This window comes from Flammeovirga sp. SJP92 (assembly GCF_001583495.1).
GTDB lineage: Bacteria > Bacteroidota > Bacteroidia > Cytophagales > Flammeovirgaceae > Flammeovirga.
This window is the reverse complement of the sequence record NZ_LQAQ01000093.1, coordinates 1-57,671: the sequence shown is the minus strand read 5'-3', so window position 1 is coordinate 57,671 and position 57,671 is coordinate 1. Positions and strand designations below refer to the sequence as shown.

37 protein-coding genes (1 of these 37 running past the window's edge) are annotated in these 57,671 nt (G+C 35.6%); 14 read left to right on the top strand and 23 right to left on the bottom strand.

All coding sequences use genetic code 11. The features are described 5' to 3' along the window. From AVL50_RS21040 to AVL50_RS21025, 4 genes are all read left to right on the top strand, one after another. Positions 1-147, top strand: the end of a protein-coding gene (locus tag AVL50_RS21040; RefSeq protein ID WP_062618456.1) for a SulP family inorganic anion transporter. 1,425 nt of this gene lie to the left of the window's left edge; the window shows 147 of its 1,572 coding nt (coding positions 1,426-1,572); the start codon falls outside the window, past its left edge; it ends in the stop codon at positions 145-147. Positions 148-749: 602 nt separating this feature from the next. After that, positions 750-2,387, top strand: a complete 1,638-nt coding sequence (locus tag AVL50_RS21035; RefSeq protein ID WP_157491473.1) for a DUF6377 domain-containing protein — start codon at positions 750-752, stop codon at positions 2,385-2,387. 198 nt (positions 2,388-2,585) lie between these two features. After that, entirely contained in the window at positions 2,586-4,727 is a 2,142-nt protein-coding gene (locus AVL50_RS21030) for a glycoside hydrolase family 97 protein (protein WP_062619143.1), read from the top strand. A 484-nt stretch (positions 4,728-5,211) separates the two neighbouring features. Further along, positions 5,212-5,610 carry a hypothetical protein gene (locus AVL50_RS21025; protein ID WP_062618454.1) on the top strand — a complete coding sequence of 133 codons (399 nt, stop codon included), beginning with the start codon at positions 5,212-5,214 and terminating at the stop codon, positions 5,608-5,610. A gap of 178 nt (positions 5,611-5,788) precedes the next feature. On the opposite strand, the gene AVL50_RS21020 is transcribed toward AVL50_RS21025, so the two are convergent. The 4 genes from AVL50_RS21020 to glgP all read right to left on the bottom strand — a co-directional run bounded on the left by AVL50_RS21020 (position 5,789) and on the right by glgP (position 13,462). Next, positions 5,789-8,554 (bottom strand): LuxR C-terminal-related transcriptional regulator, encoded by a 2,766-nt coding sequence (locus AVL50_RS21020; RefSeq protein ID WP_062618453.1) that lies wholly within the window; start codon positions 8,552-8,554, stop codon positions 5,789-5,791. Positions 8,555-8,792: 238 nt separating this feature from the next. Next, positions 8,793-9,842, bottom strand: coding sequence for a family 16 glycosylhydrolase (locus tag AVL50_RS21015; RefSeq protein WP_062618452.1), 1,050 nt, complete (start codon positions 9,840-9,842; stop codon positions 8,793-8,795). A gap of 168 nt (positions 9,843-10,010) precedes the next feature. Next, on the bottom strand, positions 10,011-10,988 hold the full coding sequence (locus AVL50_RS21010) for an Ig-like domain-containing protein (RefSeq protein WP_062618451.1): 978 nt from the start codon (positions 10,986-10,988) through the stop codon (positions 10,011-10,013). An 815-nt stretch (positions 10,989-11,803) separates the two neighbouring features. After that, entirely contained in the window at positions 11,804-13,462 is a 1,659-nt protein-coding gene (gene glgP / locus AVL50_RS21000; RefSeq protein ID WP_062618449.1) for an alpha-glucan family phosphorylase, read from the bottom strand. 997 nt (positions 13,463-14,459) lie between these two features. Between glgP and AVL50_RS20990 the strand changes: the two genes are divergently transcribed. Beyond that, entirely contained in the window at positions 14,460-17,492 is a 3,033-nt protein-coding gene (locus tag AVL50_RS20990) for a PD-(D/E)XK nuclease family protein (protein ID WP_062618447.1), read from the top strand. A 148-nt stretch (positions 17,493-17,640) separates the two neighbouring features. Further along, positions 17,641-18,897, top strand: coding sequence for a hypothetical protein (locus AVL50_RS20985; protein ID WP_063850826.1), 1,257 nt, complete (start codon positions 17,641-17,643; stop codon positions 18,895-18,897). A 70-nt stretch (positions 18,898-18,967) separates the two neighbouring features. Here AVL50_RS20985 and AVL50_RS20980 read toward each other — a convergent pair whose 3' ends face one another. From AVL50_RS20980 to AVL50_RS20935, 10 genes are all read right to left on the bottom strand, one after another. Next, a complete protein-coding gene (locus AVL50_RS20980) occupies positions 18,968-19,735 on the bottom strand; it encodes a LytTR family DNA-binding domain-containing protein (RefSeq protein WP_062618445.1) in 768 nt (255 codons plus the stop codon). Between the two features lie 12 nt (positions 19,736-19,747). Then, positions 19,748-20,782: a sensor histidine kinase gene (locus AVL50_RS20975; RefSeq protein WP_082795944.1), complete on the bottom strand. Its 1,035-nt coding sequence runs from the start codon at positions 20,780-20,782 to the stop codon at positions 19,748-19,750. 100 nt (positions 20,783-20,882) lie between these two features. Beyond that, a complete protein-coding gene (locus tag AVL50_RS20970) occupies positions 20,883-22,208 on the bottom strand; it encodes a TolC family protein (RefSeq protein ID WP_172826895.1) in 1,326 nt (441 codons plus the stop codon). A 13-nt stretch (positions 22,209-22,221) separates the two neighbouring features. Continuing rightward, on the bottom strand, positions 22,222-25,257 hold the full coding sequence (locus AVL50_RS20965) for an efflux RND transporter permease subunit (RefSeq protein ID WP_062618442.1): 3,036 nt from the start codon (positions 25,255-25,257) through the stop codon (positions 22,222-22,224). Further along, positions 25,257-26,312: an efflux RND transporter periplasmic adaptor subunit gene (locus AVL50_RS20960; protein ID WP_062618441.1), complete on the bottom strand. Its 1,056-nt coding sequence runs from the start codon at positions 26,310-26,312 to the stop codon at positions 25,257-25,259. Before AVL50_RS20960 ends, AVL50_RS20965 begins: the two co-directional genes overlap by 1 nt. A 198-nt stretch (positions 26,313-26,510) precedes the next feature. Next, a complete protein-coding gene (gene ppk2 / locus AVL50_RS20955; RefSeq protein ID WP_062618440.1) occupies positions 26,511-27,311 on the bottom strand; it encodes a polyphosphate kinase 2 in 801 nt (266 codons plus the stop codon). A 71-nt stretch (positions 27,312-27,382) separates the two neighbouring features. Further along, positions 27,383-28,030, bottom strand: a complete 648-nt coding sequence (locus AVL50_RS20950) for a viroplasmin family protein (RefSeq protein ID WP_062618439.1) — start codon at positions 28,028-28,030, stop codon at positions 27,383-27,385. Positions 28,031-28,473: 443 nt separating this feature from the next. Beyond that, positions 28,474-28,992 (bottom strand): GNAT family N-acetyltransferase, encoded by a 519-nt coding sequence (locus tag AVL50_RS20945; protein WP_062618438.1) that lies wholly within the window; start codon positions 28,990-28,992, stop codon positions 28,474-28,476. Between the two features lie 514 nt (positions 28,993-29,506). Next, positions 29,507-30,130 (bottom strand): response regulator transcription factor, encoded by a 624-nt coding sequence (locus AVL50_RS20940; RefSeq protein WP_062618437.1) that lies wholly within the window; start codon positions 30,128-30,130, stop codon positions 29,507-29,509. Positions 30,131-30,393: 263 nt separating this feature from the next. Beyond that, the gene (locus tag AVL50_RS20935) at positions 30,394-33,288 is read right to left on the bottom strand and encodes a two-component regulator propeller domain-containing protein (protein ID WP_172826894.1); all 2,895 of its coding nucleotides are present in this window, start codon (positions 33,286-33,288) and stop codon (positions 30,394-30,396) included. A gap of 313 nt (positions 33,289-33,601) precedes the next feature. On the opposite strand from AVL50_RS20935, the gene AVL50_RS20930 reads away from it, so the two are divergent. Further along, positions 33,602-34,918, top strand: a complete 1,317-nt coding sequence (locus AVL50_RS20930; protein WP_062618435.1) for an MFS transporter — start codon at positions 33,602-33,604, stop codon at positions 34,916-34,918. 74 nt (positions 34,919-34,992) lie between these two features. On the opposite strand, the gene AVL50_RS20925 is transcribed toward AVL50_RS20930, so the two are convergent. Beyond that, on the bottom strand, positions 34,993-36,627 hold the full coding sequence (locus AVL50_RS20925; RefSeq protein WP_062618434.1) for a zinc-dependent metalloprotease: 1,635 nt from the start codon (positions 36,625-36,627) through the stop codon (positions 34,993-34,995). Positions 36,628-36,759: 132 nt separating this feature from the next. Between AVL50_RS20925 and pyrH the strand changes: the two genes are divergently transcribed. Both pyrH and frr read left to right on the top strand, forming a co-directional pair. Beyond that, a complete protein-coding gene (gene pyrH, locus AVL50_RS20920) occupies positions 36,760-37,467 on the top strand; it encodes a UMP kinase (protein WP_062618433.1) in 708 nt (235 codons plus the stop codon). 84 nt (positions 37,468-37,551) lie between these two features. Then, positions 37,552-38,115, top strand: a complete 564-nt coding sequence (gene frr / locus AVL50_RS20915) for a ribosome recycling factor (protein WP_062618432.1) — start codon at positions 37,552-37,554, stop codon at positions 38,113-38,115. 292 nt (positions 38,116-38,407) lie between these two features. Here frr and AVL50_RS20910 read toward each other — a convergent pair whose 3' ends face one another. The 6 genes from AVL50_RS20910 to AVL50_RS20885 all read right to left on the bottom strand — a co-directional run bounded on the left by AVL50_RS20910 (position 38,408) and on the right by AVL50_RS20885 (position 47,692). Further along, positions 38,408-38,746, bottom strand: a complete 339-nt coding sequence (locus tag AVL50_RS20910; protein WP_062618431.1) for a DUF2149 domain-containing protein — start codon at positions 38,744-38,746, stop codon at positions 38,408-38,410. Next, positions 38,715-39,320, bottom strand: coding sequence for a MotA/TolQ/ExbB proton channel family protein (locus AVL50_RS20905; protein WP_062618430.1), 606 nt, complete (start codon positions 39,318-39,320; stop codon positions 38,715-38,717). The genes AVL50_RS20910 and AVL50_RS20905 overlap by 32 nt, the downstream gene beginning before the upstream one ends. Then, positions 39,304-39,936, bottom strand: a complete 633-nt coding sequence (locus AVL50_RS20900; protein WP_157491472.1) for a hypothetical protein — start codon at positions 39,934-39,936, stop codon at positions 39,304-39,306. The genes AVL50_RS20905 and AVL50_RS20900 overlap by 17 nt, the downstream gene beginning before the upstream one ends. A gap of 32 nt (positions 39,937-39,968) precedes the next feature. Further along, a complete protein-coding gene (locus AVL50_RS20895) occupies positions 39,969-44,180 on the bottom strand; it encodes a cobaltochelatase subunit CobN (RefSeq protein WP_062619141.1) in 4,212 nt (1,403 codons plus the stop codon). A 104-nt stretch (positions 44,181-44,284) separates the two neighbouring features. Further along, on the bottom strand, positions 44,285-45,373 hold the full coding sequence (locus AVL50_RS20890) for an HmuY family protein (protein ID WP_062618428.1): 1,089 nt from the start codon (positions 45,371-45,373) through the stop codon (positions 44,285-44,287). Between the two features lie 9 nt (positions 45,374-45,382). Continuing rightward, a complete protein-coding gene (locus AVL50_RS20885) occupies positions 45,383-47,692 on the bottom strand; it encodes a TonB-dependent receptor domain-containing protein (RefSeq protein ID WP_062618427.1) in 2,310 nt (769 codons plus the stop codon). Positions 47,693-47,956: 264 nt separating this feature from the next. Between AVL50_RS20885 and AVL50_RS20880 the strand changes: the two genes are divergently transcribed. Beyond that, positions 47,957-48,364 (top strand): MerC domain-containing protein, encoded by a 408-nt coding sequence (locus AVL50_RS20880; protein ID WP_062618426.1) that lies wholly within the window; start codon positions 47,957-47,959, stop codon positions 48,362-48,364. A 174-nt stretch (positions 48,365-48,538) separates the two neighbouring features. After that, on the top strand, positions 48,539-49,684 hold the full coding sequence (locus tag AVL50_RS20875) for an acyltransferase (RefSeq protein WP_062618425.1): 1,146 nt from the start codon (positions 48,539-48,541) through the stop codon (positions 49,682-49,684). Between the two features lie 70 nt (positions 49,685-49,754). Here the strand turns inward: AVL50_RS20875 and pdxY are convergent, their stop codons facing one another. After that, positions 49,755-50,609: a pyridoxal kinase PdxY gene (pdxY, locus tag AVL50_RS20870; protein ID WP_062618424.1), complete on the bottom strand. Its 855-nt coding sequence runs from the start codon at positions 50,607-50,609 to the stop codon at positions 49,755-49,757. A gap of 412 nt (positions 50,610-51,021) precedes the next feature. Beyond that, positions 51,022-52,278: a hypothetical protein gene (locus AVL50_RS20865; RefSeq protein ID WP_062618423.1), complete on the bottom strand. Its 1,257-nt coding sequence runs from the start codon at positions 52,276-52,278 to the stop codon at positions 51,022-51,024. A 150-nt stretch (positions 52,279-52,428) separates the two neighbouring features. Here AVL50_RS20865 and AVL50_RS20860 point away from each other — a divergent pair, with 150 nt between their 5' ends. The 3 genes from AVL50_RS20860 to AVL50_RS20850 all read left to right on the top strand — a co-directional run bounded on the left by AVL50_RS20860 (position 52,429) and on the right by AVL50_RS20850 (position 57,313). Continuing rightward, complete coding sequence (locus tag AVL50_RS20860; RefSeq protein WP_062618422.1) at positions 52,429-54,801, top strand: TonB-dependent receptor; 2,373 nt, start codon at positions 52,429-52,431, stop codon at positions 54,799-54,801. Between the two features lie 243 nt (positions 54,802-55,044). Continuing rightward, positions 55,045-56,052, top strand: a complete 1,008-nt coding sequence (locus tag AVL50_RS20855; RefSeq protein ID WP_062618421.1) for a hypothetical protein — start codon at positions 55,045-55,047, stop codon at positions 56,050-56,052. Beyond that, entirely contained in the window at positions 56,045-57,313 is a 1,269-nt protein-coding gene (locus AVL50_RS20850; protein WP_062618420.1) for a cytosine permease, read from the top strand. The genes AVL50_RS20855 and AVL50_RS20850 overlap by 8 nt, the downstream gene beginning before the upstream one ends. Positions 57,314-57,671: the final 358 nt, after the last annotated feature.

Genomic DNA, 57,671 nt, shown 5'->3' with positions numbered 1-57,671 from the left:
GCTACAAAAAACCATTCTATGCATCCTGATGTGATGGAAATAATAGAAGATTTCAAGAAAAATGTATTAACTAGAAATATAAAAGTAAAATTGGTGGGCTTTAATGGAGAAAATAATCATGAAAAACCACAAGAAGAGATAATTTAGGATTACATGTCTGAAGATGTTTTTAAAAACTGGACTGTTTTTAAATGATAGTTCATCTTTTTTTTAAATGATAAAACGTCGATTAGTAGCCGATACGCTTCATATAGCGTGTTTATTTATAAAGTGGTACCTCAATAAATGTAAGTAGCACGATTAAAAAATATTTAATGATTAAGATTGTAATGTCTTGTAAGTATGGAAATGAGAAAATCGAATTAAAGCTTTAAGTAGTTATAAAAACTATCTTAAACAAACATTCAATTCACCTTCTTTTTCGGTCAATGATATTTATTTCATTGACCGAACTTTTCCAAAATATGAAAATGAAAAAATGGTTATAGATAACTTCTCTTAACTATTAGAATAGAATAGTTATTAGAAAGTAGATTAGAACAGATACTTGGTAAAAAGAATGTAGAACAATGAAAAATTGTTAAAGGAAAAAAGAGATCCCGTGGATCTCTTTTTTTGTTAATAAGTATTATATCTCATAGAATCAATGGGCTTCTGTGCTAGGAATAAAGTGTAAATTGTCTGCTAGTTTTGTTATTTTACCCTACGAATTAGAATCACTTATAATCAAGTCATTGAATACAATAAATATGCGGTTAGCAAAACTCCTTTTTGGACTGTTGATGGTGTGCTCGTCATTTTCTTTAAGTGCAAATGATAAGAAGCTGTTGAATAGGCTGGATGACCTATTGGAACAGAGGGAATCATACTTTGAAAAAAGAAGAAATGATATCAGAAACATCAATCAATTGCTGAATATTGAAACTGACCCAGTCAGAGAGTATGAGTTGATAAAGAAAATCACGGAAAAATATCTTCCTTATAATGCTGATTCTGCATTACTTTACTCTAGAAGAGGAGTGAGGTTGGCGGCTTCTTTTCAAAAAGAAAATACGATGATAGAAGCCAACCTTCGTTTAGCGCAAGCTTATATTTTGGTGGGATTATACCATGAATCTGTAGCTATTTTGAATGAATATGAAGATGTAGAATTACCTCCAGAGTTTCAGGCTTACTTTTATTCCATTAACGCCGTGTTGTACAATACGTTATCTTCTTTAAGAATTACGTCTTCTATTAGGATGAAATACAGGCATAAGTGGGAAGGGTATGAAAGAAACTTGATGGATGCACTCCCAGAAAACGATTTAGGTCATCATTTAGCAAAGGCAGAACTATACAAAGAAATTGGACGTTTGGATGAAGCGATTATTATTTTAGAAGATATCTTAGAGGGAGTAAACATTGAGGATAGGGTGTATGCATCAACAGCGTATACTTTAGCAGATGCTTACGGTCGAAAAGGTTTAATTGATAAAAAAATAGATTTTCTCACCTTATCATCCCAGTCTGATATTCTAAATGGTGTAAAAGAACATACTTCTTTAAGAGAGTTAGCTTTGGAGCTCTATAAGAACAATGAATTGAGCAGGGCTTATCATTATATTAAAGTAGCCTTAGATGATGCAGTAGAAAGCAATGCACAATTAAGAAGAGCTGAGGTATTGGAAATCTTGCCTTTAATAGATCATTCTTATCAAGAAAACAGAGAAAAGACAAGAAAGTACATTATGATTTTCTCAACAATCGTTTGCCTGTTGTTGATCATTTTGATTTTCGGGATGATTTTTATTCAAAAACAAAAACGTGAACTGGAGGCCTCAAATGCTCAGGTAAAAGATACAAATCAATTGTTGAGTCAGCTGAATGATGAATTGAAAAATAGTAAACAAGAAGTTGAAAATGCGAACAAACAGTTGATGAGTGTCAATAATGTGCAAGAAGAATCTATTGCAAGGTATTTGAAGCTGTGCTCAACCTATATAGGCAAGCTGGATGATTATAGAATGCAACTTTTGAGAAAAGGAAATAAATCGAATAAAGAAGATCTTTTGAAAGTGTTGAAATCAAAAGAAATTGTAGATCAGGAATTGAAAATTTTCTATAAGGATTTTGATCAGTCTTTCTTGAAGCTTTATCCCAACTTTGTACAGAGTTATAATGATTTGATGGTGGATGAGGCCAAAATTACTTTGAAAAAGAATGAGCTCTTGAATACAGAATTGCGAGTTTTTGCGTTGGTAAGATTAGGGATAGAGGAAAGTACCCAAATTGCTGAGTTTTTAAGATACTCAATTACGACTATTTATAACTACAGGACAAAAGCACGTAACAATGCGAAGGACGGAAGAGAGAATTTTGAAAAACATTTAATGGAAATTCAATAAATAACCTATTTCAGGAAGGTTTGGAACAATAAAAATATAAAACATATACTACTTTTTAAGTGATTTTAAATACACTTAATTGGCTGTTTGTTAGTATTTTATGTAATTTAATCAGCTACTTTTTAACAACTTTCCCTTTTGAGGGTGTAAAACATACACTAAGTTTGTGCTATCGAAATGAAAAACAATCACGCAATTATGAGAACATATTTATTAGCAATCTTAATGGCGGTATTTACCTTACAAGTAAATGCTCAATCTTTACAATCACCAAGCGGTAATTTCACATTAAACTTTGATGTGAATGGAGAAGGTACTCCAACTTACGCTTTGGATTTAGATGGCGAAGCAATTATTAAAGAAAGTAAGCTTGGTCTTCAATTAAAAGATGCTGAAGATTTAATCAAAGGCTTTAAAGTAGTAGATACTAAAGAGTCTTCTGCTGACGAAACTTGGGAGCCTGTATGGGGTGAATCAAAAGAAATCAGAAACCATTACAATGAGTTATTAGTAACATTGAATCAAAAATCAACAGACAGAACAATGATGATTCGTTTCCGTCTTTTTGATGATGGTTTAGGTTTCAGATATGAATTCCCATCGCAAAAGAACTTAGTGTACTTCGTTATTGAAGAAGAAAGAACACAGTTTGCAATGACAGGTGACCACAAAGCATGGTGGATTCCTGGTGACTACGACACACAAGAATATGATTACATGACTTCTAAATTATCTGAAATTAGAGGTTTAATGGACAAAGCATATACAGGCAACGTATCACAACAAGGTTTCTCACAAACAGGTGTACAAACTGCTTTAATGATGAAATCTGACAACGGTACTTACATCAACCTTCACGAAGCGGCTTTAGTAGAATATTCTTGTATGCACTTGGATTTAGATGACAAAAACTTTGTATTTGAATCTCACTTAACTCCAGATGCTCAAGGCGTAAAAGGTTATATGCAAGCACCTCGTCCTACACCTTGGAGAACAGTTATCGCTTCAAAAAATGCAGGTGATATCTTATTATCAAAAATCACTTTGAACTTGAATGAGCCATGTGCTATCGAAGACGTATCATGGATCAAGCCAGTAAAATACATGGGCGTATGGTGGGAAATGATTACAGGAATGAGCTCATGGGCTTACACTGATGATGTACCTTCAGTACACTTAGGAGTAACAGATTACTCTAAAACTAAGCCTAACGGTAAGCACGCAGCAAATACTGAAAACGTAAAAAGATATATTGACTTCGCTTCAGAGCATGGTTTTGATGCTTTATTAGTAGAAGGATGGAACGAAGGATGGGAAGACTGGTTTGGTAAGTCTAAAGACTATGTTTTCGATTTTGTAACTCCTTACCCTGACTTTGATGTGGATGAAGTACGTGAGTATGCTAAATCTAAGAACATCAAAATGATGATGCACCACGAAACTTCTGGTTCAGTAAGAAACTACGAGCGTCATATGGACAAAGCCTACCAATTCATGGCTGACAACGGTTACAACTCTGTAAAGTCAGGTTATGTAGGTCCAATCTTGCCAAGAGGCGATCACCACTACTCACAGTGGATCAACAATCACTATTTATATGCAGTGAAGAAAGCAGCGGATTACAAAATCATGGTGAACGCTCACGAAGCAGTTCGTCCTACAGGTTTAAGCAGAACTTACCCTAACTTGATCGGTAACGAATCAGCAAGAGGTACTGAGTATGAAGCATTCGTTGGTAACAACGTTGATCACACTACAATCCTTCCTTTCACAAGATTGATTGGTGGTCCAATGGATTACACTCCAGGTATCTTCGTAACTGATATCAGCGAGTATGATCCAGGTAGAACTTCTTATGTAAGAACTACAATCGCTCGTCAGTTAGCATTATACGTGACAATGTACTCACCATTACAAATGGCGGCAGATTTACCTCAACACTATGAGAAATTCATGGATGCATTCCAATTCATCAAAGATGTTGCTATTGATTGGGATGAGACATTAGTATTAGAAGCTGAGCCAGGTGACTACGTGACTTACGCTCGTAAGGAAAAAGGTGCTGACAACTGGTATGTTGGTAAAACAAACGACGAAACACCTCGTACTTCTACAATCAAATTCGATTTCTTAACAGAAGGTAAAAAATACATCGCAACAGTATACGCTGATGCTAAGGATGCTCACTACAAAGACAATCCTCAAGCTTACGAAATCAAGAAATACGTTGTGACGAGCAAATCTAAATTAGCTCAATTTACTGCTCCAGGTGGTGGTTATGCAATCAGCATCACAGAAGCAAAAGATAAATCAGAGTTAAAAGGTTTGAAGAAATTATAGAAAAATCATCCTGCTCTTCCTTGAGGCTAACTTAAGGTCGTGGCAGGAGATTTATTTCGAAACGTAAAGTAGAAATTTAACCTAGCTGCATTTTGTAGCTAGGTTATTTTTTATCCATGTTTTTTTGAAACTAATGAAGTTGTTCATCTGGTAGTAACTCTATTGACCTTAAAGGGAAACTTGTAAAAAAAGATTGAGTTTTAGAAGGGAAAACGCCAAGTATCAAAAGCTTTTTGCCAAATAATCTATTGATGATGTAACCCTTTCTTTTTATACCCTTCCATTTTTCTGAAAATGAACAATAAAATGTGCTGTTTTAGGAAATTCCGTTCGTTAACGAACATTAGTATTTGGATACTAAAATAAATAACAGGTCTTAAGTGGTTGTAAATGAATTATTTATGATTTTGTGGCACAAAGATGGAATCTTATGAAAGTGTAAAACAAAACGTAAACATTTACAGAAACTTAAAATTATACTCTTATGAAAAAGTTATTTATCTCTTTAGTTATCACATTATCTTCAGTAGTTACTTTTGCTTCAAACCTTGAAAATTCTAATGAATCAAATACAGCAAAATTATCAGAAATGATTGCAAAAGCTGAAGCTAATGATTGGGAAACTTATACTAAAGCAGCACAATTGTCAATCAACTGGAATGCCGATTTAGCATTAGCAAAAGAATGGATTGATACTGCAATTGCAATTGAAGAAAATGCTGAAAACTTAGAAGTATTAGGTGACTACTATGTTCGTTTAGGTCAAACAGATAAGGCTTTAGCAACTTACATGAAAGCACTTTCAACTGATATTGCCAACATTGAGAAAGCAAACAGAGAAAGCCTTCAAAGAAAAGTCATGATTTACGGAAGAAAAAAATAGTAAGTCCATAACGGCACTTTTACCATTAAGTAGGGAAAGTGTTTCAAGATAAATGCTATTATAAATGAATAGTTTGTTGTAATAGTGCTATGAGGAAGTTCGTATATTAAAAATTACTTGATCATTATTTAGATGAAGTATGTCCCTTCAAGGAGCAATTCTTGGAGGGATTTTTTTGTTAGAACTCTCTGATAAATTTATGCAGGTCCACTCCTTGTTCAAGGTTCAGTTTTTTCCTTAATCTATAACGGCTTGTGTCTAAGCTCCTAGGTGTGATATTCATTAAATCAGCAATTTCTTTACTACTGAGATTGATGCGTATAAATGATAATATTCTAATATCATTGGCAGTGAGCGACGGATATTGTTCAGTAATAGATTTAATAAAATCTTGTTGTATTTCTGAGAATAATTGATGGAAGAGAAGGTCTTTTTTTTCTTTATTTATTTCATCATCAATCCACTGAGACCACTTTTTAGCTTCGCTGGTTTTCATTTTATCCAATCCGCTTTGAACTTTCAAAAGAAAAGCGTCTTTATGATTGATAATTTCCATGTATTTCATCAATTGTTCTTCTTTTAAAGCAATTATTTCTTTCGAATTCTGCTGTTCAATTTGCTCTTTTTCAGAAGTTAGTTTTTTGAAATAGATGGATTTAGCTACTTTTCTAATGAAAAAAGCAAGCACCAATACGATGAGAAGAATTGGAATGAGTAGTAGGGCTGTTTCGTGCCAATATTTTTCAATGCTGAAATCCAGTTTACTTTCTCTTATTTTTCCATCATTGACCTTACATTGAAGTACAATGGTATAATCTCCTCCTTTTAAACTTTGTTTGGTAAGGATCAATTGATCAGTACTCCAAGTGGACCATTCTTCATCCAATGGCAACAGTTTGTATCTGAATTGAGCGATGTCAGAAGAGAGTTTATCAATTTGAAAATAGAAAGTAATGTCCTTTTCCCCTTGATCAAGCTCTATTTTATTGAAATAAGGGTAAATGTATTTTTTATTTTGATTGGTTACATTTAATGAAGAGATAATAGGTTGTGCCTCTTTTTTGAAGTGAGATTGATATTTTACATCATAAGTGATAACACCTCTGTCTGTGGCTAATCTTAATTTATCATTTTTGAAATCTAGAAATTCAAAATCTTTGTTGATATCAGTATTAAGAGGCTTCATTAAAGTGGCGTAGGAATGCAGGTTTCCATCCGAAAGCAGTTCTAGCAGGTTCAATTTTCCTTCCTGAATGTAACTGACGTAATTTTCTTTTTCATTAAAAGCCAGGCATGAAATATCTCCATGAGGAATTGCATTGAGTAAAGGGTGATCAAATATTTCAAATTGGCCATTTTGGTTTTGAAGGAAATGTTCACCATTCCAAAAAAGTAGTTTATTATTCGATGTAAAAATTCTTTTAATGCCTTTTTCTGCAGAAGCTGAGATTGTAGCATCAGTATTCAATGTAATTTTAATGAGATCTTTATTTTTGATTTCGCCCCAAATACAATGATTGTTCTTATCGTAGTAAAGTTGTGCAAACCCATAAACTTCCGGTTGGCTTACATACCATAATTTATTCTTATCCTTCACATACAGCATTAATCCATCATAAGTAGAAACTACATAAAATGGCGTACCTTGAAATGCTTCAATATCAGTAACTCCAGTGAAGATATCAATAGTATCAAAACCTTCAGATGTGTACTTTGTAAGTCCGGAATTGTGACTGATAAATAATTCACTATCAATGATTTTAGTGCTCCATATTTGCCCTTTTACATCTTTTTGTAATTCAAACTGATGATTATATTTAGCGCTGTAAAGTCCTTTGTTAGTTCCTAAAAAAGTTTCACCCTGAAAATCAGTAATCGTGTAAGTAGCGGCACCCTTGAAGGTTGTATGAAATGCACTTTGTAATTCTAATTTTGCAATACCATAATCCAATCCTAACCAAATATTACCCATTTTATCTTTAGCCATAGATAGTATTGTATTGTCCAAAAGACCATCATCTTGTTTAGCCTGATGGATTAAAGCACCGTATTGGTCAATGCTGACAAAACCATCTGCAACGGTACCAATTCCTATGGAATTATCATTATAGGAAAGGCCCGTAAAGAACGCTTTGTTTTTTAGATCTGATGATAATTTGATACTCTCAATAGACTCGCCATTGTATCGATAAATTTCACCATTGAGCAAAGGCACATAAATGTAGTTTTTGTGAGCAAAAAGATGTCGGATTTGTTGATTGGCAAAAGCAGGAATAGTTTGTTTTACTTGAATTTGATTTTTGGAGATAAATCCAATTTTACCATCTCTAAAAAGAACCCAAACCTTTTTGTTCCATTTTACAGAAGCATTTACGCCCTCATAATAGGTCAGCACTTTTGTAGTTTTTTCCAGTTTATGATAGAGAATGATTTTATCTTCTGTCTGAAAGACAACGGTATTATCCACCACCTCAATATTCCAGATCTGTTCATAATCAAGAATTCCAATGGACGTAAATTCAAATGTCCCTTCCTTTGTTCTTGAAAAATAACCATATTCTTTGCCTCCGGCCCAAATTACTTCTTCATCAATACACAAGGACCGAATTCCTTCTTTTGAAGGTAACTGAATCAATCCCCATTCTCCATGGTTGTGATAAAGCAAGCCTTCTGAGTTGCCAAAAAAGACAATGCCGTATTTATCAATTTCCACCTCCCAGTTCTGACGTCCAGCCTGATAATCATTTTTGTTGTAATTAATGATATGTGGTGTTTTCACAGCCTCATTACCATATGAATTATAGAATGGCAGAAGGAAGAAAAATAATAAAGCACTTTTCTGTAGTGGAATCAAGAGTTTTGGGAAAAGTGATTTTTTCACAATACTCGGCTTACTGGGGTATAAATCGTTGAAAAAAATCAGTTCCAAAAGGCTTGAAGTCATTGGATAGGATATTAAGTATTAAATAAAAAAATCATTCATTTCGTGGTTGAAGAAGGAGTCCTTCTGATCAAATATATTAAAAATAAAAGTACCTTCATAGAAATCTATAAAGGCACTCTGGGCTTATTATCTAACCTGAAGTATGAAGTAGTTTAGGAGTTATCAAAACTTAGTCGAATTATCTAACTCTATTCGTTTGTAACATGATTTATATGAAAATGAAAACTATCTTTTCTTTTTATTGTAATTGATATGCTCTGATGTAATCGATCTCAAACATTACTTTTTCATCAAAAATACTGTTGTCAATACCTTTCACACCTCCCCAAGAACCACCGATTGCTAGGTTTACAATCAAGAAGAAAGGTTCATGGAAGGGCCAGTCGCCACTGTCTCTCAATTGAGCGGTTTCAGCGAAAGTCTTAATTAATTCTCCATCTACAGAAACATGGATGCGGTCAAAACCATTGACTTCGTCTTCTACCCATTCCATAGTGATCACATGAAAATCATCAGAAACATTGGTGTCATATGTTTTACCACCTTTTGCATTTTGACCATTCATACCGTTTTTGTTTTTAGTATGAAGAGCACAGTGGAAAGTGTTCGGATCGTATCCAACATATTCCATAATATCTATTTCTCCAGCACGAGGCCATGAACCATAACCCAGCATCCAAAGTGCAGGCCATGTACCTCTGCCGTCAGGAACTTTTAGTCTTGCTTCAATCTTACCGTATCTGAAATCTTTTTTGTCTTTTGATACAATACGAGCAGATGTATACTCTTTGCCTAAATAATCTTCTTTTCTAGCTTCAATGATCAAGTGACCGTTCTCTACACGAAGGTTTTCCTCTCTATCTGTGTAATATTGCAGTTCGCCATTTCCGCCTCCAGAACCATTCACTTCATAAGTCCAATTGTCCATATTCAATGATGTGCCATCAAACTCGTCTGACCAAACTAACTCATATTCCAGTGGATTTACTTTAACAGAAGCAGTAGTTTGTTGATCGCCTAAAGTAGCCATAATTATAGCATCTCCACTACCCACTGCCGTAACTACTCCGTGAAATACAGTAGCCACATCTTCATTGCTCGATGACCATTCTAATGTAGCATCCGATATTGGTGCTTCTGCTACTTTTAAGGTAGCCACTTCACCCACTTTTATTTCAAGTGTGGTTTGATCTAGCTGTAAACTGATGCCTTCTTCTTGGGTAATGTCATCTGAATTACAACTGCCAAGACTAAATAAACTCAAAAGGAGTATTCCCAAATGTTTCATTATTTTAATGCTTTTTGTTGACTGTCCATTTGGACAAAATGATAATCAACCGTTGATAATGTGTTTTATAAAATAGGTTGTCAATGACCTTGGTAGTTCTACCCAAAAGCATCAATAGTACTGATGCCTTTGAGTAATAAGTAGTATAATTAAATGAAAATGAATTGACTATTCGCCTTTTTTATAAAAGAAAGCAGCATCCATGTCAAATGTAGTACCTGTAGCACCACCTGCTAAAACAGCTAAAACATTTACATTAGAAATAGGACTGCTTAAATCTAATCCACTGTCTTTTAAATGCGTCATTGGAATTTCAACTGATTGCCATTCTCCATCTCTAGTGAAGTCAGTATAAGGAGCAATACCTTCTTGTGCTGTAGGTCCAACAACTACTTTAATTTCTGAAGTCCCATCAGCAAACATTAACGTGTAAGAGCTGTTTTCTTGAGTACTTTTGAATGCCGCATGGAATACGTAATTCTCAGGATTGGCATCAATGGCTGTCATGTCAATTTCTCCATAAAGCGAGTTGGCAAAGAAACCAGCACCTGACCAACCTACGTTTCCTACAACTAAGCTTACCCATCCTTCTTCTTGGTTGTAAAAGTTGTTACCTTGAGGAGTTCCATTATTGAACGTGCCATCCCAGATATATAAGAATTTAGTGTCGTCATCAGGGCGTAAATCAGCCGAAACTCTATCTTCTATGGATTCAAATGATGTTTGATCCAATTGAATAACGAAGTACTCGCTACCTTTAAGTGTAGCTGGTAGACTTGGATCTGGCTCATTTACTTCTGGAGCAGTTACTGTTACATTACATGAAGCGGTAAAAACACCATGAGAAGCGACAACAGTTGCAGTACCTTCAGAAACAGCAGTTACGGTTCCATTTTCTACAGTAGCTATAGCAGTATTTGAAGAGCTCCAAGTGATTTCTCCAGTCACATCAGCTGGTTGGATGCTTGCCGTGAGTTCTGCGGTTTGACCTTCTTCTAGTTCCACGCTAGTTTTATCTAATACAATTCCAGTAGCAGATATAACATCATCAATGATTTCTTCTACAGTATTTTCTGAACATCCAATTAAAAATGAAGTAAGAAGATAGAAACCTCCAATAAAAAGAGTTTTTAACTTAATAGACATAACGAAAAATTAATAAGTAATACTAAAAATTGTTTTTGTTGTGTTTCGCTAATCTTAAGGTTTCAAATAGATTGAGATTTTATTTGAAATTCATTTCATACGTTGACTTTTATTTGTCGCGATGATTAGCGATTGCTTGTTGCAATGTTAGTTGTTAATAATTGTGTATTGAAATTATGAATGTCAACTTGATCATTACAGCCTTTTTTCGTTATTGTCGAAATTACTACAACATGTGATTGTAAAGTTTTGATAATTAGTTATTTGAGTGTTGTTGTTTTGCGAAAATCATTTAAATAAAAAGGTGTTTGTTTAACACTTTATTTCTTTAGGATGATAATTTTATCCTTTTATAAAATGAATCCAGCGGAATTTTTTTCGTGTGAATAAGTAGTTGTCATCTTGCTCATGATGATAAGCTTCTCTTTCAAAAGAGATATTTCTATACGCTTTATCAACATTTTTGTGAATAACTAACCGAATTAAAAACTCAGTAATATACCAGAAATAGAAAAAGAGGAATAACATTTCGATTTGTTGTTTGAAATGAATTTTCTCGTGTTGAATCATGCGATACCAACAGTTGGTATGTTGATAACTTTTAAATTCGTGACGAACAAAAAGAAAAGGATAACAAGCTAATGCTGTAAAACCTTTGAATGGGACAATATTGTTGAAAATAATAATCAAACTACTTTTTTAATTTGGTATACAACGCAAAAATAAAAAAAGCGAGCTTACCGAAGTAAACTCGCTTAATATTAATAACAAATTGTTTGAAATAATATTTCTTCTTTTCAGAAGACTATTAATTCTTACTCATTGTATAATTTTTCGTAGTACTGTAACGCCATACGGTTAGCGTCGAAGTAAGGAAGAACGTCACGCATAGAGTTTTTCACACGCTCAGTCCAAGTTTCAGGCTCATCATAGTACATAGGAATGATTTCATTCTCTAAGATGTCTAATAAGCTGTTCAAATCTTGCTCGTCTTGCTCGTGGATAGGAGCATTCAAGTCTGCCAATGGAAGAACGAAAGAGTTCTCACCGTTAGCGAATTCAGGGATCCAACCGTCATCAGTAGAAAGGTTGATACCACCGTTCATCGCTGAAGTCATACCTGAAGTACCAGATGCCTCACGAGGTACACGAGGGTTGTTTAACCATACGTCAGAACCTTGCTTCAACTTACGAGAAAGTTTTAATTCATAACCTACTAATACAGCCATGTTACTGTAAGACTTCGATAAGTGAACTAATTGGTTGAACGTAGAAACCGCACCGTAATCCATTGGATAAGGCTTACCTGCCCAGATGATTTGGATTGGTCTGTCAGGGTTGTTCATGATACGGTCGAAACGCTCTTTGTTTCTTGTGATTAAGTCCGCACGCTTATAAGCAGCAAAACGACGAGCCCAAACGATAGTAAGAACCTTAGGGTCCATTAATTTACCTGTTTGATCCGCTACTGTTTCGAATAATTTCGATTTTAAGTAACGCTTACGTTTGATTAACTGCTCATCTTCTTCTTTGTGAAGAGCGTTGTATAACTGCTCATCAGCCCAGTAAGTACGGTTTTGAGCGTTTGTGATAGAAGTAATACGGCAGATGTCACCATATTTGTTCCACATATCGTTAGATACTTCACCGTGTAATTTCGATACACCGTTAGCTACTCTTGATAAACGTAGACAAGCAAGTGAGTGATCGAAAGTATCGTCATGGATACCAGTGATCTTACGCACTTGGTCTAATGGAATACCATTGAAGTATCCTAATTTATTTAAGAAGTGGATATCGTGTTTCTCGTTACCAGCTTCTTCTGGAGTGTGAGTAGTGAATACTAATAATTCTTTCACTTTCTCCATATCACCGTCAAACTTGTTCGCTAAGTGGAACGCAGCCGGTAATGCGTGTGCTTCGTTGAAGTGGTAAACTTCCGCGTTGTATTCCAACTCGTCAAGAAGTTTAGCTCCACCTAAACCTAAAAGCATATATTGAGCTACTTTTGCAGAAGCATCAGCGTCATAAAGACGGTGAGAGATAGACTGCGACAAGTAGTCGTTTTCAGGAAGGTCAGTTGTTAAGAAGAACATCGGTACAGTGTTGAATACACCTGGACGTAAGTACTTCGCAGTTACCCAAACTGGGTGACCATTTACCTGAATTGTAAATTTAATGTTTGTGTCTTCTAAGAAGTTATTGATCTTCTCTTGGAATAAGGCATCCATTTCTTGGTTACCCTTACGTACTTGGTCATAATAACCGTATTTCCAAAGAATACCAATACCGATAAAGTTTTGGTTTAACTCATAAGCAGAACGCATATGCGAACCCGCTAAGAAACCAAGACCACCAGAATAAATCTTGAATGGTTGGTCAATAGCGAACTCCATACAGAAGTAGGCTACACGTTTTTTATATTTTGGGTCGTAAGCATAAGGGTGCTTAAAATCTTGCTCGAAACGTGACATATTAATATTAAAATTTAATTGTATTATTATTAACAATGATTAAGTGACGTCTTTCTGACGTTTCTTAATGCATGTGCAATTTTTGTAAATTATTTATGGATTAGTATGATGTAGGTCATCAAATTCAGAAAGATTTTATGTAACCGGTTGCGAAACCGTTAGAATGTTAATTATCAAACTAAAAATATAACTTTATTCACATTTTTAATTCAAAAAATTCTCTTTTTACTAAATATTATCTAACATTTTTTCAGGTGGGTAGGGTAAATAAATTAATATTTATATAAACTTTATGTTACTTTTTAAATATTGACATATACCAAGTTGTAAAACTGTCATTTTGTTGAGTGTAAGCCATTAAGCCTTGTCTGTATTTTGTTGATTTTTGAGTAAAAAAAAGAGAGAAGGTATTAACCTTTTATGAATTGGGCGTGAAGTGCTCTAATAAGTGTATTTTGACCCTTATTTAAATAAGACAGTTTTTTGAATTAGTTAAACATCAATCTAAGGCTTTTCTATCAATAGTGTAAGAAATAGATGATTTTTTAACTTTTCTACTGAGTGATTGAATAGTGTGGAGTGGAAGGTTTCTGAAATGTGTTTTTCTCGTTTTTTCTAAACAATTTTCTCAATTGAAAATAGGCTCCGATCATCAGTGCAAGCGTCCCCATTCCAAACCATGTGATGAAAGAAATGAACTGAATCCCCACCCATGTAATCATTTTGAAAAATGGAGTGAAAACGAAAATTAAACATAAAAGAAGGAATCCGAAAGTTACTTTGAGAATGTTCATAGCAAAAGAAATAATAGAGTTATGAATGAAATAATAATTGGTCGTTGTTTTAATACTTGATCAGCATGACAAGCTTAATATACTAAAGAACGTGTGAAATATTAAATAGTTGCTGTAATAAAAAAAATATAGAAATTATTATTCTTCTTTTATGATCTCTGATCTGTTTGTAATTTCGTCGCATTACTTTAAAAAACTTACAAATGTCACAAGATTATCACCTTCCATTTCTAAAATCAGTTGCACAGCGTATTTACAACGAACATCAGCAACAGTTGACCAAAATTATTGTGGTACTTCCGTCGAGAAGGGCGGGGATGTACTTCAAGCAATATTTTGGAGAGGTGATACCTACTACCACAATTGCTCCGGCGGTTTTGTCAATGGAAGGTTTTGCAGAAAGACTGTCGAATTTGGTGAAAGCAGACAGTGTGACATTATTATTTAAGCTATTTTCTCTTTACAGAAAAAAAGACAAAACCATTACCATAGAAAAGTTTGGCGCTTTAGGAAAATCATTATTGAGAGAATTTAATATGATTGACAACAACCTCTCTGAAGAACAGGCAGAAAAAATGTTTGAACACCTGAGAGAGGCAAAAGCCATTGAGCACTGGGCTGAATCTTTGGGTGAGGAAGAGGAATTGATTAAGCAGGTACGCGATGAGTTATTTGCCAAGAAAGAGACCATGGCAGATTTCTTAGAATTCTGGGAGAACCTGTCTTCTACTTATTTTGAATTTAAGGAGGAGCTGAAGAAAGAAGGTTTTGCGTATGGTGGTTTGGCTTTTAGAGAAGCTTACAATAACCTTGAGACTAGGATTGAATATTTGGGGATTAAAAAAGTAATTTTTGCAGGTTTTTCACAAATGTCAGGCGTAGAACAGGCTATTGTACAAAAACTCACCGACATTGGAAAAGCTCAGACTTTCTTTGATGCCGACAAACAATATTTCAGCAAATACCATGAAGCAGGGCATTATCTAAGAAGATATACGGAAGGTTTTGCCAAACAGCATATTGATTTTCAAAAAGACTGGTGGAGTACACACCCGAAACAAGTGGAAATCAAAGCCATCAGTAATGTGGTAGGGCAGGCCAAATATGCAGGAGAATGGCTGAAAAGTTTATTAGATACACCAGAGAAAAGAGCTGATTTTAAAAAAACACTGAATCACACGGCAATTCTTCTTCCTGATGAAGCGTTGCTTCCTGCACTTTTAAGATCGCTTCCTGATATAGATTTTGGAGAAGAGAAGACTTTGGCACAAATGACCAATATTACAATGGGTATGCCATTCTTCAAAACGCCTTTATTTGATTTGTTGAGAACCATTTTTCAACTACAGGAAAGAATGAGACTTTCTGCTGATAGTAAAAAAAGTGCGTATTTCAAAGATGTACAAAATATATTACGACACCCTTATTTTCAGTACACTAGCTCATTGAAAGAGTTTGAAGAAATTTCTACTTCTATTTTAGATGAAATTGTAAAGCAGAAAATGGTTTGGGTGCCTTTAGAAATGCTCAACGATTGGGGAGATAAACATCCTATCTATAAAGCAGTGTTCCAGGATTGGAGAAATGACTATCGCAATGCATTAGGTTCTTTTATTGAATTGGTAAAAGTATTGGCAGATATTCTAAAAGCCAATCCTGATACATTAGGAATTTCTTCTTCTGAAACATTGGAAGACTCTTTTGAAGGTGAATTGCTAGTACAATTTTATAAAGTCATCCGTCGTCTACAAGATACTTTGCCTCAATTTGCCCAAGACAACGGCCAATTATCTATTTCGGTATTCAAGTCATTGCTCTTGGAATTATTACGTTCTTCCAATGTGCCATTTACAGGTGTGCCAATTGCACCCTTACAGATTATGGGTATGCTGGAAAGTAGAGCATTGGATTTTAAAAATATATTGATTCTTTCTTGCAATGAAGGAAACTTACCAATCAAAAAAGCGGTAGAAGCTATTATCCCATTTGATACTAGAGTACAGTATGGAATGCCAACATATATGGACAATGAGGCAGCCTTTGCTTATACTTTTTACAGATTATTCCACAGGGCTGATAACCTTGTTTTTGCTTATTTGGACAGTAATGTCGGAGGTGATATTGGAGAAATGAGCCGATTGGTTTTGCAGGTGAAAGAAGAGCTAGCTGAAGTGCCTTCTAATCAAATTACGCTGAAGTCTGATGTATGGCTGTTATCAAAAGCCGATAAAGCCATGGCTTTGCCTGTTGCGATTGAAAAAGAAGAGGTGCTTCAAATACGAATCAAGGAAAGGCTAGCCAGTGGTGTGAGTCCGTCTGCATTGAATTCATTTATCAGAAATCCATTGACCTTTATAGATGAAAAAGTACTAAAGCTCAAAGAAGAGGAAGAGGTAGAAGAAGACTTGGACAATAGAACCTTTGGTAACTTGATTCACTTGGCTTGTGAATGGGGTTTGAGAAGGATGGCAGGACTAAAAGATGCTGCTGTTGATACACCTTTTGTATTGAGAAAAGAACACTTCGAAAATGCGATTGCTGACAAAACTTTCATTTTGAAATTAATTCAAGATACCGCTAAAGAAGAAGGGGCTGATCTAAGCAGAGGACAAAACCTACTTCTAAAAGCAGTAGCTCAAAATCTTCTGGAAAGATTTTTCAAAAAACAGATTGAAGAAATTGAACAGTCCAATGATAAAGCGATTACTATTGTAGGGTTGGAGAAATTTGTGGATCATACTTTTGAAGTAGAGGTGGAAGGAGAAAAAATAGTAGTCAAACTCTCCGGTATGGCAGATAGAATTGATGTGATAGACGGACAGCTTAGAGTGGTGGATTATAAATCGGGTGGTTTTAATCCTGTAGATTTGGGTGTGAAAAACTGGACTGAATTATTGGAAGACGAGCACAAAGGAAAATTCTTACAATTGGTAGTCTACAGTTATCTTTTAACCAAAGCAGGCCTAGACAAAATGAATGGAAGGTTTCAGTCTAAATTGAGAAAGGCAAGTAATGTGATGCAAAATGAAGGGCTCACAGATATAGATTTAAGCAAAGGAGTAGCTTCAGGATTCTATTTCTTTAGAAAAATAAATGAGGGCTTAAAAACCTGCAAAGTGGATCAGCCAATAGGTGATATTCAAGATTTGGACTTTTTAGATAAAACAGAAAAACTGATAGAAGAAATAGTGAAAATGATGCTTGACACTGAAAAACTATTAGAAGATGTAATTTGAATTATAAAAAAACTTAAATAATTAAAATAAAGGAGTGGATCTGAGAAGTAATTTGTTTCTTGATTATAACTTGGGATGTTCTAAGTACGAACTCAAAATTAGTTTAAAGTTATTTGGGCTGAGTGCTTATTGAGGACGATCTATTTATATGCTAATAATACCTGATACTATACATACGTTACAAAGATACTTAACGCTCTTTGTTGCATTGATTACTTCTTCCTTTTTAGCAACAGAGGCTAGGTCACAAACTTCCTTGCCGTCCTTGGATGAAGTAGATATGCTAATGACTAATCTTACGGTTCAGTTAGAGATTACGTCGGGCATAGATGCTATGTATAATTTTGATTTCAAGGTAGCCGAAGGGCAATTCAATTGGCTTAAAAGTCACTACCCAGAACACCCACTTCCTTATTTTCTTCTAGGTTTATCACAGTGGTGGAAAATTGTTCCCAATATTGAGAACACCTCTTTTGACAAAGATTTCTTTGTGTACATGGATTCTGCTATCTATTTCGCTGACCGGATTTATAAGAAAGACAAAGACAATCAAGAAGCACTTTTTATACTTGCAGGGACATGGGCTTTTGAAGGTCGTTTGAATGGAGAGCGACACAATTGGGCGAAAGCTACTTTTGCTGTTCGAAAAGCATTGAACTACTTTGATCGCCTTAAAGGGATGCCAAAAACGGAATTGACACCAGAATTACTTTACGGTGATGGTCTGTACAATTATTATGTTGAGTGGATCAAGGAGAATTATAAAATGCTCCGTACGGTATTGTGGATGTTTGATGGAGGCGATAAAGAACTAGGCATTGAACAACTAGAAACGTGTGGAAAAGAAGCTTTCTATACCCGAATTGAAGCCATGTACTATTTAATGAAAGTGCACTCTTCTAATGGAGGAAAGATGATTCGAGCTTTACAGGTTTCTGAATATTTATATAAAAAATACCCTAACAATCCTTATTTCCAAAGGTATTACGCCCGTTTACTATATTATAGTGGTCGTTACCCTCAGTTGCATACCGTGAGTAAATTATTATTGGAGAGAGTAGATAAGGGTATGTTTGGTTATGAGGAGATGAGTGGCCGATACGCAGCTTTTTATCTCGGAGCTTATTACAGAGATTATCTCAACGATCCTGAAAAGGCCAATTATTACTATCTGAGAGCTGTGAAGTTTGTAGAAGATATTGGTGATTACGGTTCAGGTTATTATCATTATTCTTTGGCTGCATTGGCTCGCTATGCCAAGCGAAAGGAAGATTGGGAAAAAGCAGACCTTTATTATTCTAAAATCTTGACCTATGCAGCAGGTAGGAAGAAGCTCCAAGAAGAAGCTAAGAAGTTTAGAAAAGATAATAAGAAGAGAAGAAAAGCCGCAAGAAAAAAAAAATAGCCTTGTCATAATCCATTATGAGAAGGCTATTTTTTTTATAGTTCGTGAAGTTCAAACTTCTAACAATATCCTACTGATCAATCCACATTTTAAACGAATTTGCTTTCAACCTGCTGATCATAATTTCTGGTTGTTCACTTGTAGTCAAGAAAACGGCTAGTTTACCACCGAAGTGATTTTCAAAACTTTTGATGCTTTGAATATTGACAATACAGCTTCTGTTAACACGGAAAAAATCTTTAGGATCTAGTTGTGATTCTAAGCTTTCTAAGGTGTGATTCAGAATATGTTCTTTACCGCTGAAAAGTACAGCAGTGGTAATATTGGCTTCACTTTTTAAGTAGGCGATTTCACTGACATCCAATTTGAAAAAAGCTTGAACTCCATGAATCAAAAAACGCTTTCTGTATTCTTTTTTCTCCCCTTGAATAGCGGAAAGAATCAATTGGTAATCGATCTGTTCCGACTTGTTGGGTGTCTTGCTTGCCTCCAATTTTTCAATGGATTTGCTCAGTTTATTTTCGTCTACAGGTTTTAAAAGATAATCCACGCTGTTTACTTCAAAAGCTTGTATTGCATACTGATTAAAAGCCGTGGTGAAAATGATGGGTTGAGGGATATGAACTTGATCAAAGATTGAGAACGAAATACCATCCTTTAATTGGATATCCATAAAAATGACATCACAGTTTTCCGCTTTGGGTGATGAAAACCACTCCACCGCTGTACTCACTTTGTCTATTTTATCCATTAAATTCCATTCCGGTCGAAGTGTTTGAACCATCAGTTCCAACATTTCGGCATTGTACATCTCATCTTCAATAATTAAGTAGTTCATCTATTTATGGTTTTATAATAAGGGTAATTTCACTTTAAAATGTGTGGTTGTTTTCTCAATAATCAAAGGTTGGTCAATCAATATGGCAAATCTCTTTTTAAGGTTTTCCAACCCTTTTTTGGTAGAGTAAGCTGAAGCTTTTTCATTCAATGAATTTTGAATCACAATATATTCCTCTTCTTCAAAAATTTCAATATTCAAAGGCGAATGTTCATCAGCAATATTATGTTTGATGGCATTCTCAATCAGTAATTGAAAAGTCATGGGAGGAATTTCCTTGCTCATGCATTTTTCAGAGATATTGATGTCTAGAAAAATACTATTCTTGGCTCTTTCTTGATGTAGAGAAGTATATTGTTTTACAAATTCAATTTCTTCTTTCACCAAGATCGTCACCCAATCAGAATGTTGTAAAGCGTAACGGCTGATACTTGAGAAATTCTGAATAAAGTCTTTGGCTTCCTGTTCTTTCTTTAAAACAATAAGCGATTTCAAAATACTTAAGTTATTGAAGAAAAAGTGAGGATTCAATTGATCTTGGAGGGCTTTATAACTCATTTCTAATTTCTCCACTTTCAAGTTTTCTACTTCCAATACCATTTCCAGCCCTTTTTTGATGATTCTGAAAAGCAGGAATAAAAAACTGATAGAGATAAAGACAATAATTGAGATCAAAAGAAAAAGTACGGTGGCGATGATGGTATCCCTTTCATAATTGGGAAATTGAATAAGATACATCAAACCGGCCATAATAATCACAGCAACGATGGATGAATAACCCAATTGACTTAATATTCTCTTTTTGAAATTTTTGGGAGAAATAGGGATTTTTTGTTCTAGCTTTTTATCAATCCAAATAATAGATTCTACTAATATGACATAGAATAGAGTTCCAGCCGTAAAAGGAACCGTAATACTCATTCCTTCAGGTGGTCCGCCCATCAATTGCAGTAATAAATAATTGGATAGAAACCCCAGAAGAATAGTAAGCAGTATTCTTTTGATGATGTATTTTGGGGCATATATGGTGTCTTCGTTGTGAATCATACTTTTTTAGAAATGCACTCTACCAAATGTAAAAAACTTTCGGTAGAGTGCGAACATGTAACGAACATTACATGCTTTTCATTGTTGGAAATAACGATTACTATCTAATCGGCGGGTTATGAATCTGTCCTGTTGCTCTTAGCCACTTTGTTTTTAATACCTCATGATTTTTTAAGGCCAAGATTAATTCAAACTGCATTCTCAATAGTTCTGACTGTGACTGTAATACCTCTGTTGTTGTATTTAAACCTGATGAAAAACTGATTTTTGTTTCTTCCAAGCTTTCTTGTGCTTGTGTAATATTATCTTGAGCTATCGCAATGGATCTTCTATTTTCCTCTAATTGATAACCGATCTGTTTGATTTCAATAGAGATCATTTCTGATGCATTATCACGCTCATGAATGGCTTTTTGAGTTTGAAGTCTGGCTACTGTCTTTTTCTCTTGGCTTTCATTGAAATGGAAAATTGGAATTCTCACCGTACCACCTACAACTGCAATTGGGTCAATATTGTCCAGTCCATTATTACCATAGATATACATACCACCGGCCATCACACCTACTTGAGGAAGGTAATCGGCCTGTGTTACTTTTTGCTCCAGCTCATTTATTCTGATATGGTTATCTAATAGTTTAATTTCAGAACGTTGTGCCAATCCAATATTGACGCCTTCTTGAATATTGATGGTAGAAGATTGAAAGGCCAATTCATCTATAAACTCGTATTTCGTCTCATCTTCAATTCCAATAATCTGACTCAGGAAAAGAATAGCTAATGTGACTTGGTTTTCGGCTTTGACTTGTTCTAATACCGCTTGGTTTTTCTGTACACTCACCTTCAGTTTTTCACTCAATGGAAGTAGACCTTCATTGTACATCAATTCCATTTGAGATTCCAAACTATCTAACATCTCAACATACGTTTTGGTCAGTTTTACCCCTTCTTTAGCGGCAATTACATTCCAATACGCTTCGTCTGTTTTTTCAATTAATTCTGCATAAGTCAAGTTGTAATTTTCCTGACTCATCGCTTTACCTAATTTCGCTTGCTCGTTGACAGCTTTTATTTTTCCACCAGTATAAATAGGTTGAACAGCAAAAACACCTGCAGTTAAAATACCAGGACTTTCCACACCAATAGGAGGGATAGCAGGTCCTTCAGGAATAGCCATTCCTGGGAAAAGATCAAGGTTTAAAGTCGGCATCATAATACCTGTAGCTGACCCTTCAATACTCGGCAGGTAAGCTTTCTTGGCTAATTTATAATTAGACTCCGCTTCTTGGATTTGTAGAGCGGCTGTTTTCAAATCACGGTTGTGTGATAAAGCCATTTCTCTACAACTTTCTAAGGAAAGGACTTCTTGTGCTTGAAGGTTAGGAGTGATCATTAACCACCCCATTACCATCAAAACCAATTTATTCATTTTCATAATTTTCTTATTTAACTTCAATACGATACATAGAGGCATATAACACCGGAATCACCATCAATGTGATCAATGTACCTCCTAAAAGACCTGCCATAATGGTCAGTGCTAATGCACCGAACATAGGATCTGAAAGTAATGGTATCATCCCTAGAATAGTGGTCATAGAAGCCATCATTACAGGACGCATTCTTGACATAGCGGCATCAATAGTCGCCTCCAATCTGCTTTTTCCTTCATCGAGTCCAAGGTTGATTTCATCTAGTAATACAATGGCATTTTTGATAATCATACCAATCAAACCTAATGCTCCAATAATGGCCATGAAGTTGAAGAACATACCTGTAATATTGAAACCGATACTCACCCCCACAAAGGCGAAAGGAATCATCATAAATACAATCAGTGATTGCTTCAGGTTATTGAACAAAGCAATGGTGATAATCACAATCAAACCAATGGCTAATGGGAAGTATTTGAACAAGGCTTTGTTGGCATCGTCTTGAACACCTACCATACCTCCGTATGTGATCGAATACCCGTTAGGTAAATGAATTGCTTCGATGTCTTCTTTGATATCATTGAGAAGTTCTACACCTGTAAAACCTGCTTTCACATCACTTTCTACACTGATACATCTTGTTCCGTCAATCCTTTTGACTGCAAAATCTTCTAAGTCTACCTTTATAGAATCAGTGATATGTGCCAATGGAACACTGAATTGAGAACGCTCACCCCATACAGGTACATTGCCAATGTTTTCAATATTCTGATCCAATGCGGTTTTACTTTTCAGTACAATTGGAATTTGGTTTTTACCATCATAAAGGGCTCCGATTGGCATTCCGCTGGATTGAATTTGTAAAGAGCGTCCCATGTCCAATCTTGTAATTCCTAAGCGTTGTGCATGTTCTAATGAGTATTGAGGTGTGATTCTTTTGGATTTATTGCCCCAATCATCCGTGACATTTTTGGACATTGGACTATTCAATAAAATCAATTTGGCTTGGTTGCTTAACTCTCTTAAAACGGCAGGGTCTGGACCTCTAAACTCCACGGCTAATTCAGAACTTTCAAAAGCGGCTCCGTACTCCAATAATCTATAATTGGCATGTGGATAATTTTCATCCAAGAACTGTTGCACTTTTGGAATTACTTCAGCGACACTCTCAACAGTGGTCGTTTCAATAATAAATTCACCGTAGTTCATGCCTCCATTTGACATTGGTCGCATCAAAGTGAATCGGGCAGGAGGTCTTCCTAATGAAAGTGTGATGTTTTTGATGTTATCAAACTGCTCGATTTCTCCCTCAATTTCTCTCATCTCTTTTTCTACGGCCTCAAGATTACTTCCTTCAGGTAGTTTGTACTCGATGACGAATTGATCATAAGGAATCTTAGGCATGAAATCGACTCTCATAAATTGCATTGCGTACAGCGATCCTACCAAAAGAACCGTGCTACCAATCAAAAATGAGTTTTTATATTTTAATGAAAACATCAACGAAGATTTGAACAATCTATAGATGGAGTTATCATAAGGAGTCGGTTGGTCTTCCTGTCTTTTATTTCCTTCTTTTCTGTAGAAATATTTAGCCATAAAAGGCGTTTGAATCATGGCAAAAATCCAGCTGAGTAATAATGAAATCACTAATACGGTAAACAGTGAGCTTAAGAATTCCCCTGCGGAGTGAGGCGCCATAGCTAATGGGAAGAAAGCAAGAATAGCAATCATAGTCGCACCCAATAAAGGCATGGCTGTTTTCTTGGCCGTATTGACAAATGCTAATTTCGGATCCACACCTTTTTTGAGGTCTACCAAAATACCATCTGCTACCACAATAGAGTTGTCTACCAACATACCCATCGCTAAGATGATAGCGGCCAAAGTAACTCGGTGCAATGGTAAGTCGATCATCAGCATAACGATCAATGTACCCAAGATGGTAAATAATAAGCCACTTGAAATTAATAAACCAGAACGGTAACCCATGGCTAAAAGTAGAATCACAATCACGATGATAATGGAAACGACAAGGTTAAATACGAAGTCGTTTACAGCTAATTCTACTCTACTCGGTTGAGAATAAATTTCTTTGATTTGAATACCGGCAGGAAGTTCCTCTTGAATTTCGGCCATACGCACATTCAATCGGTCTCCTAATTCAACAACATTGATTCCTGATTCATTTGAAAAACCAAGCGCCAAAGCCTGTTGACCATTGAAATATAAACCTTCACGTTTTGGAGCAAGGAAGCTTCTTTTGATCGTGGCAATATCTCCTAAACGTACTGTACCTCCTTGTGGAATCTGAATAATAAGGTTTTCAACATCACTGATATCATCAAACTTATTTTCTACATTAATACGCATTGATAGTGCCTCTATATCAAGATTTCCAGCATTAGCAATCTCACTTTGGTTTCTCATTTCCAAAGCGATATAGATCGGATTGATCTTCATGCCCGCTAGTTTTTCCTGGTCAAACAGTACCTCAATTGCTTCTGTTTGTGTACCAAAGATTTGAGCTCTTCTGATCCCATCTACTTTTAAAATCTCTCTTTCAACAAGTTCAGTATATTTTTGAAGTTCTGGCAGTGTATATCCATCAGAAGTAATGGCATACAACATGCCGTAAGTATCCGCAAAATCATCGTTGACAATAGGAGTGTAAGCACCGCTTGGTAAATACATTTCTACGTCCTTGACCTTCCTTCTCAAGTGGTCCCAAAGCTGTGGTAAATCATCTGTGTCTACGGTTTGTTGGATATCAATTTGAATCACCGATAAACCTGCAGACGAAGTAGAAGTTACTTTATCGATGTTTTCCAACTTCATGATACCACGCTCTAAAACGTCGGTCACTTCCAATTCTACTTCATGTTGTGTCGCACCAGGATATGGAGTGATCACAATGGCGGATTTCAAAGGAATTTCAGCGTCTTCTAGTTTACCTATATTGAGGTAAGAAAATACGCCACCTATCAGCACTGCAATCAACAATGAAGTGATGAGTGCTTTTTGATCTAGTAATTTTTCTAACATTATAAAAGCCCTCCTATGTTTGATTTCGATGGTTGTTGAATGGGTGCTACAGCTTGATTCTCGATGAGATCATACACACCTGCTACGACAATTTGTTCGTTGGTAGTTAAACCCGACAGTACTTCCACACGTCCGTCATTTAAGGGTTTACCAAGGACTACAGTTCTTTTCTTCAGTGTATTTCCTTTTTGAAGTACCCAAACGGAAGTTTCTTTGTGACCATCAAAAACAGATGATAATGGAATAGAAAGCTGAGTGTTTTTTCCTTCAAAAGAAACGTGTGTTGTACCCAACATTCCCGATTTGATACGTTGGTCAGCATCTTTCAAAAGGAAAGTCAATTCATACAAATCATCTCTTCCTGCTTTTTCGCTAATGGTTTTGAATTCTAATGGAAGGTGCTCCAATTGTAGACTTTGAATGTCCAATTGAGCCTTCTTGATATATTGCACTAAATGAAGTTGTGAAGAGGGAACTTTGGTAGTGACTTCCAATGTGGAAACATCAATCATAGCAACTACAGGAACTCCTGGTCCAACAGTGGTATGATCATTAATAAACTTTGAAGAAATATAACCTGAAATTGGGGCTCTTAAATCTGTATCGTAAAGCTGATTTTGAGCATTTTCGAAAGCAATTTTGGCTAACGTTACACCCGATTTCATTTTGTCGTAAGTATTTTCAGGAAGTTTATTGCTATCGTATAATTTCTGATAACGTGCCAACTCCTTTTTAGCCTGTTCGTATTGTGTTTTCGTTTGTTCTAATTGTAAAAGATAATCACGTTGATCCACCTGAGCGATAATTTGTCCTTTCTTGACATAATCACCTTGCTTCACTCTAATTTTTTGAACAGGACCTCCAATTCTAAAAGACAGCACCACTTCAGTTTTCTCCTTTACTTGACTATTAAAAGTGATATCAGACTTCATGTTCTGATCCGCTACAGTCTCTATTTTCACGTATTTTATTTTTTCTTTAGATGTCTCTTCAGCAGTAGAAGTACATCCTATTATTAAGCTTCCCATAAGAAGTATTCCGAGTAGTTTTTTCATGTTTAATAATTTTTGATGAGTCAATGTGACAAACCAAAAGTAGGCGGGTGAGAGGCTGTATTTATAGAGAAGTGAGTGAAGTGAAGATATTGGGAGGTGAAATGATGAAATGGGAAAGTGAAAAAATGGGTGTTTTTGGGAAATAAAAAATCCTGTCAGTTGAATGGTATCACTAACAGGATTTTGAATATCTAATAATTAGTATTTATCCGGCACAAATGTCTGATCATCAAGCGGTGGTCTTACATACCCTTCCTTATTGATAGGAGGTAAGTCAATCTTCTTGTATTTGATTTCCTCATAAGGAATTTTTGATAGTAAATGACTCATGCAGTTTAGTCTCGCTTTCTTTTTATCATCCGCTTTGACTACATACCAAGGAGATTGTTTGGTATCTGTATAAGCAAACATATTATCCTTTGCTTTAGAATATTCTACCCATTTGTCTCTTGATTCCAAATCCATCTCAGAGAATTTCCATCTTTTGATAGAAGAATTGATACGCTCAGAAAAACGTTTTTCCTGCTCATCGTCTGAAACGGAGAACCAATATTTGATGAGAATGATACCCGAACGAATCAGCATTCTTTCAAACTCCGGACATGTCCTTAAAAACTCCTGATATTGATCTTCAGTACAGAAACCCATTACATGCTCAACACCTGCTCTGTTGTACCAGCTTCTGTCAAATAAGACAATCTCACCACCTGCAGGAAGATGCGGTACATAACGCTGGAAATACCATTGTGATTTTTCTCTTTCCGTAGGTACACCCAATGCTACAATTTTAGCCACACGTGGATTGAGTTTTTCAGTTATTCTTTTGATCACACCGCCTTTTCCGGCAGCATCTCTACCTTCAAAAATCACTACTACTTTCAAGCCCTCTTTCTTTACCCACTCCTGCATTTTTACAAATTCTGTCTGCAGTTTTTCTAATTCCTCCTCGTAATAGTCTTTCTGTAGTTTTCCTTTTTTGGTATACTTGTCTTCGCTCATAAATGGTAATTTTTAGTTGTAGGTAAAGGCATGTAGGCTATCTGTAGAAAGATGTACCACATGCACTGCTATTATTTTCTTCCGAAGTCGGCAGGGATTTCACCCCAAGCTTTGGTTTCCCACTTTCGGATTGGATTCATATAGGAATTACTTTCAAGCCACTTCAAAGCCCTGTCTACTAAAACAAACAGTTCTTCATTTTTGTGATTTCGGTCTAAAGTGGTCTTGATTTTCTTATCACGGACCCACTTCATGGCCGTACGGCTATCGGTGTACACAATCGTCTGATCATAATTGTGCTGTTTTAAGTAAGCCAAAGCGTGTACTATTCCCAGAAACTCACCAATATTGTTGGTGCCGTCCTCGTAAGGGCCCATTTTAAATAACTCCTGACCTGTTTCAATCCACACGCCACGGTATTCCATAGGACCTCTAGCACCACTGCACGCCGCGTCTGTGGCAATACTGTTGATTGTAATGGGCAATCCCACGGAAGGATCATAAACTTGCTTAGGTTTTTCTCCTGCTTTTTTCTTTACAATGTATTCAGACGGTTTACCTTTAAAGGCTATTTCAGCTTCCCTTCTAGAGTCAAATGATTTGTATTTGGCTCCTTTTACTCCTTGCACATGTTTTTGACAATCTGCCCATGATGTATAAATACCAGGAGTTCCTCCCGACCATACCACATAAAACTTTGGTTTCTTACTTCCGCCCATTCTTACTTTTATCAGTTGTTACATTGTAAACTAAATTTTCATCAACTTTCAATAGGCATTTCTATAAGTTTAATAAGGCTTCCTTTCAAGCTACCTTCTTCTTCATTTTTGTCTTGAAACAAAAACGAAGCAAAAAATTCAAGGCTTAGAAGTCAAAAGCTAAATTTCATTCCTCTCACCTAAATGATTTTAAACTCGCTTTGCTCAAACAAGAAAATCATTTTTAACGGCTCAATTCATGAAATTCTTAACGCTTTTCCCTTCAAGGCCGGGGGAAGCACTATCAAACTAAAAAAGTCTACTGGTACGAATATTAAGCGTAAGCGTCATTCGTGTCCTACAGGTCATCAGAAATCTCCTGACTCCTAAATACCATTAATATTCGAAAACTTAGTTTACAATATAGTTATAATACGAAGTACTAAATTAACCACAGAATATCCCTAGTCAAAATGAATTTGATATTGAATCCATTTTTCTTTATGCTCTTCAAAAAAATGACTGAATGTCATCCCTAGTTTTTGGATCACTTTTACTGAAGCGGTATTATCTTGATGGGCTCTTGCTACTATTTTCTTGATGCCATGTTCTTGTGCATACTCAAAACAACCTAATGCAGATTCAGTAGCGTATCCTTTATTCCAGTGTTTTTTTATAAAGCGAAAGCCAATATCAACTTCATTTTTTTCTTCAGAAAATTTCAATCCGCAGAAACCAATGTACTCTTCGCTATCTTTTAAAAAAACAGACCACCGCCCATATTCATATTTCTGATAGTGATCATAATTTTCTATAAAAGCTTTTGCTTCTTCTACACTTTTAAAAGGAGCATCGCCTGTAAATTGCATTACTTCTTTATCTAAATTCATGGTGTAAAATGGGAGAGCGTCTTCAGTGGAAAATCTTTTTAAGAAGAGTCTTTTGGTGGAAATGATGGTATTTTGAAGTTTTTGTTTGTGCATAGAAGTTTAAATTTGGTCAGATAACAAATATTTAATGGTCTGAAATAGCTTAATTTATAGCCGTTAAGCTACTTTTTTCGGATAATATTGAAATTTCTTCTTCTTTTTTTGAAAAGAATTTGAGCAATAGGGATATATCAGTTAAATTTGCACGCTCATATTTCTAGGAATATGTCTTAATTTGATAATTGATATTTTATAAAATATAGTCATGGGATATACAAAACTTATCAGAAAAAGTAAAAGAAATAAAACGATCGCTAAAACTCGCGTTACTACAATCCAACGTTTGAGCGCTAAGCCAGTGATCAAGAAAGTAGACGTAGAAGCTATCAAAGCTGAATTCGCTGCTAAGTAATTTCTTATTACTTCGACTAAAAAAGGTCTGATGTTTCGAACATCAGACCTTTTTTTATTGTATGATTTTGGTTTGTTGGTTGTGTTTGGTTAGTTATAGATTTTAATCAGACAAGCCTTTTTTGCCTATTCGGTCAGACACATAGGTCTGCCCCTACTAGATGAAACCTTCGCTTTTGGCTTTTGTAACCGCTTCTATTTTGTTTGAAACTTGAAGCTTCAAGTATATATTTTTGATATGGAATTTTACCGTATCTTTTGATACAGAGATATGATCTGCAATATCCATATAGCTTTTTCCTTCCGCCAATAAATTCAGCACATCGGTTTCTCTGCCTGTTAAAGGCGACTCACTTTCTCTTCGGAAAGATTTTACAACCAATTTTGCAATATGAGTAGACATTGGTGCCCCACCTGCAGAAACTTCATCTAATGCTTTTAAAAGTTGTGTGTGATTGCTGTTTTTTGTGATATAACCTGTCGCTCCTGCACACAATGCATCAAATACATATTGACTGTTTTCGTGTACAGAAATAATCAAAATATCAGTTTTTGGCAATGTTTGACGTATCTGTCTTGTCCCTTCAATTCCATTCATTCCTGGTAAATCAATATCCATTAAAACGATATCAGGTTTATCAGATTTTAAATTTGACAGTGCGTCTTCACAGTTATCATAGGTGCTGATAACAGAGTAATCATTTGTTTTTGTTTCGATTAGAAGTTTGAAAGCTTCTTGGACATCTTTATTATCTTCGACAATGATGATTTTTTTTCTCATGACATTATTTTACGAAAAAAAAAGAGGTGAAACAATGTAAAATCACCTCTTTTTTAGTTTTCAACAATAAGAATGAGTTCCCCAACTCTATAGTATTAGGGGTTAATTAGGAATTGTACTGCTTAACGATTCATTTATTCAAATTTAAGCTTATAACTGACTGCTTGTACTACCCGTTAGGGTAGTTTTGGGTAGTGCTAGTAGTCATACTAGCAAAATTTAACGTCAATTATTAAAGGTTGTGAAGAGATTTACATTGATAATTACTCTTCAAAATTAATTTTAAACTGAACAATGATAGCAGTGCCTTTTCCTGCATTAGATTCAATATTCAAGGTTGCAGCACCCAGTTTATTAATTCTTGCTTTCATATTTTTCAGACCATTTCCGTTTTTTACAATCTGTTCATCAGAAATGCCTACACCATTGTCTTTAATACTAAAAGTTACCATGCTGTTTTTAATGCTCAATGATAAATAAACATGTGTTGCATGGGCATATTTTGCGATATTGGTCATCGCTTCTTTAAAAATAAAAACCAGTTGTAAACTCCAGCTTTGTGGAAGGGACAGGTGATCATAACCAGCCAATTCTTTGTGGGTGTGATAGCGAATCTCTAAGTCATCAAAGAATTCTTCTCCAAAATCTTTGATGTAGTCATAGATCACACCTAGCTCATCATTTTGAGCATCAATCGACCAAATAAAGTCTCTGGTTCCAGTATATAATTGTTTCGATTGTGTTTCTATTCTTGAAAGAATCTTCTCAGTATCCTCATCTTTTCCTTTGATTTTCATTGCAGCAAGGTCAGCCAGCACCGTAATACTAGCAAGTTTATTTCCCATTTCATCATGAAAATCCTGTGCAATTTCTTTTCTTACACGCGTCAGTTTATCTTGAGCAGCAGTTTTTTGCTTTAAGATTTTTTTTAGTTCTGTCGATTTCCCTTTTTCTTTTTTAATAAGAATGTTAGAGTAATAGACTACAGATGTTAAAATTAAGATGATGATACCCACTTTGAACAAAGGATACTCCCAAAAGTAACCTTCTACATTGAGGGTAGCTTCTTGAGGAACAGACCATTCAGAACCTGTAGTTTTTCCTCTGAGGTACAGTTTGTATGTTCCAGGAAATTGATTACTGATAGTAAGTGTATTTTGATAGGGGAAATCAATCCAATCACTGGTCTGTGACAGTTTATATTGTAATCGTAAGGATTCCATTTCAGATAATGCACTGACATCTATGGGAAGTTGTATTGCTCCTTGTTTACTGTGGGCTTCATATATTTCTTGTTTCCATAGAGTAATAGGAGGAGAGATATTTTTTACTAAAGAATGATTGGGCATATTGATCATTCCTCTGTGTGTACCAATCCACATCTGATGGTTGCTGGATTCAAAAATACTGGTCACTTGATCCGAAAGTAAACCCGAAGATTCATCAAATTCACGAATCAAAATACCATCTTGGAACACAGCCAGACCATTCATAGAACCCACCCACAATTGTCCAAGGTGATCAAACTTAAGTGTAAAACAGTTTACATTGTCTAAGGATTTGATTTTTTTCAGAGTAGCATTTTCAATATCTGTATAATCAAGAATATATAAGCCATCTGTTGTTGCTGTCCATAAATAGCCATTAGGGTCGTCTATATTAATATCATTGATCCATTCCCATTGTTTAAAAATACCGCTCCACGTTTTGATGAGGGTGAGTTTGTAGTTTTTAGAATATTCATACAAAGACACGGCTCCTTTAGTGGCCACCCACACCCGGTTATCCTTGACGATGGCTTTGCTGATATTGGGTATTTTGATCTTACCTTTAGGAAATCTCCAAAACACCTTTTTCATTGCATAATTGTTATCCTTTTTGCGCTGGAAAACTTTGAGGGAATCCTCTTGCATATACCATAGGCCAGCATCATTTCTACCCGCAAATCTAGACCAGCGGATAGGAATAGAATCATTGGTATTGGTAAAACTTTTGGTATAAGTGGAGAATACCTGAAAGCTGTCATTTTCAGAAATATAAATACTTTTTAAAGGAAATTCTTTAAATACTGAAAGCGAATCCTTTTCCATATTGATAAGGTAGGATTTGCTGGTTGATGAGAAAATGATATGGTTAGAGTCATATTGATTAATTGACAAAATATGAGGACTTTCAATGTCTTTTATATTGATATAATTGAAATCAAAATTCTCTATCATATACAAACCATCACCTTGTGTAGAAAGCCAAATTCTATCTTTAGAGTCCACGTAAATGGCAGCTGAAGTAGACTTGGTTTGGAGTTTTCTGTCAAGGTAAAAATAGGAGTTGTCTTTTGGATTAATGGCTATACTTTTCTGGATAGTTGTATTAGGGTGAACGGATGCGATGATAGTTCCATTTTTCAATTGATACATCTGATTGACATAGTAATTATTAGGAATAATATATTCATGGCTAATCTCTCCTTCAGGAGTCAATTTGTAGATTTTCCCTCTAGTTCCTACTAATGCCCCCCCATCTCTTGTTTTATTAAATCCAGATACTATTTTATCGCCTAATGCTTCTTGGAAAAAATGCCCTTTTAACTCCGTACCTTCCACAACTCTTACCCCTTTTGAAACAAGGCCATAAGTAAGCATTTTGTTTTGATAGCGTGCAAACCCGAGTGGAACGCTTTTCTTATAGAAGTTAAGATTAATAGGACTTTTGATACCTTCTTTTTTGGTGGTTAGTTGTAATGTAGAGTCAACGGATGTATATAGGAATAAGCTTGCAGAGGTCCTTTTTTCCTCATTAAAATAATAGGCACCACTCCATTGCCAGCCATATATTTCATTCTTTATTCTTAATCCTCTATGTAGTCTTTGTGCTTTGCCTTTACGCAAATAAGGATATGTTTTGATAGAATCAGCCGTTTCATCATAGACGTGAATTCCGCCTCTCCAGGTAAATAAATACAGTGAATCGGAATAATTTTCAGTAAATCCTATCACATAAGGGGATTTCAATCCATCTTTAATGCCATAGCTTTTAAACGATTTTCCATCAAAAACAGATACACCGTCATCTGTTCCAATCCATAACTTTCCTTTGTATTCTTTCATCATGAAAGCATAGTTATGTGCTAGCCCATCTTTCTTAGTCCAATGGTGCATAAACATCTTTTGACCATAAAGCGGAGTGATTGAAATAACAAAGAGTAGAATGAAAACTCGTGTAAAGTGGATCATTAATATGTTAAAAAAAATATTTTTCAATGAAGCGATAGGTCTGCAACCCGTTGTAATATAAAAAGATTTACCTGAATGATATAATAATGCTTAAGATCATTAGTTTGTGTTAAGGACTTAAATATATTTGTTAGGAAATGAAAATGAAACACATTAAGTATTAGATCAAAAATACCCATTATAGCTTGAACTAATACTTCATAAACAACCTTTAATAAAGCTACAAAAAAGTTTAGTTATGTTAGAAATACAAAAACAATTAAAATCTTCTTTTTTCGTACTTCTGAGTCTCCCATCAACAGCTATGGGATTTGCTTTATCAATCCAGATCGCTGCACTTAGTTGGATTCTTAACACCAAATATGGCTTTGATATTCATGAAGTAGGTATAGTTTGGGCGGCAGGTCCAATTGCAGGTATTATTGGGCAACCTTTAGCAGGTTTAGCTTCAGATAAAGTTTGGTTTTTAGGAGGAAGGAGAAGGCCTTTTATTTTAATTGGTGGTATTTTGACAGCACTGATGTTATTAGCATTACCTAATATTCACGTAATTTCTGATATGTTGGGATTTGAACCTACCAAAGCCGTTTCGGAACTTAAAGATGGGCAACATCCAGCGTCTATATATGTGGCTATTGCTGTAGCTTTGGTCTTGGATTTATCAATCAACATCAGTTTTAATCCTACTCGTTCAATTATTGCAGATGTTACGAATGAAGAAACAGTAACGAAAGGATATACATGGATGCAGACTATTTCAGGAACATTTGGTGTCTTGGCTTATTTCTTAGGATCTACCTTAGGTAATATTTCTTTGATTTATTTTGGTGTATTATTAGTGTTTATTTTCTCAGTATTACCAGTATTCTTTATTGAAGAGCCTAAAACACTAAATAATGTAGAGGATGAAGAAAAAGGTAGAGGAAGATCTGAGACAGATACAGTTGGTTTTATCAAAGTTTTACTTGCACATGCTCCAACTTGGTTAGGAATTCAGACAATGTTTGTATTTATGTTTGCTTATGTACAACAGGAATATCCTAATTTGGGGGATCAAGAAGTAGGAAGTGTGATCAACTGGTCATTCCTTATTTTTAATGCTGTCGCAGCAGTTTTGCCAGCACTGATATTAGAGCCTATAACAAAGAAAATTGGTAGAGTGAAGACACATGCAATGTGTATTGCTATCATGGCTGTAGGTTATGCAGGTATGATTGTATTGGGTAATAATTCAGTATTTATGATTTATACAATGATGGTAATTCTTGGTATTGGTTGGGCAGCTACTGTATCACTTCCATTTGCAATCATGTCAGAAAAAGTAGCGAAGGCTAAAATGGGTTTCTATATGGGTATTTTCAACTTATCAGTAGTATTACCTCAGTTAGCCGTTTCTGCATTTATTGGTAAAATTCTTTCTGATGCTGAAGACAAAACATTAATGTTCTATATTGCATCAATTGCTTTGGCAATATCAGCAGCAGTTTGGATGACCGTCAAGGACTCAAAAAATACAGGAGAATCTTCTTCTGTGCCATCTGGAGGGCATCACTAAAAAATAATTTTCTAATAAAAAAAGAGCTAAGAATTACGATTCTTAGCTCTTTTTTTATTACTCATTAATAGTGATTATCTTTTGATACATCTTTGATAAAAGGACCCTTTATCAGAGTTGAGCAACATTATGTAAGTGCCTCTTGGCTGATCTGTTAAATCAATGGTGACGGTTGTGTTTTTGTCATAAAGGTTTTTTGTCAATATCCTTTTTCCGTGAACTGATAAAACTTCCAATACTCCTTTCTGAAGCATATGTTCTGAAGGGTTTAAAGTGAAGATACCATCTGAAGGATTAGGGTAAATGACAAAAGTTTCAGGTACTGAAGGTGGAAGTACATCTACAATACCATCTTTGATATATATAACATTGGATGAATAAGAGTATCCATTATGGTTTACTAAATAGACCCTGTAACTGATTTTTTTTGAACTTTCAGAGGGGTCATAAAAAGCATTAAAGCTATTGGTAGAAAGACTCAATGCAGGGCTGATAATTTCAAACCCTTCATTTTCTACTTGTTTTTCCACAATAAATGCAGTGGCGTTCTCAACATTTACAGCTTCCCAAGTGATGGTGTGAAAATCACTTCCTATTTCTCCATTCAGTGTGATATTACCTGTAGGTTCATCTGAATTCAGCGTCCATCTATGAGGTGCATTTTCCATGACCATATCTACCCTTGCTTTCTGATCGAAAGTAAATAAAGTCATACATTCGTCATCGGTGTAGTCCATGAAATTTTGATACTGAGCAGATTGGAATTTTTCAGTATCACAGAGGTATTTAGTAACGTTAGCATTTTCGCCATCACATACTGTAGAGGTTTGTGAACTAGCATGTGAATTAGTAATATGAGGTGTATCGGCACAGAAATCATGATTTTCATACTCACCAGTTGCTTCATCTTTAGTACAAGTAGAAGAACCTCCAGTTCCCCATATGTGCAATAAGCCAAAGTAGTGTCCTAGTTCATGAGTCAATGTTCTGCCTAGATCATAAGGTGAAGAAAGATTGCTATATGTTTTGAATTCATTTGAACCAAAGAAATTAGTACCGATTACAGCACCATCAATAGTACTGGAAGCCACTTCACCACTGCTTACTAACCCTTGGCTGAACTCTAAATAATTAGGAAAGAAGGCGTAACCTAAGTTATTTCCACTTAATGGAATTACCCAAATATTAAGGTATTTTTCTGGATCCCAAATATTTTGACTGATCAGGTTATTGGCTTGTGAAGGAGAATAACTTCTTAGACCAATAATTCGGTTGACGCCTGGTTCATTGAGTTCATTGCCCAAAGTGTCATATATTGCCATCTTTAATTCAATATTAAGATTCGATACACTGGACTTAAATTCATCCATTGTTTGACCTTTATTAGAATTTTGGAGGGTCAAGTCTTTATTGGTCGCGTTGATCTGCGACATTATTTGATCATAAGAAAGATTATTGCCCTGACCAATACTTTCTTGGCTTTGATGCACAATATGTACTACTACAGGAAGATTTAGAAGTTTACTTCTGAAACTTTGTTTAAGTTTTGCTTGTGATAGATAAGGGGTTGTTCTAAATTGTACAGCAGGCTCATGCTTATGAGTACCACTCATACACTGTCTGACAGGTCTTTGAGTTTGACCATTAACAGTTAATACAGTCAGAAAAAAAGCACAAAAAGCTAGTTGTATTTTATTTATTGATAACATGTTTAAACACGAAGTTGAATAAAAAATGCTAAAATATTGTCTTGCAATATGATAAGTTTTTACGAAAGGTACATATTTTCTCCCATCATTTGCATGACTTTTTTATATTTGCAAAACTTCAAATAGCCATATATGAAATATAAAAGAGTTCTTCTGAAATTGAGTGGCGAAGCCTTAATGGGTGAGCAACAGTATGGAATTGATCCAACACGTTTGGTTCAATACGCACAAGAGATTAAAAAAGTAGTAGACCAAGAGGTCGAAGTAGCCATTGTTATCGGTGCAGGAAATATCTTCCGTGGTATGCAAGCCGACAAGATGGGAATTGACAGAGTTCAAGGTGACCACATGGGAATGTTAGCGACGGTCATCAACGGTATGGCTTTACAAAGTGCATTAGAAGGAGTAGGTGTTTACACTCGTCTGATGTCAGGAATTCAAATGGATCAGGTGTGTGAGCCTTTTATCCGTAGAAGAGCAGTACGTCACTTAGAAAAGAACAGAGTTGTGATTTTCGGTGCTGGTACTGGTAATCCTTACTTTACAACTGACTCAGCGGCTTCACTTAGAGCAATTGAAATTGATGCTGACGTAGTATTAAAAGGTACTCGTGTAGATGGTATCTATACTGCAGACCCAGAAAAAGATCCTACAGCTACTAAGATTCCACAATTATCTTTTGATGAAGCATTAAGCAAGAATCTTAAGATTATGGATTTAACTGCCTTTACTTTATGTAAAGAAAACAACCTTCCGATTGTAGTTTTTGACATGAACAAGCCGAATAACTTGTTTGAATTGATGTCAGGTGAGCCAATTGGTACAGTTGTTTCAGAATAAGAAATAAATTAGAGCGTGTTTGTTACTTCATCGAAAGTTAGCAAACATGCTCTTGCTAAATAATCCCTTAAAAAAAATAGTAAAATGGAAGAGGAAATAGGAATGTACCTTGATGAGGCAAAGGATATGATGGACAAAGCCATCAGCCATACTGAACATGAATTACAAAAAATTCGTGCTGGTAAAGCCTCAGCATCTATGTTGGACGGTCTTATGGTAAGCTACTATGGCGCTCCAACTCCTATTAACCAAGTGGCATCAGCAACTACGCCAGATGCACACTCTGTAGTAATCAAGCCTTGGGAAAAAAATATGTTGGCTGAAATCGAAAAAGCCATCCGTGACTCAGACCTTGGTGTTAACCCTATTAACGATGGTGAGCAAGTGCGTATCAACATGCCTCCATTAACAGAAGAGCGTCGTCGTGAGCTTGTAAAGAAAGTGAAAGGCGAAATCGAAAAAGGTAAAATCAGCCTTCGTAATGCTCGTAAAGAGACAAACGACGGTTTGAAGAAGTTATTAAAAGATGGTGCTTCTGAAGATGCAATCAAAGATGCTGAAGCTTCAGTGCAAGATCTTACTAACAAGTATACAGCTAAGATTGATGCAATCTTTGTAGCTAAGGAAAAAGATATCATGACTGTATAAGTTGTCTTTTCTTGTTGTATACAAGAAAGAAGTCTCACTACCTTAATACATCTAATGTATGAAGTAGTGAGACTTTTTTTATTCATCATCAGCCCACGACTTAAGCCGTGGGCTGATGGATCTCTGTTTCAAGTGTTAAGCGTGAGCGTCACTTGGAACTTATTATTGGCGAAGTCTCCTGACTTCGAAATGAACGATATATTCGAAGTCGGGAGACTTCGCCAAAGTATCATCACAAGTGACGCCTGCCGGCTTAACACTTGCGATATTATAAAAGGCAATTGATGAATTATTAATCCTCAATATAAATCACCTCACCAGATTCCAACTGATACGCCGTACCAATCTTCTTTCCTTTATTACCAGACTCCTTTTTGTCTTGATTTTCAGAAGGCTTATACTTTGTGATTTCTTTTCCTTTTTTGGTGATGATTTCCATCTGCTCTTTCCCTGGATTCTTTACGATCGTAAAATCTTCATCAGAGAAAAATTCTTGCATATTGAATCTCGTTACAAAGGCGATCATCAAAGCGACGGCAAAAACCATTGCCACATCAAAAAGGTTGGCTACAGATGCTACCGGATCTATATCATCCTCATTATTTAAGAACGGATTCTGTCTTCTTCTCATTTTCTTCTTGCATTAAATCAACAATAAAAACTAAAGTAGCATAGTCTTCAGCAAACCATTTCTGCTGTACGTTTTGCAATACAAATCCGATTCCGCCGATGATCAAACCGACAACTGTAGTGGCAAATGCCATCTGCATATTATTTGCCATAGAAGCAATATCACCTGATGAAAGTCCTACCAAGGCAGGACCCATTGGAATTAAAGTACCCATCAAACCCACTACAGGTCCCATCTTCGCTAGGTTTTTCAACATACTCAAAGACTTTCTTCCTTTGGCTTCAAACTCCGCAACTACCCTTTCCCTTCTAACCATTGAATCTTCAAAAGTGAAAAGTTCGTTGATGCTTGAAGCAAGAATAGAATCAGAAGCAAAGTTAGGCTGAATTAACTCCTTCTTTAATTCTTCGATATAGGGCTTAATCGTCTTTTTCTGTTTTACTCTTTGGATAAAAGCATGGTAGTTTTCTCCCAGTTTTACCAAAGAAAGCACGAACATTACAATCAGTGCTACGACGGTTGGAAACATCAACCCTGATGAAATCCAAAACAATATTTTATTTACGTAATCCATGTTTTTTTCGAATTGATAATAAATAACCGATCAATGCAAATACTCCGAAAATCATCAGTACAAAAAGCGATGATTGTACATCAAAATCGGAGTTTCCTCCATGTAGTTTTTGAGGATTGAATAAGGTGGAAATCAGCAATAGCTGTAATATGCTGAATACTGTAACCACTACTGATTTGATTCGGATCAGTGATTGATTATTTCTGAATGAAAAATAAAAACCTAATCCAATAATTAAGATCGAGATCGCATAAGCGATGCTTACAGCCTTAAAACTCCATCCATTAATTGAATCAAAAATCAGTATTTCAATAATCAAAATGGAGAAAAGGGAAGTGGGTCTCGGCAAAAATGAAAGTACTTGATAGAGCCCTTTGATCAATTTGGTATTGGAATAGCGGGACATTAAAACACCCAAACTCATTTCAATAATCAAACTACCAAAGAACAACATCACCCATCGTTCCGTCATTAACTCTTCAAACCAATAACTTTTATTCTGACTGATCAGCGTATTGAAAGAAAGTAATGCTGCACTGCTGAGCAAAAAGTATCTAAGGACCGACGGCAGCGGTCGAGACTGCCATCGGTCTGCAATCATTAGAACAAAACTCATGGAAAGTATTAAAAAGAAAACACCCTCCATAGTTATTTTACTTTATAATAGACAGCTATTAAAAGGAGTAATAAAGCGATCACGCCCAAGGCAATGCCGATTTCAGAATTACTCAAACTTTCTTGATTATCTTTTGGTTGACCCACGGTTTCTTCTTGGATCACCTCTTTTTCTAATTGAATACTTTTCTTTTCTTCTTTTACTTCAGATTGTTGATCTGTTGGCAACTCTCTGACTTTTGCGATTTGCTGTTGGTAACTCTCTTTCAGTTGTTGATTGGTAGAATTTTTTACAATAAAATCTTTCAACTTCATGTTGTCACAAACAAACTCACTACAACCTGCTTTGTGCTTGTCAATCATTTCCTGATGTACTTCCACCAACTTCTCAATCTGAGCTTGACTCGCTTTCCAATAGCCTTTACGGATTGTTTCCAACATTACAGCCGTCACTTCTTCCAGTGCATACGGGTTTTCTTTTTCGAAGAAATCTTGTGTCTTTAAGTTGTATTTGTCTTCCACCAACACTTCCATTAAATCATCCCATAGATGATTCTCGATTTCGTTAGGTTTCATCACATTCCAACCGTAAGTATTACGGATCGTTTCCGCTACATTTTCAGCACTTGTCGCCCCTTCCTTCATCATCCCTTTCAGGTATTTAGGGTTCAATAAAGTAGAACGAGCCTCTACCATCAAGGCTTCTTTAACACCTTGAATTTTGACATTATTGGCATTTCTGTAATCATTGAAATAAGCGTCAGGATCTTTACCAGTTGTATGTCTAACTGCCATACTTAATCCGCCCATAAACTCATACACGTGATCCAAACTCAAACCACCCCAAGTATTACTTTGTCTTGGTTGAACAACTACATCAGTATTTTGAAGTGCTGCTTCAAAAATGCCTTCTGCAAATTCTCCCCAATCTTCTTCACCGTAAACCGCACCCATGTTGTTGATATAAGTAGAAGCAATTTGATCTTCTGATTCCCATCGATCTCCTTTTTCTACCAATCCCATGATGTTTGTTCCGTAGTTGCCATTCACACCGCCAAACACTCTATCCGCTGCAAAACGTTGTGCTTTTTGAGGAGACATTCCTTTTTCCTTTAAGAAACGCTCAGCCTCTGCTACGCCTTCTTTTACAAAGTTGGTAACAATCTCATCAGCATTAGCCGCCAACTTCACCGCTTTATTAATCAAGAACATTCTTGATGCTGCCAAATCTCTAAATTGACCTGCAGTTTGCACTACTACATCAATTCTCGGACGGTCCAATTCTTCTGAAGGAATCAACTGTACATCCATTACTTTTCCAAACGGACCACGAACAGGTTCAACGCCTAGTAAGTATAATATTTCAGCAAAAGTCGCCCCTTCCGTTTCGATAAAACTACTAGCCCAAAGTGTGAAACTCACTTTCTTCGGGTACTCACCGTTTTTCGCAAAATGTTGCTCCAATAATTTCTTTCCTAAAGATTTTCCTAACTCCCATGATTCCTTGGAAGGTGTCGCTTCCGCATCAATAGAGTAAAGGTTTCTACCCGTTGGCACCGCATAAGCATTGGTAATTGGATCTCCACCAGAAGTCGGTAAAATATGACCACCTTTGATGCCGTTGACCAAAGCAAGTTGCTCTTGTTGAGTACTGATCTTAAGGTTTTCCTTCGACTTTAAAACATTCTCTAAACCAACGAATACATTCTCAACATTTTGTGCATACAACATCCCTTTACGGACAATCGCACTTTTCTTTTGTGCTTCCGCTCTTTGTTTCAACAATTCGTCTTTCGGAATATCCAATTTCTTTTTGACCTGAGAAGCACCACTTTTACCATCCACCTTTTTCTTGGCGTGAGCCATAGCATGCATTTTCGCTTTTTGTTGCTTTTCTTCCCAAGCCTTAATCTTATCCAATCGTTCTTGTTTGATCAATTGATTTTTGGCTTGCGCAATGCTTAATTGATTGGATAAAAGTTTTTGTAAAATCGCTTTTGTCGGCTGACGGTAATGCTTATCAAAGTAACGAGCATCTTCTGATTTCTTTTGATCAATAATTCCATCGGCAACATCCAACTGTGCTAAGCTGTAAGCGATCGGGTCTAATGACATCAATAAAGCCGTCTCATTTAATTGCTTTTCAGTGTAAGGTCTGCCCAAGCTGTACAAACCATTGGCAACTTTTGAATTACCGATTTCCTCTACATACTGAGAGATGGCGAATAATGTAGAATCACTTACCTCACCAGAGAAATCCAATTGAAGATCTTCATCAATTTTCATCTGACGAGCAATGTCAACAGCTGACTTTTTATATTTTTCTTTAAGATTAGGATTTTCTACACTGTAAAATTTGTCTAGCTTTTCCTCTAATTTTTTGAGGTCACTATAAATTTCACCTTCAGTAAAAGGAGCCGTTAAGTGAGTGACTGTGGTGGCATAACTTCTTCGCTTCGCAATGATTCCTTCACCGATATTACTGATCGTATAAACATAGAAGTGTGGTGTACTTCCGATTAAAGCATCACTCCAATCATTAGAAGATAAACCAACTTGCTTACCCGGTGTAAATTCTAAACTACCGTGCGTGCCGAAGTGGATGATGGCGTCGGCTTTAAAATCATTTTTTGTCCATAAATAAGAAGCCACATAAGGGTGGGGAGGAGCTGCTTTGGCACCATGCACTAATTTGAAACTGTCATCACCAAGACCAGGCATAGGTTGAGGTAATAAAACCACATTGCCAAAATCCAATCTTGAAACTGCGATATAGGCATTGTCTTTTTCTTTTACAGAAAGATATTCACCTGGAGCCTCACCATATTTCTTGACCACCTCACCGTAAGCACTTTTCGTAAGATCTTTCGCTGTCCATTGTTGGTAACTTGCTGTGTCCACTAAAACAGGATCAGCTGTCTTCACAAAATCATCAAACTTACCTTTCGCATACGGTCCTAAAACTAATCCATTTTTCTGGATCATTTCATGGAAGTCCTTTTGATTCTTTGGCATATTATCCACTTTGAAACCTTGTGCTTTCAGCATTTTCAAAGTGTTGTACAATGATTGTTCTACCTCAAGGTTGGATGCTACCATAGCGTTCATACCAGGACCTTTGAAATAGTAAATCGCGATTTTCTGTTCTGATTTTGGCTTTTGCTTGATGTCAATATAGTTCCTACACATATCTGCCAAGCAGTCGATTCTTTCTGGAATTCCTTTAAACTTCAAGAAACCAGATTCATCTTTCATTTCTACCGCAAAAGCATAAGGAGCCACAGCACCGTCCAATTCAGGAAGAACCACACTCATGCTCAACATTCCGCCTGACATTCCTTTAAGAGAGTTTTCCCAATCTTCTTTTTTCTGGAAAATACTCAATGGAGACAGTACCGGAATATTATATTCTTTCAACCACTGACCTACATCTTCTCTTGAGTGCCCAGCCAAACGACCATGAGGAAGGTAAACCACCAAATCAGGTGAAACCTCTTTCATCATTCGGATACGTTGGGTGTGAGAAGTAATTGTGATGACATTCAACCCTCTATCAAAAAGAGCTTTCTGTAAATCAAAAATATGTTCAGGGTTAGCATTAAAAGGTCCCGGTACACTCGTCAATAATGCGACGGTCGGCTGACCTTCTTTATAAGTATTATTATTCTTTTGGTTTTCAATGACTTTAGCTAATTCAGTAAATGCCTTTGTAGTTCCCATGCTTAAATAAGCATCCTCAGGAATCTCTTCTACAGGTTTTACTTCTGGCAGGAACCAAGCTTTTTTATCTACATTGACCCTTGTGTAATTTAATAGCTGATGATAGTTGTCCTCACCGCCATTATCCAAGTAAGCCTCAATTTCCAATGCCGACACAGAGTCAACATTGCTAATCATATTGTAAGCGTCATTATTGGAAGCATATACATATACTTTTGTGCCCATATGACTCGCTTTCATCAATTCACGTTGCTCATCTGCAGATAATGACAACCCTCGACCAAATAGGTAGATCACATCATAACTTGTGGCATCGCTTATGTTTTTCTTAGAAAGTGAAGTGATATTGATCCACTCGCTGTTGTTTACTTTATTGATTTTAGAAAGCTGGAATTCTGAAAAGGAAATAAATGCAATCTGCGTTACGCTGACTTGAGTCGCGTAATACAAATACACCATCAAAGTGACTAGGAGTATAGCACTTGATTTAAATATTTGCTTTTTGTTCTTTTTGATGAATTTCATTCTAATGAAGCTGTTTGTAATGAAAGTATCCTTGAGTGACATACACTCAAGGATAGCTTTACTTTTTAGTATGTACTTGTATTATTCAAGTACTTTTACACTATTTATTTGACTAATTGATATTCAAAAGTAGGGTAGCCATTTTGACCGTCTTTTGTGTATGCAAGGAATCGAAGTTTGTAGTTGTTTCCTTCTTCATCATTTACAATGAAAGAGATATGACTATATACTTTGTATACACCATCTCTATGCGGTTGTAAAATATGGAACCACTCTTTACCAATCACATCACCTTTTGTCGTAAACTCGTTGTTACCAACGTTATCCGCTGTGATTTCTTCAAAATTACTGTCTTCAATAGTTAACTTGTTGATTGGACTATCTACTTCATCTGTAGGTTCAAAATCAGCAAATTCAGCTTTAGTGCTTTTAACCCCTTTTACATTACCATTTTGGTTGATAACTACAGAAGTATTCAAACGCATGATGTCACAGTTGATACCAGGCATTGCAGCATCACCCATAGTAAAACATGGAGCACCAGTTCTTACAGTTACAGGCTTTAATACGATATCCCAATTGGCAGGCTCTACTTCAGCTACTTTATTATTGATGGTAGAAAAGTATACAAATCCTTCACCTTTTTCAATCGTTGTAGTTTGCTCGTTTTGACCGTCTAAATCAGCAAAACGGATGATAGCTTGAGAAGCAGAGTTTTCAGTGATAATGAATTTTTTGAATCCTAAAGCTTTTGCCAATTCGTTGATACCTAAATCCAAGATATAAGGCTTGTTTAATTCAAAGTTCTCTCTGTTCCATGCTGTTAATGTTAAGTCAGCGGATTCATCGTCATAGAAATATTGAAGCCCTGAAACACTTTCTTCATTGATAGCTTCAAAATCTGTTTCTGTAGGCATTAATAAAGCCACTTTTTTTCCTGTATTGGATTGAACTACTCCTTCTTGATTGAATGCCAACTCCCAAGTATTTGTTTCAGATCTAGTAGTTGTACCAGTGTTAAAGTCAACAAAAACTTGGTGAGAAAAATTACTAGTGATGTCTGCTGTAATTAGCTTACTTTCTACATTTTCGTCGTCTGGAGGAGTTGGAGTTGTAGTCTCGTCTGATGACTCACAAGCGAATAACGAACAAAGTAAAATACTGCTGAAGATTGTTGTTTTGAATAACTTCATTATTGAAAATTAAAATTGATAACCTAGTTTGATAAAAAATGTAGTACCATAGCTGATAGGTCTTTCACCTGTACCAACTCTGGACAAAATACCTTTGGAACCATCACCATAGATATTTACAGTAGTGACGTTGAGTAAGTTTTTTGCACCTACTGTAGTCAATAATTTTCTCTTCATAAATGGTTTAGTTAGTGTCAAATCCAATAAGCTGTAAGCCTCTAGAGTTTGTGTTCCAACTTCACCTTCTTTGGTTTTAGAAAATTCAGCATAAGGGCTGTTATATTTATAGAAGACGTTGATTTTAGTATCAAATTTCCTGATCAGATAACTACTCCTTAGTGTGATTTCATAGCTATTGAAAAATTGATCAGAAGATTCCGATCCAGATCGAGCTAAAAAGCTGAACCCTGGATCAAACGTAAATCGTGATTTATATTCTGTGGCAAGATTGACCGAAAACCCTGTAGAAATGTAGTTCTCGATGTTCTCATAAGTTCTTTTGACAGGAGTATTTTCTGAAATATTCGGAGGTACACTGTCCAGGTTAACCATTTCAATTTTGTTTTTGATCTGATTATAGAAAACAGATGTGTTTAATGACCATCTCCAATCATTATAGTTTTGGGCATAAGTTGTTTGTAAATTAAAATTATCACCATTTTCAGGTGTTAGATCTGGGTTTCCAACAATATAGTGATTAGCATCTCTGAAATAATAATACAACTCTCTCATAGAAGGTACTCTATAACCTTTACCATAACTCAAGCGATATTGCCAATTTTCAGATGGCTTATACAGAACATTAAATGAAGGAATAAGAGGAACACTTGCCCCTGCAATATCAATTGCTCCATTATCAAAAACAGTATTAAAAGTTGTTCTGAAAGCAGTTTGAAAGGCCCAAGCATTTGAAATTTGCCATTTATATGCTGTGAAAAGAGAGTATTCATCATATCCATTTCCTGAGTCAGTGCTTACTTTTCCTCCTGCAGCTCTATTGATATTGGCTTCATAACCCACTACCCAAACGGAGTTGTGGCGACCTATTTCAGATAGCACATAACTACCTCTAGACGTAAAGGTCATAAATGATGTAGTATCATGATCGGAGAGTGTATCACTCAAAAACTTCATGTTGTGATATAAATCGTTTACATAGAGCTGAGATTGCTGTTCATAAAATGAAATCCCGTTTGTAATTTGTAATTGACTCCTATCAGAAAATTCTGCGTCAATATTAATTCCACTATTGATTCTATGTGTTTTATATTCTCTATCTCTTGCAATAGCATAGCTATACGCCCCATTTTCACCAATTTTGGAATTTATACCACCTTGACTTTCTCCAAGTGACTTAGAATCCTCAAAAAATTGTTGATAAAAACCTGCAATAGAAACTTTATTAATTTGGTGTTTTAATCTAAGGTTTCCATAATACTGTGTATTAGGTCTCCAGAATTTTCCTCTTTTACTTTGATCTAGATCATACCCAAGAAACTGATTTCTACCACCACTCAATGACATTGAAGTATTTTTCCAACCCTTTCTAATACTGCCATCTACATTAAATTTCCCAATAGACTCAACGTATGTATTTATACCTCCTTTCCAAGGATCATTCATTGACGGTTTTTTTGTAATCATATTGATCGTACCTGCTAAAGCATTACTGCCATACTGCACAGAAAGTGGACCTTCTACCACTTCAATTCTCTCAATATCATTCAAATTCAGTTGATTCAAATCAAAATCATCCCCACTACCATTCACTAAAGGTAGACCATCCATCAACATTTTTACATTGACACCTGATAAACCATTGAGAATAATTCTACTCCCTAAAACATCATCATGAATCACTTTTATATTTTGTTGTTGTTCTAGTAAGTCACTCATATTCACAGCACCACGAGCTTCCACTTCCTCCACTCCAATTCTCTTTACATTGAATAAAGAAGAATTTGCTTTAGTAGGAACAAAACCACCAGTTACAACGATCTCATCCAACTCATCTACTTTTTCTTGAAGCTGAAAGGTATAGCTTTTATGAGGTTGAATCGTTTTCACTATTGTTTCAAAACCCAGGCTGTGAATCGTCACTTTAGTGGTCTTTTTTACTTTATTGATAATACTTCCATTAGAGGAAGTGACACCAATAAAATCGTTACTGTCCTCGATTTGAACAGTAACACCGGGGATGCCTTCATTATTAGCGTCAACTATCCTGATTGTATTCTTATTAGTTTGAGAATAGGCATTTATTGTAAAAAATATAATGCTTAAAAAAGGAAGTAATTTACGTGTTATGGAGATTTTCAAAATGAACTTTGATAAGTGCTTAAATGCGATATAGTCGCAAAAGTATAAATAAATGCGACAGAGTTGCATTTGATGATTGTTAATTTATCTAAAAAAAAATAAACATTGTTGTTTGTAATTAGTTACGCACTCTTCAATAGGTATCAATTCGAAAATAAAATTCATACAAGCTTTAATATTCGTATATATTCAAATGCGATTATATTGCATCATATGTTTTTTTTCTATTTTTGTAGCCTAAATACAATTTCATTATTAGTGCACATGAATTTATCAACTTATAAATCTGATGTTTTTGGAGCTGTCACAAGTTTTCTGTGTTTGATCCATTGTGTGATTACACCTTTTCTGTTTATTGCTGACAGTTGCAGTATTGCAGCGGATAGTTGTTGTGAAGCGTCACCTTCTTGGTGGAGGCAGTTTGATTATTTGTTTCTATTCATATCACTAATCGCTGTGGTGCAATCCTACAGGTCAAGTCATAATAAAATTGTGAAGTTTTTGTTTGTATTGAGTTGGTCGTCATTGTCTTTTGTGATTTTAAATGAGAAAATGCATTGGCTAAGCCTTCATGAAAATACAATTCTATTTCCTTCCATTGGATTGATTGCACTTCATATTTACAATCAAAGAGATTTAAAATCTAGAGGGGAAGAATGCTGTACAGTATAATTCAATACTATAGATTTCTATAAAAAGGAAAGCCAACTACTTAGCAATGAATAGTTGGCTTTTTTTATTATGTATGTTGCTGATTTTGAACTGTAAATGATGAATTCTAAATCTTAAATATTACAAATGGAAGAGTGTTAGAGAGATGAAAAACGTATATTGTGAATTATTGAAATGAGCGACATTAACTACATCATGAATCAATCTTCCAACAAACATTTCGAGATCTTAGACGGTCTTAGGGGCGTAGCAGCGGTTATCGTTGTGGTCTTCCATATCCTTGAAGCTTTCGCTTTGGGAAAAAGAAACGAGCAGATTATCAATCACGGTTACTTAGCGGTAGACTTCTTCTTTGTGTTATCCGGTTTTGTGATTGGCTATGCTTACGATAACAGATGGGATAAAATGACCTTGACGGGTTTCTTCAAAAGAAGAATTATCAGATTGCAACCTATGGTAATTATCGGGTCCATAGTAGGAGCAGTGACATTTTATGCCCAAATCTCACCAACAGTTTTTCCATTGATAGAAAATACGCCAGTAACCAAAATGTTATTGGTAATGCTGATTGGTTTCACAATGATTCCAGTAGGGAAATCTTTAGACATCAGAGGTTGGGGAGAAATGTACCCACTAAATGGTCCGGGTTGGACACTTTTCTTTGAATATATTGCCTACACGCTTTATGCATTGATTTTAAAACGACTTCCTAATATCATCTTAATGATTTTAGCGGCAATTGCAGGGGCATTATTGATCCACTTTGCAGTAACAAATCCACTAGGAGTGATAGCAGGAGGTTGGTCTCTAGATGGAGAACAATTGAAAATTGGTTCATTGCGATTAGCTTATCCTTTCCTTTCAGGACTATTGCTTTCAAGGTTTATGAAACCAAAGCATTATAAACATTCATTTTTGGTAACATCAGCTTTAATGTTTACCGTTTTGGCTATTCCAAGTTTAGGATGGAAAGAGACAGCATGGATCAATGGTTTATACGAAGCCTTAGTGATTATTCTTGTATTCCCATTGATTGTTTACATTGGAGCAAATGGCACAATTGAAAGTCCTAAAACTAAAAAGTTAGCTAAATTCTTAGGAGATATTTCTTATCCGATTTACATCACACATTATCCATTGATTTATATCTACACAAAATGGGTAGTTGATGAAGTGTTGTCTGGGAAAACTTCTTATACAATGGCAGCAGTTTGGGGAGTAGCTGTATTTGGTGGCTCTATCCTAATGTCATACATTTTCGTCAAGTTCTATGACGAACCAGTCAGAAAGTGGTTAACCAAGAAGTTTTTGAGAAGCTAGATTTTTAAGTAAGAAATATAAAAAATGGAGATTGTACAACATTAGTATAATCTCCATTTTTTTTATAAATCTATAATTGAATTGCCTCAAACAAAATACTCTTAGGCTCAAAGAATTTCCGACTTCCAATCAAATCCAATTCAAGCCTTTTCTTTTCAGCGGTAGCTTGAATAAGTTGATACATACTGCTGATTGTTCTTTCCAAAGCTTTATTGGCAGGGAAGCCATTCAGAATATTCGCTAATGTCAAAGCGGCAAATAAATCTCCAGTGCCATATACTTCACCCATTTCTATGATGGGGTTATGAATGATAAAATGGTTTTGACCATCAAACAGTAAAACAGTCAAATGCCCTGAAGGTGTTTCTTCAATTTTTAAAGAAGTCAAGTAAACCAATTTTGGACCTTTCGCATGTAAAAGTCGAGCAACCTCCTTCGCGTCTTCAAGTGTTTTGATCTTTTGATCACTCAAATATTCCGATTCAAACTGATTGGGAGTGATAATATCTGCCACTTCAATAATCTTGTTCTTATAAAGCGGAGGGACTTCCTCACTAATATAAAAGCCTGCTTCCACGTCTCCCATCACCGTGTCACAACAGAACAAAGCATTAGGATTTTCTTTTTTAATATCAGCTACAATCTCATATACAATATTACCCGTATCCTTGCTCCCGAGGTAGCCAGACAAAATTGCATCACATGAAGATTTTGACGTATGCCTAAACACTCCTTCTAACACACTTCTTAAATGTTCTCCCGAGAACACATCTCCCTTCCACCCATCATATTGGGTATGCCCAGAAAATTGAACAGTATTCAACGCCCAAACTTCAAATCCTGAATATTGTAATGGAAAGACAGCGGCGGCATTGCCTACATGTCCGTACGTAACGTGTGATTGTATTGATAAAATATTTTTCATTTCAAATAAATGGGTGCTTGTTAAAATAGGATATGCAAATTTACGATAAAATTATGCAGTGACATATAAACAAACCTTTCATTGAACTTAATTGGTTTAGAAATCAGGAGATTTCTGATGATCCGTTAGGCACAAATGACGCTTACGCTTAACATTTGCGCCAGTGTTTTTCTTCCCTTATATTAGGTAGTACTCCCTGTGGCATTGAAGGGAAAAGCGTTAAGAATTTCATGTAATGAGCCGTTAATAATGATTTTCTTGTTTGAGCACAGCGAGTTTAAAATCATTTAGGTGAAAGGAATGAAATTTAGCTTTTGACTTCACAGCCTAGATTTTTTGCTTCGTTTTTCATCAATGGAAAAATGAAGAAGAAAGAACCTTGAAAGTAGTGTCTTTAAGTCAAGCATTAAAGTTACTTATTGGAAAAAGTAGGCATTTCATTCTTTACAATACTCACCTTCCCATTAATCAACTTCCCCTCATGATCCATCCCACTAAACACCCCTTCAAAAGGCTCATCAAGCTGATTTAAATAAAAACTTTTAAAGAAAATTTCACCACTAAGTACTTTTGAAAGGCCGAGCAATTGAAAACTAAAATGTACCACTGAACCATTTTGAATTATATCAATATCGTCTTTTTTGAAAATACAGCCTTCCGTAGCAGAACTGATTTTATAAGTGATGGGATCAATGTTGAATTGAAGATCAGCAGAGCCATTTTCAGCATAAGAGAAGTTAATTTGATAACTCCCTGTCAGCTTTTCATAAGTAGAAGCAAAAGGACTTTTAGAAGAAATCTCAAGTGATGAATTCGGAACTCTACCATTATTCATAATCAATTGATTTCTGATTTCCTGAATAATATAATTTGGAATCTCCCTTTTCAAAGACGCCTCAATCATTTCATCTTTAGAATCGAATTTCTCAAAAATCAATTTTCCAGCAATCACACGGTTATAAATATCAAAAGCATTATAAGTACCGATCAAAAAAGGACTGCTGTTCGGTTCGATATGACCGGCGTACAAGATATCCTCACCGCTATCCACTAACTTATTATCCATTAGTGTTTTAGTTCGAATATGAATAATATCTACCCTTTTAGTCAACTGTCCTTGATAATGGAATTCTTTGTAAGTGCCATCATTTTGGTGGTAGATGTATTTATACTTCACATTTTTCCAATCATTATAAATCTCAACCTGACCTTTGATCACCTGTTTGTTTTCCCCGAAATGATAAGAAATGTAATAGCTGTTTTCAACATTCTGTTTCTGATTGAGCCACTCTAACTGCTTTTCTTTCTCTTCAACATCCTCAATCTCATTATCAATAAAATCATAAAAATCTTGATAGCCGATATAGTTCACCATCAGCTGACTGTAATAACTATTGATTTTGATTTGAATCTTTCCGCTCTCCAGTGCCCTGTTTTTATCATATAAATACTTTCCATTGACAAAGTCGCCGGACTGCTTTTCAAAATCACTTTTCAGGTTGGGTTCATTAGGATCATAATTACCGAACCCATAAAGTTGGGTGACTCTTTTCGGTGAGTATTGATTATGATTTAAAGTAAATTGCTGAATGACCAATTTGATTAGTTGTTCAAAGCAATGAGAAGTATATCGAATACTGTTGATGTCTTGGTTTTTTGCTTTTTCCATTTTTTTCCTAAAAATTATACCGGAATTCAAAAATAAATAATTAGGAATTGTAAAGAAACAATAAAACAGAGGATTAAGGTATAATTACGAAGTTATTTCATTGTCCATTTCACTGAACTAACGTTACTCATCACTTTCAAGACAATCATTATGCAAAAAATTCAATTAATACTTTTACTAGTCTTTTTTACTACTACCTCTGTTTTTTCGCAAAATATTATCATCAAGGGTACAATTACTTCTGCCGATAATCAAGAATTAATAGGTGCTACAGTAATACAGAAAGGTACAACTTCAGGAACCGTAACGGATTTTAATGGCAATTTTGAAATCATCGTTCCAGAAAAATCGACACTTGTGATTTCTTACACTGGTTTCATCACTCAAGAAATTGAAGTCGTAAATCAGAATAAATTAGAGATCGTTTTAGAAGAAGATGCTCAACAACTGGAAGAAGTGAATGTTGTAGGTTTTATGGGAGTTGTGGGTAAATCGAGAAGAAGAACCGAATCTATTCAAGTCATTCCAGAATCAGTTCAGGCACTTAATTCAGAAGGAATCAAAAATGCAGGTATCACTGATTTGAGTGCTTTTGCGACTTTGGTACCCAATATGAAATTCAATACTTCACAAGCGGTAGGCAACAACTTTATTTCTGTACGTGGTATTCCTCAACTGAGAGGAGGAGACGCTCCAGTTGCATTTGTAATTGATGGAGTGACAGTCGCTGATCCAAGTTTATTGAATCAAGAATTATATGACTTGGCGTTGGTGGAAGTGGTAAAAGGACCTCAAGGTGCTTTGTATGGTAAAAATGCGATTGGTGGAGCGATCAATATTTATACGCAAGAACCTACAAATACTATGAGTAATAAATTGAAAGTAGGTTATGCCAACGGAAATGCTAAAACAGGGCAATTTGTATCTTCAGGAGCAATCGTCAATGATAAATTATATTATAGATTCTCTACCCAATACAAAGATTCAGACGGTTTATTGATGAATGACTATTTGAATGAATATGTCGATTTCAGAAAGGATTTCAATATTAGAGGTCAACTGAAAGCGGATTTAACTGATCGTTTAAGTGTTTCAGTAGCATATCAACATTTTAATTTGGAAGGTGGTGCCGCTTATTATTCGGTGAACCCAACAGGTTATGAAGTAGATGGTGTTCAAGAGCCAGGAGGAATATTGGACCCCAATCCAAAAGAAGGAAATAATGTGATCGTGAGTGATGTACTTGGTCAATCAAGTATGATCAATCACAATGGAAATATGAAGATCAATTACAGAGCGGATCATTTCAATATTCAAAGTATCACGTCATTTAATCAGGTAGATAGAAAAACATACGGCGATCTTGATTTCTTACCTTATGATGACTTTACCCAAAATGAAGTAACTTCTTCAACGACTTTCAATCAAGAAATCAGAATTGAGAATAGAAACAACGCTTCAAAATTGGATTGGAGTTTTGGAGGATTTTTCCAAATCGTAGACGAACCTTTCTATCAAGATGGATTAGTCAGAGATTATGATACATGGGAACAGTTCAATGTCGTTGCCGCTGACTTGACCAATGTAACGCAAACTGTAGCGTTATTCGGATTTTTAGATTATAAAATCACAAACAAACTAACAGCTTCTGTAGGTTTTAGATTTGATATTGACAACTTTGAACAGGATGACCGATTGAATGATGTAAAATCATCAAGATCAAACAACGTTTTCCAACCGAAAGCTTCATTATCTTATCAAGCCAAAGAAAACATCCTACTATTTGCTAATTACGGAAAAGGATACCGTACAGGTGGATTCAACCCCGCAGTGACGAACTTATTCAATAAAGACTTTAAAGATGAGTTGACAGACAATTATGAATTTGGTTTTAAAACATCCGCTTGGAATGAGAGAATCATCATCAACGGTTCAGCTTTCTATACCGACTTTACGAATCAACAACAGTTCATTTTAGACTTGACTGATTTTTATGGAGGTATTTATAACTATGATAAAAGCCGTGTGATTGGTTTTGAAGTAGATACCAAATTCCGTTTGAGCAAGTACCTTGATTTAGGATTTAACTATGGTATGTCAGACTCTGAAATTATAGAAGGAGGAACAACAGGTGGAGAAAATTCTGATGTGACAGACAATAGTAAATACAATGGAAATAAAACACCATTCGTTCCGGTAAGCAATTTTGGGGTAAACCTTTCTTCTTCATTCAAGATCTCAAAAGAAATGAGATTCAATGGCTTTGTCAATTTAGATCATACAGGAAAAACGTACTGGCATGAAAGCAACCTAGAAGAACATATTTCAGATGCTTATAACCTATTGAATGCAAGATTCTCAGTGAGTTACAAAATGTTTGAATTTGAGGTGTGGGGTAATAACATCATGAATCAACAATACTATCAGGAATTTTCACCAGGACAATTTGTGGGTAGCCCTGATGATGTAGCGTGGAGAGGTCAACCAAGATCTTTCGGAACAGCAATGACATTTAGATTTTAAGAATTAAATAATAAAAGGGAGAAGGGTAAGTACAAGGCAATAAGAAGATACATTATGGTAGAATATTCTTTATGTTGGATACCGCTGTAGGGACGTTGCATTGCAACGTCCGCCGGACCACAACAAGTACCATATTTTTTTCATTTTCTTTTGTCCTTGTATTTTGAGCAACTTTCACCTTAATAAAGTAGTACAATTTTGGATTACAGATATCAGAAGTTTTGTGAGACCCTTATTCAAACCATGTTTAAGGTGCAAGAAGGGGAGATTGTCGCATTGACAGCCGATTCCGGTTCAGATATGGATTTGGTTAATGCACTAGCAAAAGAAGTAGAAAGTTTGAAGGCAAAACCATTGATTTTGATCGTACCTCAAGCCAAATATGACGGGCAGGATGGAATGAAATATTGGCCTCATGAAGCATTAACCCCAGCGTTGTGTAATGTAGACGTGTGGATCGATTTACAATCTATCGTCATGCTGTATTCTGATATCTGGGAGACTGCAATGGCTCAAAATAAGAAATTACGCTACTTAATTTTAGGTGATAGCCCTATTGATTCATTACTAAGAATTTTCACTCACTTTGATATTCCTACTTTAAAGCACCTTTTAAATGAGGTGTTGGACTTAGCCAAAAGGAGCAAGACCATTCACATTTCAAGTGCCAATGGTACTGATGTGAAATACGACATTGATTTGTCATATGCTTTTGACATTGATGATGGTGACTACTCTAACCCCATTTTCGGTACTGCTCCTGGCTATGTCAATATTGTTCCAAAACTGAAAAGTATGGAAGGGAAGATCGTTTTTGATACCTTAATGAATGCGGATCTTTCAGGAGAAAACCGAGTGGAGTTTGTGATGGAAAAGGGAGCTATCGTAAAAATTGAAGGCAATAAAGAAGCGGATCAATTTAAAGAATACATTTCTTCATTTAAGGATGAAAACATGTATAAGATTTCTCACAACATGATCGGTTTAAATCCAGGCGTGACTGAGTTGTCAGGAGATATTGTTGAAGATGAAAGAGTATGGGGCGGTGTTGATTTTGGATTTGGCTACACTAGTCCGATGGACATGCCACCACATGGTCAAGAGGCCGCTTCCCATTTCGATGGAATTGTAGAAAAAGTAACGATAAAGTTTGATGATACCTTGATCATCAAAGACGGAGAAGTATGTTTACCAAGTTTATTACCTTTGGCGGACAAACTAAAACAAACAGACCAACAAACCTATGAGTGATCAGAATCAGTATACAACTTCCAAGGTAGAAGCGAAGGACTTTATGAGTGGATGGGCAATTGCCCTTATCATAGCAGGGACGGGAGTGAGCTTACCCATTTTATACTTAGGGTCGGAAATTACGCTAGAGGCAGGGTTTGAAAATGCACTTTACGCATTTGGTGTTTCTACATTGGTCCTTACCATACTGAGCTTTTGTACTACACTGATCGGAAACAGAAGCCGTCTTTCCACTTATATGATTTTGAGTTTTCCCTTTGGAACAAAAGGCGTAAAACTTATTAATCTAATGATAGGTATTTGTTTGTTGGGTTGGTATGCAGTAGCATTAGAATTACTCGCCGAAGCCATCAACGATACCACTTTATCCTTATTCGAATTCCAAACACCATTTTGGGTAGTCATATTTGGGAGTAGTATTATCATTACGCTTAGCACCATGTATGGAATAAAAAGTTTAGAAAGGCTCGCCAATTTCTTTGTGCCATTTCTATTGTTATTCTTAATAGGAGTAATGTTTTATTCCTTTGATGAAAACATGACATGGAATAAGATTATCAACTTTACCCCAACTTTACCCACCCTTTCCACGTTCGAAGCGACTTCCATCCTAATAGGCTCCTCCATTTTGTTGCCCGTATTAATGGCAGATTTCTCAAGGTTTGTCCATAATGATAAGCATAGTTTAATATCAGTATTAGGAGTGACGCTCGGATTTCCATTAGTATTATTAATTAGTGCCATCCTAGCGATCAATACAGGGGAGAAAGATATAATGAAAATGATGCAGATGATGGGATTGATTTTACCAGCATTTGTTCTACTCTTTATCACCACTTGGGTGACTAATGCCACAAACCTTTATTCAGTAGTACTGACTTTTTCTACAATATCAGAAAAGTTTACATTCAAAAAGCTATGTATCATCACAAGCTTATTAGGAACATTACTGGCATTAGGTCGGTTTTCAGATTACTTATTTGACTTCCTTTCCTTATTAGGAGTATTCACCCCATCTGTTTCTGCAATCTATATTATAGACTTTTTTCTACTCAAAAAGCAGAATTACCAACTAGAAGATAGACCACAATGGGGGATATTAGCATTAATAGCATGGTTAGTTAGTAGTGGTATTTCTTTATTGAGCTACTACGAAACCATCACAATCACGTCTATTTACTTCTTTGATTCATTAATTATCGCAGGCTTGATATATTTTTTTGGATCAAAGTATATCAATCATAACCAAGAGAGAATCTAGTTAATCCGTTGTTGATTAATGTATTACCCAGTGCTAGGTGTTACATTCCTTTTTGATAGTGAATTTATTTGCGTTTATTTAATGTAATTTTTTATAGAAGTTATTGCATTTAAAAAACATCCTATTACCTTTGCACTCCCTTCAGCAAACGGCTGAGGAAAAAACACGTAGGGGTTATCCTATGTGATAACCCGATTCAGGGAGATTGATATAATGAAAAGGTATTTGATTCAGTTGAAAATCAGCGATGTAAATTAAGTTTCTAAATAAAACAAAATAAGCATTGCAAATTAAATTTCTCTTCTTACCTTTGCACTCGCCTTTAACGAAAGGCTTTTAAAACTTCTCTTTTGGAGTT

Bases quoted from the DNA above. Each gene is read 5' to 3' on its own strand.
- AVL50_RS21035 (WP_157491473.1), top strand. From the start codon at position 750: ATGCGGTTAGCAAAACTCCTTTTTGGACTGTTGATGGTGTGCTCGTCA.
- AVL50_RS21030 (WP_062619143.1), top strand. From the start codon at position 2,586: ATGAGAACATATTTATTAGCAATCTTAATGGCGGTATTTACCTTACAA.
- AVL50_RS21025 (WP_062618454.1), top strand. From the start codon at position 5,212: ATGAAAAAGTTATTTATCTCTTTAGTTATCACATTATCTTCAGTAGTT.
- AVL50_RS21020 (WP_062618453.1), bottom strand. From the start codon at position 8,554: ATGACTTCAAGCCTTTTGGAACTGATTTTTTTCAACGATTTATACCCC.
- AVL50_RS21015 (WP_062618452.1), bottom strand. From the start codon at position 9,842: ATGAAACATTTGGGAATACTCCTTTTGAGTTTATTTAGTCTTGGCAGT.
- AVL50_RS21010 (WP_062618451.1), bottom strand. From the start codon at position 10,988: ATGTCTATTAAGTTAAAAACTCTTTTTATTGGAGGTTTCTATCTTCTT.
- glgP (WP_062618449.1), bottom strand. From the start codon at position 13,462: ATGTCACGTTTCGAGCAAGATTTTAAGCACCCTTATGCTTACGACCCA.
- AVL50_RS20990 (WP_062618447.1), top strand. From the start codon at position 14,460: ATGTCACAAGATTATCACCTTCCATTTCTAAAATCAGTTGCACAGCGT.
- AVL50_RS20985 (WP_063850826.1), top strand. From the start codon at position 17,641: ATGCTAATAATACCTGATACTATACATACGTTACAAAGATACTTAACG.
- AVL50_RS20980 (WP_062618445.1), bottom strand. From the start codon at position 19,735: ATGAACTACTTAATTATTGAAGATGAGATGTACAATGCCGAAATGTTG.
- AVL50_RS20975 (WP_082795944.1), bottom strand. From the start codon at position 20,782: ATGATTCACAACGAAGACACCATATATGCCCCAAAATACATCATCAAA.
- AVL50_RS20970 (WP_172826895.1), bottom strand. From the start codon at position 22,208: ATGAATAAATTGGTTTTGATGGTAATGGGGTGGTTAATGATCACTCCT.
- AVL50_RS20965 (WP_062618442.1), bottom strand. From the start codon at position 25,257: ATGTTAGAAAAATTACTAGATCAAAAAGCACTCATCACTTCATTGTTG.
- AVL50_RS20960 (WP_062618441.1), bottom strand. From the start codon at position 26,312: ATGAAAAAACTACTCGGAATACTTCTTATGGGAAGCTTAATAATAGGA.
- ppk2 (WP_062618440.1), bottom strand. From the start codon at position 27,311: ATGAGCGAAGACAAGTATACCAAAAAAGGAAAACTACAGAAAGACTAT.
- AVL50_RS20950 (WP_062618439.1), bottom strand. From the start codon at position 28,030: ATGGGCGGAAGTAAGAAACCAAAGTTTTATGTGGTATGGTCGGGAGGA.
- AVL50_RS20945 (WP_062618438.1), bottom strand. From the start codon at position 28,992: ATGCACAAACAAAAACTTCAAAATACCATCATTTCCACCAAAAGACTC.
- AVL50_RS20940 (WP_062618437.1), bottom strand. From the start codon at position 30,130: ATGAGAAAAAAAATCATCATTGTCGAAGATAATAAAGATGTCCAAGAA.
- AVL50_RS20935 (WP_172826894.1), bottom strand. From the start codon at position 33,288: ATGCACCATTGGACTAAGAAAGATGGGCTAGCACATAACTATGCTTTC.
- AVL50_RS20930 (WP_062618435.1), top strand. From the start codon at position 33,602: ATGTTAGAAATACAAAAACAATTAAAATCTTCTTTTTTCGTACTTCTG.
- AVL50_RS20925 (WP_062618434.1), bottom strand. From the start codon at position 36,627: ATGTTATCAATAAATAAAATACAACTAGCTTTTTGTGCTTTTTTTCTG.
- pyrH (WP_062618433.1), top strand. From the start codon at position 36,760: ATGAAATATAAAAGAGTTCTTCTGAAATTGAGTGGCGAAGCCTTAATG.
- frr (WP_062618432.1), top strand. From the start codon at position 37,552: ATGGAAGAGGAAATAGGAATGTACCTTGATGAGGCAAAGGATATGATG.
- AVL50_RS20910 (WP_062618431.1), bottom strand. From the start codon at position 38,746: ATGAGAAGAAGACAGAATCCGTTCTTAAATAATGAGGATGATATAGAT.
- AVL50_RS20905 (WP_062618430.1), bottom strand. From the start codon at position 39,320: ATGGATTACGTAAATAAAATATTGTTTTGGATTTCATCAGGGTTGATG.
- AVL50_RS20900 (WP_157491472.1), bottom strand. From the start codon at position 39,936: ATGAGTTTTGTTCTAATGATTGCAGACCGATGGCAGTCTCGACCGCTG.
- AVL50_RS20895 (WP_062619141.1), bottom strand. From the start codon at position 44,180: ATGAAATTCATCAAAAAGAACAAAAAGCAAATATTTAAATCAAGTGCT.
- AVL50_RS20890 (WP_062618428.1), bottom strand. From the start codon at position 45,373: ATGAAGTTATTCAAAACAACAATCTTCAGCAGTATTTTACTTTGTTCG.
- AVL50_RS20880 (WP_062618426.1), top strand. From the start codon at position 47,957: ATGAATTTATCAACTTATAAATCTGATGTTTTTGGAGCTGTCACAAGT.
- AVL50_RS20875 (WP_062618425.1), top strand. From the start codon at position 48,539: ATGAGCGACATTAACTACATCATGAATCAATCTTCCAACAAACATTTC.
- pdxY (WP_062618424.1), bottom strand. From the start codon at position 50,609: ATGAAAAATATTTTATCAATACAATCACACGTTACGTACGGACATGTA.
- AVL50_RS20865 (WP_062618423.1), bottom strand. From the start codon at position 52,278: ATGGAAAAAGCAAAAAACCAAGACATCAACAGTATTCGATATACTTCT.
- AVL50_RS20860 (WP_062618422.1), top strand. From the start codon at position 52,429: ATGCAAAAAATTCAATTAATACTTTTACTAGTCTTTTTTACTACTACC.
- AVL50_RS20855 (WP_062618421.1), top strand. From the start codon at position 55,045: ATGTTTAAGGTGCAAGAAGGGGAGATTGTCGCATTGACAGCCGATTCC.
- AVL50_RS20850 (WP_062618420.1), top strand. From the start codon at position 56,045: ATGAGTGATCAGAATCAGTATACAACTTCCAAGGTAGAAGCGAAGGAC.